Origin of the sequence: Marinobacterium halophilum (assembly GCF_003014615.1) — a bacterium.
Classification (GTDB): domain Bacteria; phylum Pseudomonadota; class Gammaproteobacteria; order Pseudomonadales; family Balneatricaceae; genus Marinobacterium; species Marinobacterium halophilum.
Genome location: NZ_PYGI01000017.1, coordinates 1 through 57,671, shown reverse-complemented (window position 1 = coordinate 57,671; position 57,671 = coordinate 1). Strand labels below are relative to the sequence as shown.

51 protein-coding genes and 4 tRNA genes (1 of these 55 running past the window's edge) are annotated in these 57,671 nt (G+C 57.9%); 24 read left to right on the top strand and 31 right to left on the bottom strand.

The window, feature by feature from the left end; all coding sequences use genetic code 11:
* Positions 1-748: the end of a penicillin acylase family protein gene (locus CLV44_RS12380; protein WP_106592427.1), read on the top strand. The gene continues 1,757 nt to the left of window position 1, outside the view; 748 of the gene's 2,505 nt are visible here — the last part of the coding sequence; the start codon falls outside the window, past its left edge; it ends in the stop codon at positions 746-748.
* 16 nt (positions 749-764) lie between these two features.
* Positions 765-1,790, top strand: a complete 1,026-nt coding sequence (locus tag CLV44_RS12375; protein WP_106592426.1) for a porin — start codon at positions 765-767, stop codon at positions 1,788-1,790.
* Between the two features lie 78 nt (positions 1,791-1,868).
* Here CLV44_RS12375 and CLV44_RS12370 read toward each other — a convergent pair whose 3' ends face one another.
* From CLV44_RS12370 to CLV44_RS12340, 7 genes are all read right to left on the bottom strand, one after another.
* Positions 1,869-2,579 carry a ZIP family metal transporter gene (locus CLV44_RS12370; RefSeq protein ID WP_106592425.1) on the bottom strand — a complete coding sequence of 237 codons (711 nt, stop codon included), beginning with the start codon at positions 2,577-2,579 and terminating at the stop codon, positions 1,869-1,871.
* 113 nt (positions 2,580-2,692) lie between these two features.
* A complete protein-coding gene (gene ybaK / locus CLV44_RS12365; protein WP_106592424.1) occupies positions 2,693-3,160 on the bottom strand; it encodes a Cys-tRNA(Pro) deacylase in 468 nt (155 codons plus the stop codon).
* 37 nt (positions 3,161-3,197) lie between these two features.
* Complete coding sequence (locus CLV44_RS12360) at positions 3,198-4,511, bottom strand: DEAD/DEAH box helicase (protein ID WP_245912686.1); 1,314 nt, start codon at positions 4,509-4,511, stop codon at positions 3,198-3,200.
* A gap of 103 nt (positions 4,512-4,614) precedes the next feature.
* Complete coding sequence (locus CLV44_RS12355; protein ID WP_245912685.1) at positions 4,615-6,006, bottom strand: SPFH domain-containing protein; 1,392 nt, start codon at positions 6,004-6,006, stop codon at positions 4,615-4,617.
* A 212-nt stretch (positions 6,007-6,218) separates the two neighbouring features.
* Entirely contained in the window at positions 6,219-7,805 is a 1,587-nt protein-coding gene (locus tag CLV44_RS12350; protein ID WP_106592423.1) for an ABC-F family ATPase, read from the bottom strand.
* Positions 7,806-7,939: 134 nt separating this feature from the next.
* Positions 7,940-8,878: a carbon-nitrogen hydrolase family protein gene (locus CLV44_RS12345; RefSeq protein WP_106592422.1), complete on the bottom strand. Its 939-nt coding sequence runs from the start codon at positions 8,876-8,878 to the stop codon at positions 7,940-7,942.
* 159 nt (positions 8,879-9,037) lie between these two features.
* Positions 9,038-9,442, bottom strand: coding sequence for a putative signal transducing protein (locus tag CLV44_RS12340; RefSeq protein ID WP_106592421.1), 405 nt, complete (start codon positions 9,440-9,442; stop codon positions 9,038-9,040).
* Between the two features lie 152 nt (positions 9,443-9,594).
* On the opposite strand from CLV44_RS12340, the gene CLV44_RS12335 reads away from it, so the two are divergent.
* Positions 9,595-10,104, top strand: coding sequence for a Spy/CpxP family protein refolding chaperone (locus CLV44_RS12335; RefSeq protein WP_106592420.1), 510 nt, complete (start codon positions 9,595-9,597; stop codon positions 10,102-10,104).
* A 175-nt stretch (positions 10,105-10,279) separates the two neighbouring features.
* Positions 10,280-11,347, top strand: a complete 1,068-nt coding sequence (locus CLV44_RS17545) for an RNA-guided endonuclease InsQ/TnpB family protein (RefSeq protein ID WP_106592419.1) — start codon at positions 10,280-10,282, stop codon at positions 11,345-11,347.
* A gap of 16 nt (positions 11,348-11,363) precedes the next feature.
* Here the strand turns inward: CLV44_RS17545 and CLV44_RS12325 are convergent, their stop codons facing one another.
* Positions 11,364-12,221, bottom strand: coding sequence for a PA4780 family RIO1-like protein kinase (locus tag CLV44_RS12325; protein WP_106592418.1), 858 nt, complete (start codon positions 12,219-12,221; stop codon positions 11,364-11,366).
* 245 nt (positions 12,222-12,466) lie between these two features.
* Here CLV44_RS12325 and CLV44_RS12320 point away from each other — a divergent pair, with 245 nt between their 5' ends.
* Complete coding sequence (locus CLV44_RS12320; protein WP_211298136.1) at positions 12,467-13,012, top strand: DUF3087 family protein; 546 nt, start codon at positions 12,467-12,469, stop codon at positions 13,010-13,012.
* 27 nt (positions 13,013-13,039) lie between these two features.
* Here CLV44_RS12320 and CLV44_RS12315 read toward each other — a convergent pair whose 3' ends face one another.
* The 5 genes from CLV44_RS12315 to CLV44_RS12295 all read right to left on the bottom strand — a co-directional run bounded on the left by CLV44_RS12315 (position 13,040) and on the right by CLV44_RS12295 (position 16,081).
* Positions 13,040-13,888 carry a pirin family protein gene (locus CLV44_RS12315; RefSeq protein ID WP_106592417.1) on the bottom strand — a complete coding sequence of 283 codons (849 nt, stop codon included), beginning with the start codon at positions 13,886-13,888 and terminating at the stop codon, positions 13,040-13,042.
* Between the two features lie 127 nt (positions 13,889-14,015).
* Positions 14,016-14,429 carry an alternative ribosome rescue aminoacyl-tRNA hydrolase ArfB gene (gene arfB, locus CLV44_RS12310; RefSeq protein ID WP_106592416.1) on the bottom strand — a complete coding sequence of 138 codons (414 nt, stop codon included), beginning with the start codon at positions 14,427-14,429 and terminating at the stop codon, positions 14,016-14,018.
* Complete coding sequence (locus CLV44_RS12305) at positions 14,430-14,999, bottom strand: NMCC_0638 family (lipo)protein (RefSeq protein WP_106592415.1); 570 nt, start codon at positions 14,997-14,999, stop codon at positions 14,430-14,432.
* Between the two features lie 2 nt (positions 15,000-15,001).
* Positions 15,002-15,556, bottom strand: coding sequence for an NMCC_0638 family (lipo)protein (locus tag CLV44_RS12300; protein WP_106592414.1), 555 nt, complete (start codon positions 15,554-15,556; stop codon positions 15,002-15,004).
* Between the two features lie 141 nt (positions 15,557-15,697).
* Entirely contained in the window at positions 15,698-16,081 is a 384-nt protein-coding gene (locus tag CLV44_RS12295) for a DNA-J related domain-containing protein (RefSeq protein WP_106592413.1), read from the bottom strand.
* Positions 16,082-16,175: 94 nt separating this feature from the next.
* Here CLV44_RS12295 and CLV44_RS12290 point away from each other — a divergent pair, with 94 nt between their 5' ends.
* Positions 16,176-18,851: a DUF2339 domain-containing protein gene (locus CLV44_RS12290; RefSeq protein WP_106592412.1), complete on the top strand. Its 2,676-nt coding sequence runs from the start codon at positions 16,176-16,178 to the stop codon at positions 18,849-18,851.
* A 3-nt stretch (positions 18,852-18,854) separates the two neighbouring features.
* On the opposite strand, the gene CLV44_RS12285 is transcribed toward CLV44_RS12290, so the two are convergent.
* From CLV44_RS12285 to CLV44_RS12270, 4 genes are all read right to left on the bottom strand, one after another.
* Complete coding sequence (locus tag CLV44_RS12285; protein ID WP_106592411.1) at positions 18,855-22,028, bottom strand: efflux RND transporter permease subunit; 3,174 nt, start codon at positions 22,026-22,028, stop codon at positions 18,855-18,857.
* The gene (locus CLV44_RS12280; protein WP_106592410.1) at positions 22,025-23,254 is read right to left on the bottom strand and encodes an efflux RND transporter periplasmic adaptor subunit; all 1,230 of its coding nucleotides are present in this window, start codon (positions 23,252-23,254) and stop codon (positions 22,025-22,027) included. Before CLV44_RS12280 ends, CLV44_RS12285 begins: the two co-directional genes overlap by 4 nt.
* Positions 23,251-24,636: an efflux transporter outer membrane subunit gene (locus CLV44_RS12275; protein WP_170069340.1), complete on the bottom strand. Its 1,386-nt coding sequence runs from the start codon at positions 24,634-24,636 to the stop codon at positions 23,251-23,253. The genes CLV44_RS12280 and CLV44_RS12275 overlap by 4 nt, the downstream gene beginning before the upstream one ends.
* Before the next feature lie 99 nt (positions 24,637-24,735).
* Positions 24,736-25,326 (bottom strand): DNA-J related domain-containing protein, encoded by a 591-nt coding sequence (locus CLV44_RS12270; RefSeq protein ID WP_106592408.1) that lies wholly within the window; start codon positions 25,324-25,326, stop codon positions 24,736-24,738.
* 98 nt (positions 25,327-25,424) lie between these two features.
* On the opposite strand from CLV44_RS12270, the gene dacB reads away from it, so the two are divergent.
* Positions 25,425-26,837, top strand: coding sequence for a D-alanyl-D-alanine carboxypeptidase/D-alanyl-D-alanine endopeptidase (dacB, locus tag CLV44_RS12265; protein WP_106592407.1), 1,413 nt, complete (start codon positions 25,425-25,427; stop codon positions 26,835-26,837).
* A 6-nt stretch (positions 26,838-26,843) separates the two neighbouring features.
* Here the strand turns inward: dacB and CLV44_RS12260 are convergent, their stop codons facing one another.
* The gene (locus CLV44_RS12260; RefSeq protein WP_146140005.1) at positions 26,844-27,509 is read right to left on the bottom strand and encodes a YigZ family protein; all 666 of its coding nucleotides are present in this window, start codon (positions 27,507-27,509) and stop codon (positions 26,844-26,846) included.
* Between the two features lie 445 nt (positions 27,510-27,954).
* Between CLV44_RS12260 and CLV44_RS12255 the strand changes: the two genes are divergently transcribed.
* Both CLV44_RS12255 and CLV44_RS12250 read left to right on the top strand, forming a co-directional pair.
* The gene (locus tag CLV44_RS12255) at positions 27,955-28,149 is read left to right on the top strand and encodes a hypothetical protein (RefSeq protein ID WP_106592405.1); all 195 of its coding nucleotides are present in this window, start codon (positions 27,955-27,957) and stop codon (positions 28,147-28,149) included.
* Between the two features lie 154 nt (positions 28,150-28,303).
* The gene (locus CLV44_RS12250; RefSeq protein ID WP_106592404.1) at positions 28,304-28,564 is read left to right on the top strand and encodes a hypothetical protein; all 261 of its coding nucleotides are present in this window, start codon (positions 28,304-28,306) and stop codon (positions 28,562-28,564) included.
* A gap of 61 nt (positions 28,565-28,625) precedes the next feature.
* Here the strand turns inward: CLV44_RS12250 and pdxH are convergent, their stop codons facing one another.
* A complete protein-coding gene (gene pdxH, locus CLV44_RS12245; protein WP_106592403.1) occupies positions 28,626-29,273 on the bottom strand; it encodes a pyridoxamine 5'-phosphate oxidase in 648 nt (215 codons plus the stop codon).
* Between the two features lie 72 nt (positions 29,274-29,345).
* Between pdxH and CLV44_RS12240 the strand changes: the two genes are divergently transcribed.
* Complete coding sequence (locus CLV44_RS12240; RefSeq protein ID WP_245912684.1) at positions 29,346-30,080, top strand: hypothetical protein; 735 nt, start codon at positions 29,346-29,348, stop codon at positions 30,078-30,080.
* A gap of 3 nt (positions 30,081-30,083) precedes the next feature.
* On the opposite strand, the gene CLV44_RS12235 is transcribed toward CLV44_RS12240, so the two are convergent.
* On the bottom strand, positions 30,084-31,085 hold the full coding sequence (locus tag CLV44_RS12235) for a hypothetical protein (protein WP_106592402.1): 1,002 nt from the start codon (positions 31,083-31,085) through the stop codon (positions 30,084-30,086).
* 219 nt (positions 31,086-31,304) lie between these two features.
* Here CLV44_RS12235 and CLV44_RS12230 point away from each other — a divergent pair, with 219 nt between their 5' ends.
* The 11 genes from CLV44_RS12230 to CLV44_RS12180 all read left to right on the top strand — a co-directional run bounded on the left by CLV44_RS12230 (position 31,305) and on the right by CLV44_RS12180 (position 43,499).
* Complete coding sequence (locus CLV44_RS12230) at positions 31,305-32,561, top strand: efflux RND transporter periplasmic adaptor subunit (RefSeq protein WP_170069339.1); 1,257 nt, start codon at positions 31,305-31,307, stop codon at positions 32,559-32,561.
* A gap of 3 nt (positions 32,562-32,564) precedes the next feature.
* The gene (locus CLV44_RS12225) at positions 32,565-35,687 is read left to right on the top strand and encodes an efflux RND transporter permease subunit (RefSeq protein ID WP_106592400.1); all 3,123 of its coding nucleotides are present in this window, start codon (positions 32,565-32,567) and stop codon (positions 35,685-35,687) included.
* 1 nt (position 35,688) lies between these two features.
* The gene (locus CLV44_RS12220; RefSeq protein WP_106592399.1) at positions 35,689-37,065 is read left to right on the top strand and encodes a class II fumarate hydratase; all 1,377 of its coding nucleotides are present in this window, start codon (positions 35,689-35,691) and stop codon (positions 37,063-37,065) included.
* Positions 37,066-37,140: 75 nt separating this feature from the next.
* Entirely contained in the window at positions 37,141-38,337 is a 1,197-nt protein-coding gene (gene dapC, locus CLV44_RS12215) for a succinyldiaminopimelate transaminase (RefSeq protein WP_106592398.1), read from the top strand.
* Positions 38,338-38,347: 10 nt separating this feature from the next.
* Complete coding sequence (locus CLV44_RS12210) at positions 38,348-38,698, top strand: ArsC family reductase (RefSeq protein WP_106592397.1); 351 nt, start codon at positions 38,348-38,350, stop codon at positions 38,696-38,698.
* A gap of 54 nt (positions 38,699-38,752) precedes the next feature.
* Positions 38,753-39,784 (top strand): 2,3,4,5-tetrahydropyridine-2,6-dicarboxylate N-succinyltransferase, encoded by a 1,032-nt coding sequence (gene dapD / locus CLV44_RS12205; RefSeq protein WP_106592396.1) that lies wholly within the window; start codon positions 38,753-38,755, stop codon positions 39,782-39,784.
* An 80-nt stretch (positions 39,785-39,864) separates the two neighbouring features.
* Positions 39,865-41,010 carry a succinyl-diaminopimelate desuccinylase gene (gene dapE / locus CLV44_RS12200; RefSeq protein WP_106592395.1) on the top strand — a complete coding sequence of 382 codons (1,146 nt, stop codon included), beginning with the start codon at positions 39,865-39,867 and terminating at the stop codon, positions 41,008-41,010.
* Positions 41,007-41,855 carry a putative RNA methyltransferase gene (locus CLV44_RS12195; protein ID WP_106592394.1) on the top strand — a complete coding sequence of 283 codons (849 nt, stop codon included), beginning with the start codon at positions 41,007-41,009 and terminating at the stop codon, positions 41,853-41,855. Before dapE ends, CLV44_RS12195 begins: the two co-directional genes overlap by 4 nt.
* 2 nt (positions 41,856-41,857) lie before the next feature.
* Positions 41,858-42,154, top strand: a complete 297-nt coding sequence (locus CLV44_RS12190) for a hypothetical protein (RefSeq protein ID WP_106592393.1) — start codon at positions 41,858-41,860, stop codon at positions 42,152-42,154.
* Complete coding sequence (locus CLV44_RS12185; protein WP_106592392.1) at positions 42,123-42,512, top strand: hypothetical protein; 390 nt, start codon at positions 42,123-42,125, stop codon at positions 42,510-42,512. Before CLV44_RS12190 ends, CLV44_RS12185 begins: the two co-directional genes overlap by 32 nt.
* A 12-nt stretch (positions 42,513-42,524) precedes the next feature.
* Positions 42,525-43,499 (top strand): zinc transporter ZntB, encoded by a 975-nt coding sequence (locus CLV44_RS12180; RefSeq protein ID WP_106592391.1) that lies wholly within the window; start codon positions 42,525-42,527, stop codon positions 43,497-43,499.
* Here CLV44_RS12180 and CLV44_RS12175 read toward each other — a convergent pair.
* Entirely contained in the window at positions 43,467-44,381 is a 915-nt protein-coding gene (locus tag CLV44_RS12175) for a DMT family transporter (RefSeq protein WP_106592390.1), read from the bottom strand. The two genes, CLV44_RS12180 and CLV44_RS12175, sit on opposite strands and share 33 nt — an antisense overlap.
* A 59-nt stretch (positions 44,382-44,440) precedes the next feature.
* Positions 44,441-44,866, bottom strand: a complete 426-nt coding sequence (locus CLV44_RS12170; RefSeq protein WP_106592389.1) for a hypothetical protein — start codon at positions 44,864-44,866, stop codon at positions 44,441-44,443.
* A gap of 80 nt (positions 44,867-44,946) precedes the next feature.
* Here CLV44_RS12170 and greB point away from each other — a divergent pair, with 80 nt between their 5' ends.
* Complete coding sequence (greB, locus tag CLV44_RS12165; RefSeq protein WP_106592388.1) at positions 44,947-45,447, top strand: transcription elongation factor GreB; 501 nt, start codon at positions 44,947-44,949, stop codon at positions 45,445-45,447.
* A 27-nt stretch (positions 45,448-45,474) separates the two neighbouring features.
* On the opposite strand, the gene CLV44_RS12160 is transcribed toward greB, so the two are convergent.
* The 9 genes from CLV44_RS12160 to CLV44_RS12120 form a co-directional block, all read right to left on the bottom strand.
* Positions 45,475-47,709 carry a putative bifunctional diguanylate cyclase/phosphodiesterase gene (locus CLV44_RS12160; protein WP_106592387.1) on the bottom strand — a complete coding sequence of 745 codons (2,235 nt, stop codon included), beginning with the start codon at positions 47,707-47,709 and terminating at the stop codon, positions 45,475-45,477.
* A gap of 237 nt (positions 47,710-47,946) precedes the next feature.
* Positions 47,947-48,022: transfer RNA gene (locus tag CLV44_RS12155), tRNA-Lys, on the bottom strand.
* 15 nt (positions 48,023-48,037) lie between these two features.
* Positions 48,038-48,113 (bottom strand) — tRNA-Lys (locus CLV44_RS12150).
* A gap of 47 nt (positions 48,114-48,160) precedes the next feature.
* Positions 48,161-48,236: transfer RNA gene (locus tag CLV44_RS12145), tRNA-Asn, on the bottom strand.
* Positions 48,237-48,262: 26 nt separating this feature from the next.
* A tRNA-Ser gene (locus CLV44_RS12140) sits at positions 48,263-48,350 on the bottom strand.
* 84 nt (positions 48,351-48,434) lie between these two features.
* Entirely contained in the window at positions 48,435-51,218 is a 2,784-nt protein-coding gene (locus CLV44_RS12135; RefSeq protein WP_170069338.1) for an EAL domain-containing protein, read from the bottom strand.
* Positions 51,219-51,223: 5 nt separating this feature from the next.
* A complete protein-coding gene (locus CLV44_RS12130) occupies positions 51,224-52,183 on the bottom strand; it encodes an ABC transporter substrate-binding protein (RefSeq protein WP_170069337.1) in 960 nt (319 codons plus the stop codon).
* 466 nt (positions 52,184-52,649) lie between these two features.
* Positions 52,650-53,135 carry a C40 family peptidase gene (locus CLV44_RS12125; RefSeq protein WP_106592467.1) on the bottom strand — a complete coding sequence of 162 codons (486 nt, stop codon included), beginning with the start codon at positions 53,133-53,135 and terminating at the stop codon, positions 52,650-52,652.
* A 146-nt stretch (positions 53,136-53,281) separates the two neighbouring features.
* A complete protein-coding gene (locus CLV44_RS12120) occupies positions 53,282-54,022 on the bottom strand; it encodes a glutathione peroxidase (RefSeq protein ID WP_106592384.1) in 741 nt (246 codons plus the stop codon).
* 319 nt (positions 54,023-54,341) lie between these two features.
* Here CLV44_RS12120 and CLV44_RS12115 point away from each other — a divergent pair, with 319 nt between their 5' ends.
* Entirely contained in the window at positions 54,342-55,685 is a 1,344-nt protein-coding gene (locus CLV44_RS12115; protein ID WP_245912683.1) for a DEAD/DEAH box helicase, read from the top strand.
* 317 nt (positions 55,686-56,002) lie between these two features.
* Positions 56,003-57,520, top strand: a complete 1,518-nt coding sequence (gene scpC / locus CLV44_RS12110) for a succinyl-CoA:acetate CoA-transferase ScpC (RefSeq protein WP_106592383.1) — start codon at positions 56,003-56,005, stop codon at positions 57,518-57,520.
* Positions 57,521-57,671 lie beyond the last annotated feature (151 nt).

Here is a 57,671-nt window from a genome sequence, read left to right as displayed (position 1 = left end):
CGCCACTCAAGGCCTGCAAACCGATGATCCTCGTCGTCAGGCTGTAATGCTACTCAAGGCGTGGGAACAGAGCAGCCACGACCGTGATCGTGATGGCCACTACGATGAAGCCGCAACGACGCTGTTTCAGGCTTGGTTGCCGGAAATGCTCACACTGACTTTCAAAGATGATATCCCCGGCCAGTACTTCAATTGGTACGCCTCTGCCGGTTACCCATCACCAGAGTCTCCCTTGCGTTCCAGCGTCAATATTCAGCCCGGCACTAAGGCTCTATTGCAGGCACTGCGCGGTGACGATGCTGGTGTAAAACAGACCTATGACTTCTTCAATGGCCGCTCGAGCAATGAATTGCTACTGAACAGCCTGGAAGCCGCACTGCAAAAAGTGAAACAGACACACGGTGACGATCCGGCGCACTGGAAACTGCCGGTGGTTCCGATGCAGTTTTTCACCAACAATTTCCTCGGTATGCCCCAGGCGGGAAAAGATGAGCTCAAACAGACCCATATCGCAATGAACCGAGGAACTGAAAACAATCTGGTGATTTTTAACGGTAAGCAGGTGGAAACGCATGAGGTGGTCGCACCGGGTCAAAGTGGCTTCATTGCACCGGATGGTACGCCGTCACCCCACTACGATGACCAGCTGAAACTGTATGAAAACTTTGAATACAAACCAACATGGCTTACTGCAAAACAGGTTGATGCCAACACTCAATCCGTCACGCACCTGAAAACAGAACAATAATAAAAGGTTGTATCCAATGAAAAAAATCACACTTGTTCTAATGGTGGCTGCAGCCTCACCTGCCGTCATCTACTCCGCGATCGCGCAAGCCGACGCCACTCTTTATGGTTCCTTGCGTATGGAAATAGACGCCAAAAGCAGCAGTGATTTGGATCTGCGTGATGGTTCATCACGCTTCGGTATTAAGGGCGATGTCGACTTGGGACTGGAAAATACCAAGGGTCTATTCCACTGGGAAGCTAACGTGGATACCACCGATAATGAAGGGGCCATGTTCGCTCCTCGGCAAGCCTACATGGGTGCCAGTGGTAACTGGGGTACCTTGCTGATCGGTAAACAGTGGCAGATGCATTATATCTGGACCAACTCCACCAGTGATATTTTTAATGCAGCTGCAGCCGATGCCGGCGAACGTTTCCAGTTGGCTGCGTTTGCTGGCCATTGGCGACCGGATAACAGCCTGTCCTATATCACACCGAAATTCGGCAACTGGCAAATGGCCGGGCACGTCGTCATTGATGGCAGCGGTACGGATAATGACGGTGAGCAGGATGACAGTATCGACAGCTATGACCTGAACCTGAAATACGAAGGCGATAGAGTCTATCTGGCTGCTTCCTATGGCAATATCGGCAGTAACACAGCGGGTATCGACTACGATTTGGACAGCTGGGCACTGGGTGCGCGTATCAAGGTAACCGATCCGCTAACCTTCGTTGCACGCTATGAAAATCAGCAAGGTAGCGGCACAGGAATCTATGATTTGATCAGCAGCAAAAACTCTGCAGGCACGGCTACCGACATTGATCGAGAGGTCTTGGAAGCTGGCCTGCTCTACAACGTTGGCGCAACAACCTGGAAGATACGCGGCACCCGCTACGAGGAAAACAATACTGGTCTTGAACTGACGCAATGGGCAGCCGGTGTTCAGTATGATTTGAGCCGCAAGGCACGGCTGTACTTTGAATATATCGACAACGACGCAGCTGATGCCGTCACCCCATATGACCGCACAGTTTTGGGGTATCGCCTGGACTTCTGACCCTTTGCTGCTTTCAACATACTCTCCGAGAAGGATCTCGTTTTTGCAGCCCGTCATTGACGGGCTGTTTTTTGCTCTTTAAGCCGTCAATATATGCCCGGCAATACCTAATGCAAACCCGAATACCGCGCCCATCGGCGGCCCCCAATGACGGGCCAGTTTCACCTGCGGCGCAATATCCTGAAACACCGAATATAAAATCCCGCCGGCGGCGAACAGCATGATGGCCGCGACGATGGAGGGATACGCCGACAGCCAGGCGTAGCCAGCCAAACCGGCAACCGGTCCCAGCAACGCCATAAGGGCAAACGTAGTAATGATTCGCTTGGAAGAGTAGTGGCTGGAAAGGCGCAGTTCACGGTAGGCATTGAAGCCTTCCGGCAGATTCTGCAGCCCGATCAGCAGCGCCAACAGCAGACCGTTGCTGCCTCCCAGGGCAAAGGCGGCGCCCAGCGCAATCGACTCGGGGATGAAGTCGGACAGCATTGCCACCAGCTGGCTGGCCGAGGTTTTGAACAGATTCAGCAGAATATCGATGAGCATGAACACCAGCCCGCCCAGGATGAACCAAAGCAGCGCAAAATCGGTGTCATGATGTTCAATACCGTCAGGCACCAGCACCAATGCCACCGCAGACAGCAGCGCACCGCCACCGAAAGCGATCACACTATGGCGGAATTCATGTTCCAGCCAACGCGGCCGAATCCGCTCAAAACGTGCAATCAAGGCTCCCAGCGGCATGCTCATGCCCGCCAGCAGGGTTAACAGCAGTATTTCCAGCCACAGCATCACAAGCTCCTTGCCAGCCTAGGATCATCCGGGACAATTACCCTGCCCCCATCATGCCAGTTACCCCCGTATTGGCAACCGGGATGAGCCGGTGTGAAGCGGACTGGTAGAAGTTAGCCTGCAATCGGGGCAAAGCGTGCGCCCGTCAGCCGGGCCAGATCCTCGGGGGCCAGCTCAATCTCGAGCCCGCGCCGACCGGCACTGACATGAATCGTGGCAAACGCCTGGGCACTGTCATCGATCAACGTGGCCAGGCGTTTCTTTTGTCCCAACGGACTGACTCCGCCGAGTACATAGCCGGTGGCACGCTCTACTTCGGCCGGGTCCGCCATGGCGGCCTTCTTCGCACCCGCCGCCTTGGCTATCTGCTTCAGATTGAGCTTGCCCGCCACCGGCACAATGCCCACCGCCAGCGTTTTACCATCAAGGCTGACCACCAGAGTCTTGAAGACTTGCTCCGCCGCAAGACCCAGCTTCTCGGCCGCCTCGGTGCCGTAGGAAGCACTGGACGGATCGTGCTGGTATTCATGGACGGTATGACTGACCTTGGCTTTTTTGGCAACGTTAACCGCTGGGGTCATTTCACATCTCCTGTAACATCATTCCATGGCGGGCTACTTAGCGTCCGAACAATGAAGGTCGTTTGCCCGGTGTATCCGGTGCGACCGGTTCTTCCGGCTGGAGCGGCGCACGCTTGGCCGCCTTGCTCGCCGCTTTTGTGTTGGCACCGCCCTTGCGCGTTTTGCCGCTCTGATTACGTTTTTTCTCGGGCAGCTTGCCGCCCTCAATCAGCTTGCCGTTTTCCAGTATCGGCACTGGCTGCAGCTGCAGCGGTTTGCCAATCAGAGCCGAAATATCCTGCAGAAAACGGCGCTCATCCGGGGCTACCAGCGAGATCGCCCGCCCCTGCTGGCCAGCACGACCGGTGCGGCCGATACGGTGGACATAGGCTTCCGGCTGGTTAGGCAGGTCGTAATTGACCACCTGCGGCAGTGCATCGATATCCAGTCCGCGGGCCGCCACATCCGTGGCCACCAGCACACGGACCTCACCGGCGGTAAAGGCCGCCAGTGCCGCCGTACGCTCGCGCTGGGTCCGGTCACCGTGAATCGCGACCGCACTGATCCCCTCTTCCAGCAGTTCTGCCGTAAGCTGGTCTGCACGTTTTTTGGTGCGGGTGAACACCAGCGTCTGCCGCCAGTTGCCGCCGTGAATGAGGAAACTGAGCACATCCGCCTTGTCACCGTTATCCACTGCATAAACGCTCTGTTTCACCTGCTGGCTGGCCGAGTTGCGCGCAGCAATGGCCACACGCTTCGGCTCACGCAGCAGCTTGTCGGCCAACACTTCAACGGAATCATTCAGGGTCGCGGAAAACAGCAGTGTCTGGCGCTGCTCGGGCATGTACGCCAACAGCTGCCGAATCTCACCGATAAAACCGAGATCCAGCATGCGGTCGGCCTCATCAAACACCAGCATTTCCAAATGCGCCAGCGAGAGTTTCTTCTGCACCAGCATATCCAGCAGCCGTCCCGGTGTGGCCACCAGAATATCGGCCCCGCGCTTCATCTTGCGGATCTGGTTGTCGAAGCGGACACCGCCGAAAATGGAGATCACGCGCATCCCCAGCAGACGGCCATACTCCAGCGTATGCTCGCCGACCTGAGCCGCCAGTTCACGGGTCGGGGTCAAGATCAGTCCACGGATCTCGTGATACTCGCCTTCAACCGGTGTGCGGCTGAGACGGTCGATCATCGGCAAAGCAAAGCTGGCCGTTTTACCGGTACCGGTCTGTGCTTCCGCGATCAGATCGTGTCCGGCCAGCACCAGCGGAATCGCCTGTGCCTGTACCGGCGTCGGCTGCTTGTACCCCAAATCCTTCAGGGTGGTGATGAGTTCAGGGCAGAGATTAAGATCGGTGAAGGTGGTCACGGTGGCTAACTCGGCTGGATAAAGCCGCTATTATCGCACGCCGCTGCGCAGCACCCAACAACAGCCTTGGCGCGTGTTGGGTCTGCCACCGCAACCGTTGGGATCAGTCTTTCACCAGATCCCGTTCATAGTTCAGGCGCTTGGCTGCATCCAGCGTCAACAGCTGCATGAAAGCCTTGGTTTCGTAGTCATTACCGACCGGCGCACCATCACTGCCACCCGCGCCGAAGACGTTGGTCGGCACCTGACGTTTGGCATAGGCGGCCGCCCACAGCTGCTGAATCTTGATCTCCGCATCCAGCTTCTGCGCCAGCGCGTTATCCGCCTCCAGAATGACCTGTTTCTGATAAGCCTCGGCGTCCGCCAGTGTGCGCTGGGTTTGGGCCTCGATACGCGCCTTCTCCAGGTTGATTTCGGCGGTTTCCCGCTGAATCTGGGCTTCGGCTTTCAGTTTTTCGGCGCGGGTAATCGCCAGCTGTTTCTCGGTTTGTGCTTCGGTAGTTTTCTGGATCTGCTCTACCTTGGCCATGGCCTGACGTTCCGCCACTTCACGCTCACCACGGGCAATGGCCAACAAACGCTGCTCTTCTTCCTGCACCCGCTGTTCACGGGCGATGGCACGGTCTGCAGACGCCTTCTGTTTCAGCTGCATGCGCTCGATGAATTTCTGGTTGGGCTTGATGTCGGTAACCAGCGCCGAGACCACGGTGATGCCGTAGTCGGTAAAACGTTGCTGCTTGCGGCGCGGCTGCCCGGTGGCGTCCAGCACTTTCTGTACCACGAAGATGGTTTTGGAATCTTCACCATATTCTTCCTGCTCCGTACCCAGCGCGACATTGGCCGAGCCGCTGGCCATTTTGCTGGATCTGACACGGACTTCTTCCCGCTTGACCAGATAGATGCCACTGCGCATCTGGTTTTCATATTCGGAGTTGAACTCGGTACGTCCACCCGCATAGTACTCTTCTGCGGTCATCAGTGACGCGTTGGCCTGCAGGGTTTCCTTGAACACCGGCAGCAGGGCCGTGCGCAGCAGATTCTCGGGAGAGCGGTACTCATGCGCCAGTTTCAGGAAGGATTCTTCATCCGAGGGAATGGAAAAGCGCACCGTGGCTTCAGCGTGGGCATCCACCTGGTCCAGGAACATGATGCTCAACGGCGGCAGGCTGGCCGAAGCGTTGTCGGAATCCTTCTCCGAGGTGATCGCATCCTGGCTGGAGCCCGAAACCGCTTGTACGGTCATCGCCCGCTTCCAGGAGTTGTAGCGCCCAAACGGATAAAACTTGTAGCCGATCTCGGTCACCACCGCTTCGTTACCGGTGACGGTACGCACGTGGTAGATATAGCCGGGCTCGGCGTAGAAAAAGGATTGCGACAGTACATAACCCAGGATCACCGCAACAACGCCGCCGCCCAGAATCTTGGCCAGCAAACTGCCTCCCGGCATCCAGCTTTTTTTGAGTGAGTAAGTCTGCCCAGTTGCTGTTTCATCCATGTTCCAAAACTCCTGTATTCAAGATTCTGATCTGCATTGCAGGTATGGCAATAGTCGACGCGGCCACCGTCTTCAGACGAGCGCGGGCGATAGTCTGCAATGGCAGCAGAAGTTTGGCAAGATTCAGGACAGACAGGTAAACGGAGGAAAACCGATCCCGCCCGCGTCGGCAGGGAGCCAGGCGCAGGCGGGATCAGGTACAGCAGGTGGTGTTACTGGTCCTGCGTGCGCAGGTAGTCTTCGTAGCTGCCGTGGAAGTCGACAATACCGGTCGGCGTCAGCTCGATAATGCGGGTCGCCAGCGAGGATACGAATTCACGGTCGTGGCTGACGAACAGCAACGTGCCCGGATAGTTTTCCAGTGCCAGGTTGAGCGCTTCGATCGATTCCATATCCAAGTGGTTGGTCGGTTCGTCCATCACCAGAATATTGGGCTTCTGCAGCATCAATTTGCCGAAGATCATGCGGCCCTGCTCACCACCGGAGATCACTTTAACCGACTTGTCGATCTCTTTCTGCGAGAACAACAAACGGCCCAGCGTACCGCGGATCACCTGCTCGTCATCACCTTCCTGGCCGCAGTAGGCCATCCAGTCGTAGAGGCTCTTCGGCTCCGCGAATTCATGAGCGTGGTCCTGCGCGTAGTAGCCGATGCTGTGGTTCTCGGACCACTTCACCGTACCGGCGTTCGGCTCCAGATCACCCACCAGGCACTTGAGCAGCGTCGTTTTACCGATACCGTTCGGGCCGATAATGGCGATGCGCTCGGCGACCGGCACGGTCAGGTTCAGACCGCTGAACAACTCATCATCAAAGGACTTGGACAGTCCTTCAACTTCCAGCGCGATACGGTGCAGTTTTTTATCCTGCTCGAAGCGGATGAACGGACTCTGACGGCTGGACGGTTTGATATCTTCCAGCTGAATCTTGTCGATCTGCTTGGCTCGCGACGTGGCCTGCTTGGACTTGGAGGCGTTGGCGGAGAAGCGGCTGACAAACGCCTTCAGGTCGGCAATCTGTGCCTTCTTCTTGGCATTGTCCGACTGCATGCGCTCACGCGCCTGCGTTGATGCCGTCATGTACTCATCATAGTTGCCGTGGTACAGACGCACTTCACCGAAGTCCACGTCGGCCATATGGGTGCAGACGCTGTTCAGGAAGTGACGGTCATGCGAGATGATGATCATGGTGCACTGACGCTGGTTCAACACACCTTCGAGCCAGCGAATGGTGTTGATATCCAGGTTGTTGGTCGGTTCGTCGAGCAACAGGATATCCGGGTCGGAAAACAGTGCCTGCGCCAGCAGCACACGCAGCTTCCAGCCCGGAGCCACTTCGCTCATCGGACCGAAGTGCTGCTCTACCGGAATACCCACGCCCAGCAGCAGTTCACCGGCACGGGATTCGGCGGTGTAACCGTCCATCTCGGCAAAGTCACCTTCCAGCTCTCCGGCACGGATACCGTCAGCTTCGCTCATTTCGGCCTGGGCATAGATCGCATCGCGCTCGGCTTTGATCTTCCACAGTTCTTCATGACCCATGATCACGGTGTCGACTACGCTGAACTCTTCGTAGGCGAACTGATCCTGACGCAGTTTACCGATGCGTTCGTTCGGGTCTTTGGAGACATTACCGCTGGTCGGCTCAAGATCGCCGCCCAGGATTTTCATGAAGGTGGACTTGCCGCAGCCGTTGGCACCGATAAGGCCGTAACGGTTACCGTCACCGAATTTAACAGAAACGTTTTCAAACAGTGGCTTGGCGCCAAACTGCATGGTGATATTCGCAGTGGTCAGCAATGGAATCTACTCGATTGGTCTTGAACTTGAATGTATATGGCAGGGCCGGTTGTGGATAACACAACAGGCGGGTGACACTATGGCGGTGATTATGCCACAAGCAGAGCCGACTTTGGAGGATCGCCGTCCGGTTTTCAATCCTCGAACGCTAGCGGAGATTGCGGCTGTCGATTCACCGTCAAGGTAAAGATATCCGGCCGCGCATAGTGCCCCGCCACATCCAGCACACGGCGGGCCGCGCCAACCTGTGCAAGCTCGATATCCACCAACAGGCAGCCCTTTTGCTGATGCAGGGGACCGGCCACAATTTCGCCCCCCGGCGCGACCACCACCGAATCTCCTGGGTTGATCCAGTGTTCATCTGCAGGGTAGAGCCGATCCAGATCGGGAAAATCTTCCGGCAGGTCTGAGCGCTCGATCGCAACCCCACAACACAGCACCCAGCAACGTCCTTCTCGTGCGATATGCCCAAGAGTGGCGAGCCAGCCGTCGCCGCTGTCATAGGTTGGCGCTAGATAGACTTCAACTCCTTGGCCATAAAGTGCCAAGCGTGCCTGCGGCATATAGTTTTCCCAGCAGATCAATGCGCCGATACGCCCCACCGGGGTATCAAGCACTTTCAATCCCCGAGCATCACCCAATCCCCAAACCATCCGCTCGGGATTGGTGGGCATCAATTTACGGTGATGATTAATCAATTCTCCCTCGGCAGAAATGGTCACCAGACTGTTGTAGAGCGTCGTCCGGCTACTGCTGCCATCCCGTTCGTTCAGGCCACACACCACGGTGACCCCGGTGTCACGCGCGGCTTCGCGTATCGGGTCCAGATGATGGGCACTGACATCCACTGCATTATCAAAAAGGCGTGCATGCAGGGATTCACACAGCCCCCAATCGCCGCCGGGGCGCAAGCGCCAGATCCAGGCGGGATAACCGGGAATGAAGGCCTCAGGAAACAGGGCCAGCTGCGCCCCCTGTGCCGACACCTCACGAATCAGATCAGCCGCTTTCTGAATGCTCCGATCCCGATCCAGAAAGATCGGCGACGCCTGTATTACTGCTACCTTGACCATCACGCCCTCCTCGTCAGCTCCATGACATATAAGCACTGACGCGAGCCTTTCCTGTCGGGCGTCATTAACAGGTGACCACCATTGACCGGTAATTCCGTAATGGCTGAATTCAGCTTAGGAGAGCGCAAGGATTATGACCACCCATGGAATAACGGCGCTTTACTCAGGTCTTAGCTCGGTAATCGCCCCGCAAGCACGGCAACGGATACCATCGCGTACACGAAACAGCGGGAAATCAACGGCCAGAAACATCAGAAACGCCCAACGACGGCCCAGCTGGTGGTATTCGGTATTAACACTGCCACAGACCGGACAGGCCGGGCGATCTTCCCCTTTCTCCTCCACCAGCAACGCTTCCCTATCTTCCTGCAATAGACGCAGCGCCCGTTCGGCATCTTCCGCTTTCACCTGCAGCCGCACCCCGCCCAGCGCATCGGAATAGAGCCACTGCATATTGATGGTCTGCTCATCAGCGATGAATGCATCAACCCCCTCACTGTCGAGGAGCGCTCGGGCGATTTGGGCCTCATAGGGGTAGGTGTAGCGGGCGATGGTAACGAGCATTCACGGCTCCTGATGAGCTTTCCAGAGTATAACAACCGGCCTCACCGCCGGTAGATTCAGCATAGCGTTTTTCGCGCTGCCATACTTGCCAACCCTCCAGTTTGTGCCACGCTTGAACCCACAGGGCTGGCACCTGATAACAGGAGGCACGTATGAACATGCACATTCGCCCCAGCCACTGGCTAGCCATAACGCTGGGGCTTGGCTTGGCAGCAACCGCACAGGCACAACATCATATGAACGCAACCGGCCCCGCCCACACCCACGGACACATGCAGCAATACGGCCCGATGATGGGATATGGCATGGGCATGATGCCCTGCCCGATGATGGGCGGCTGGCAAGGCGGCCCCGGTGTTGGCTTGCAACTGGATGAAGCACAGCAGAAAAAGATGAACAAGATCCAGGAAAAGTTCTGGAAACTGCAGCGCGAACAGATGGAGGAGATGCAGGAGCACCACGTGGAGATGCAGGAACTCTGGCGCGACGGCACACCAGACAGTGGCAAAGTGATGGACCTCCACCGTGAAATGCATGAAGAACAGCTGGAACTGCTGGAAGAACGGCTGAAATTGCAACAAGAGATGGATCACATACTGACTGAAGAGCAACGCCAGCAACTGCGGCAAATGCATCCCGGGCGTTATCCGAGCGACCAGTAGGTCATCCCGCCGTCATGACTGCAAAGTATGCCGGCACCCTTTAGATGGTCCCGGCATACGGCATGGGCAGCGTTGTCGCGTTACCAGATTTGCGCGGAAAGCCCCTTACTTTTAGTGAGGGGATGTAGAGCGCAACCGGCGCAGCCGATTTGATAATACTGTATACTTGAACAGTATGAAACACACCAAAACCCTCAAAGTCCGGATCAAGGACCGCCACCGTTCCCTGCTTCAGCAGATGGCGTGGTCGGTTAATCAAGTCTGGAACTATGTGAACGCATTGAGCCAACGCTCCGTTCGTGAACGCGGTGTGTTTCTATCCGCCTACGACATTGATCCCTACACCAAGGGTGCGGGTAAAGACCTGGGCCTGCATTCACAGACCCTGCAGGAAGTGTCCCGCGAGTACGTCATCCGCCGCAAGCAGTTCAAAAAGACCCGGCTGCAATGGCGCCGTAGCGGCGGCGTGCGCCGCTCGCTGGGCTGGATACCGTTCAAGTCGGGTGCGGTGACGTGGAAACAGGGCCAGGTCTATCACAACGGCCACTACTTCAAGATCTGGGACAGCTACGGGCTGGCCCGGTACCGATTCCGTGCCGGCAGCTTCTCCGAAGATGCGCGAGGCCGTTGGTACCTCAATGTTGTGGTCGAAGTTGAGGCCGAAATGCCAGCCGGTCAGGATGCGATCGGAATCGATCTCGGGCTAAAGGATACTGCCACCTGTTCGGATGGCACCCGGCTGGAGGCCGGACGCTTCTACCGTGATCTGGAGCCGGCACTGGGCTTGGCCCAGAGGGCACGGAAGAAACAACGCGTGAAAGCGATCCACGCCAAAATCGCCAATCGGCGTAAAGACGCCCTGCACAAGTTCAGCCGCCAACTGGTAAACCGCTGCGGCGTGATCATCATTGGCGATGTGAAATCATCCTCATTCACCCGTACGAATAGCGCCAAGTCGGTGTACGACGCCGGCTGGGCGATGCTGAAACAGTTCCTGTCCTATAAGAGCGCTGGCGCCGGGATCGTGTTTCAGGCGGTGAATGAAGCCTACACCACCCAGATCTGCTCGTGTTGCGGCGCCATTGGCGCCCACAGTCCGAAAGGTAGAGCAGACCTTGGAATAAGAGTTTGGACCTGTGAGTGCGGTGTCACTCAAGATCGCGACGTCAACGCGGCCAGGAACATACTCGCGCTCGGGCATGAGCGTCTCGCAGGAGGAATCACCGCCTCTTCAGGGCGGTGAGGATGTCAACTTGCGCTCATGTACTTTCTTCGGTATCGCGCAAGCGTTCCTGCCGTTCCTGCTCTTCTTTCATCACCGCTTTGATTTCTTCCAGTACGATATCGACATCCGCACTTTCCGCATCATCTTCAAACTCGCCACTGAGTATCGAGTCGGGTTTCAGCTTGCCCTCTTCGAACAACGCCCACATCTCCTTATCGTATTGCGTATGCAGTAGATCGGGGGCGAAATAACCGTAATAACGACGCATATTATTCACGTCACGGCTGAACATTTCTTGCGCACTGTTATTCGAAGCCGCATTGACCGCCTGCGGCAAATCGATAATTACCGGGCCGTAGTCATCAACCAGCACGTTAAATTCAGATAGGTCACCATGCACAATCCCCGCGCACAACATGAGCCGGATGTAATGCATCATCAGCGTATAATCTTCAACCGCCTGCTCTTCCGACATGGTCACGTCGGCCAGCCGCGGCGCCACATCACCCGCTTCATCGGTGACCAGCTCCATCAACAGTACACCGTCAAAGCACCCGAAGGTTTCTGGGACGCGCACACCGGCTTCAGCCAAACAGGACAGCGCATTGATTTCGGCATTCTGCCAAATCTCTTCCTGTTGCTGACGGCCATAATTTGAACGTTTCTCCATGGCCCGTGCCTGGCGGCCACTGCGAACCTTCCGCCCTTCCTGATACTGAGCAGCTTTTTTAAAGCTACGCTTCGCCGCATCTTTATAGACCTTGGCACAACGAACGCTGTCGCCACAGCGGACAATAAAGATATCGGCTTCTTTGCCGCTCATGAGTCGACTGATAACTTCATCGATAATGCCTTCATCGGCGAGGGGCTGTAAGCGTTTAGGAATTTTCAAAGGCAACCTGCAGTTGTATTTTTTCGGTGGTCAGCGAATATTATATCGAACATTGTTCTTTGTATTGGCTGCCAACATCCTGCTGGCAGACGGGTTTCAGCATGCCCACTTATGCACGGGAGAACAAGCCTGCGAGCACTGGAAAACCGAGAATTTTCTGCGAATGTGGGCGAGTTTGGCTACAGAGTTTGAGCCCGTGCGGATTGCTGCTAATCTCTGCGCTCACCTGCTGATGAGACGGCCCGATGTCGGATATTTTTACCCTTGAATCGCGTGATCCCGAGCAGTACCGTCGGGAAACCCGCAAGAGCAACCTGATTATCATGATCACGTTCGCCGTGCTGGCAATGGCACTGGCATCGTTGAGTGTCCATTTTTTCGGTAATCCCGAGGGCGGCAACACGCTTTGGAACCTGGCCGGTGTGCTGGCCGGTGTCATCGCGACAACGGCCGTGTTCAAGCTGCATTTCTGGCGGCAGCCATGGATGGAGGCTGCACGTTACGGCTGGCGCCTGAAGCGCAGCCTGATGAGTATCACCAATATTCTGCACACGGTAAAAGACGGAGTGGAACAGGGCAACCCGACCGCTTTGCGGGTCATGCGCTTTTATCATCTGGGGCTGGAGCAGATGTACCGGCTGGAGAACAATGAAAGCGCACTGTGTGATCTGCTGGATGAAAGCCGCAGCCATCTGAACACGTTGCAGGCTCAGGGGATCGATCCCGAACAGCCGTCGCTGGACCCGGCCTGGATTGAACAGCTAAAACCCAAGAAGGCCAGGAAACGCTGATCCCGGCCTTGACGGTTCCTGTAAGGGTTACACCAAACGCCCCTGTTGATAATCGTCGATCGCCTGATCCAGTTCCGCCGTTGTATTCATCACGAAGGGGCCGTATTGGGCGATGGGCTCACCGATCGGCTGTGCCGCCAGCAGTAACAGTGCAGCCCCCTGCTCACCGGTGCTCAGGGTAACCTGCTCGCCTGTGGACAACTCTGCGGCCTCGTTACGATTCAGTACGTCCTGCCCCAGTCGGCACTCACCCTCAAACAGGTAGACAAAACCGGCGCGCGGGCCTCCAACTGGCAGGCTCAGGCGCGTATTGGGTGGCAGGCGCAGGTCCAGCATCAACGGGCTACGGCTAATGCCGCTGACCGGACCGGTATGATGTTGGCCATTGAGTTCAACCTCGCCGGCGATCAGTTTCAGCTGTGTACCGCTGGCCGCATCTTCAATCAGTGGAATCTGTGCGGCGGTAAACTCCTGATAGCGGGCGGGGGTCATCTTCTCGGCCGCCGGCAGGTTTATCCACAATTGGAAACCGCGCATCAAGCCTTCTGTCTGCTCCGGCATCTCTTCATGAATCACGCCGCGACCGGCAGTCATCCACTGTACACCACCGCTTTCCAACACCGCTTCGTTGCCCAGATGATCACGGTGGCGCATGCGGCCATCGAGCATGTAGGTAACCGTTTCAAAGCCACGATGCGGATGCGCGGGAAAGCCGGCAATATAGTCGTCAGGATCGTCGGAAAAGAAGTTGTCCAACATCAGGAAAGGGTCGATCCGGTGCTGAGCCGAGCGGCCCAGGCTGCGCAGCAAGCGGACACCGGCTCCGTCATGGCTTTCACGGGCGGGAATACGGCGTTGCAGAGTACGTTCAGTCATGGCAAGTCTCCGACCACGGCGAGGCGTGGTTAAACGGTTGATGCCTCTATTCTGCTCCCGAACAGGTTGTGAATGAACGGCAAAAAACGGCAGCGAATGATCAGTTTTTACGATCATTCACTGCCGATCAGGGCTCTACCTTGCCGCGCATCGACTTGACGTTGCCCCGCTGCTTTTTCTTTTCAATCCGCTTGCGCTGGGAGCTGCGGGTGGGGCGGGTCGGTCGCCGCCTTTTTTCCATTTTCACGGCGCTGCGGATCAGCTCTGCCAACCGGTTCAAAGCGTCGTCGCGGTTCTGCTCCTGATTGCGGTACTGCTGCGCCTTGATGATAATCACGCCATCCTGAGTTACGCGGCTGTCACTGAGTGCCAGCAGGCGCTCCTTGTAGAACGCCGGCAACGAAGACGCATTGATATCAAAGCGCAAATGAATCGCGGAGGAAACCTTGTTGACGTTCTGGCCACCTGCGCCCTGAGCACGGATCGCATTCAGTTCAATCTCATGGTCGGGAATACTGACCGCATTGGAAATCTGTAACACTTAGCGGCGCTCCTGTGTAGCCAGCGCCAGCGACACCATCGCCTGGATGGCCGCTTCAGGGTCATCGGCGGTGGTCAGGGTCAGCAACAAACGCCGAGGCGCATGTTCGGTGGCCCACTGCCAGGACTCGGTACGGGCTTCGCCGTTGAGTGGCGTCTTGACCTGCTTTTCACCCAGCCGGGTCGCCTGCAGCGGTGTAGGGGCCTGTGCAACCATCTGTTCGAACCACTGGCGGGTGGCCATCGGCGCACTGCGCCGTGCCATCACGGCACAAAAGTTATCGCCTTCCGGCAAAACCAGTACGTACTGACCGAACTCACCCTGGTACGGCACCGGCCAGGCATCGCCTTCGCGCCCCTGCAGGAAGTGCTGTGACTGTTGCGGGGGCAATTTGGGCAGCTGTTGTTCAGCCAGGCCCGCACGCAACGCAGCATAGTCGTTGAAATGTTTTACACAGAAAGAGAGGTACACCTTCTGTAGAAAAGTGGCGCGTTCATCTGCTTGTGCGGTGCCGGATACGCTGATCAGCAGCGGCAACAGGCAGATCAATAATCGGGTTGTATAGGTCATGCTCACTCGTTGGTTTTCATTGTCAGGGTAAGGGCCAGAATGGCCTGCATCTGCACATCGTCACGGGTCGACAACATCAGGCTATGCTCCAGCGTCCGGTCGGCACTGTCCCAGGCCCAACGCAAGGTTTGTGCATCACCGCCATAACGCTGTTCACCTTCACTCACCGGCAGGGGCATGGCCACGAAACCTGCCGGTGGAGCTGCCACCAGTCGTTCAAACCAGGCTCTGGTCTCCACACTGGCATAACGCGCCACAATGGCGCAGCGGGTCTCGTCTTCCGCCAATGTCAGCACATACTCACGTCGCCCATGATAGGCCAATGACCAGCCTTCAGCGTCTTGCCCCAGCAGAAGCTGGCGGACCAATCCTGCCGGTACGCGAGGCATGTCGCTCTGTACCAGCGCCTGGCGGAAACCATCGGGATCTTGCGCAAAGGCCAGGCACTGAGTCCGGTACTGATGCTCCAGAAACAGGTCGCGCTCATCAGCATGGGCTGTTGCCATGCCAACCAGTACCCATACACACACCGCTAGCCACTGCTTTATCCATTGCATAACGTATTCATCCTTGATCTGTTTTTTAAAGTCTGACGGCAGGTTTCCCCATTGGCAAGTCACAGACAGGAAAAGCCCTGGTTGCTGCAGACAAGGCTACACCGAACAGCCGACCCTGTGGTTTCAGGCGCTGTAACGGCCTCAATGACGTGGCCCGGTCACCGCTTCCATCAACCCCAGCACATCTTCGATGGTGGTCTGTTCAAAGTTGTGCCAGTCGAGATAATACTCGCTCAGGTACGGATTGGAATCGACACGGTCATTCTCGTCCCGAGACTTGTGCAACTCAATGTGCATGGGCGATATATTCAGCACCCGCCCCTCTTCCTGCCAGAGTACATCCTGTAAATCATACAGGGCATTCATAATGATGAAATGCTTGCGGTAAAGCGCCAGCAGGCCATCGGCATCCAACGTATCAAATGCGTGCTGATTATCCAGCGTCCGCATCAAATCATATTCGCTGATCCCTTCGGGGTGCTGACGCAGTTCGCTTAACACTTGGGGCAATATCGGATTGATCATGTATCACCTTCAGCTCTTGTCATTCTGTGCGGGAGCCAGATGCAGTATAGTCAAATCAGTTTGCGCAGTATGATGGATTCAACCGAGGTGGTGTATGGATGCGATATGGTTACTGTTCGTGGCTTTGCCACTGTTTTTGTTCATCGGTGCCTGTCTTGGCATTCGCGCCTGGGTTGTCAGCCGTGACCTGCGCGACCATATCACTCAGTTACAGGCTCGAGTGTATGAGCTGGAACAGCAGCCATCTCGACCATTGCCTGCAACCGATACCCAGACCATTCACCAAGCCGAGCCTGAGCCCGAGCCAAAGACGTCCTCGGTAACCGAAACGCTCAAACCTGCGGACACCACGCCACCCGTTACCGCCTGGGGCGTAGAACCGTCCTCGACCGAACCAACCGCACAGGAACTCCCGCCACCGGCCACCGGAACAACCGGATTCTTTGACCGCCTTGCCGCCAGTCTGCAGGCCAACTGGATGATCTGGCTGGGCGGTATCTGTGTCGGGCTGGCCGGGGTGTTCATGGTGCATTATTCCATCGAGCAGGGGCTGCTCGGCCCCGAAGCCCGAGTCACCCTGTCACTGCTGGCCGGAATCGGCCTGCACGGGGCCGCCGAGTGGCTTCGGCGCACACGCGGCCAGCATGATGTCTTCGCGGCACTGGCCGGCGGTGCCAGCATCATGCTCTATGCGGCGCTATTTGCCGCCTTCAAGCTGCTGCAAGGCATCTCACCGGGACTGATCTTTGCTGCCATGGCGCTGGTGTCCTTTGCCACTCTGGCATTGGCCCTGCGCCACGGGCCAGTACTGGCCGCGCTGGGGATGCTGGGCGGTTACCTGGTGCCCATACTGGTGAGTACCGGATCAGGCCAGATCGAGCTGGCGCTGATCTATATCGCGATCCTGACCCTGTTCTCGCTGTGGTTGTTGGCTTATGTGGAACGGCGCTGGCTTTGGCTGGGCGTCATTATAGGCAGTCTGGGCTGGTGGCTGCTGAGCCTTGGCACCCATCCTGCTGACGGTGTGCGTTCGTTCTACCTGCTGGCCTTGGCCTGGATGTTTCTCGTCGTGCCGAGCCATGACTGGCTGTTGCAGCACCGCGACGCTCCCTGCAAGCATTGGCTGGAACGGCTGCGACAGGGACGCAGTGCCCGTGACTGGCTGGTGATGCCAACACTAGTGCTGATCGTGCTGGCACAGGGCTACACGCTGGCGCTTGAAACGGTTGCCGCCAGCAGCTACCCGACACTGCTGATACTGCCGGCCCTGTTGCTGCTGGTGGCCAGCCGACGGCCGTTACTGAACCCGCTGCCGGCCCTGCTGCTGGGCGCTACTGCACTGGCGGTAGTGTTGCCGATGCTGAGCTATCTGGGCGATCAACTGATTTTCACTCCACCTGATGCCGCCACTCAAACCGCACTGGTCTCCCGTTTCGTCATGCTGTGCATCCTCTATGTCGCTGCTTCCGTCTGGCTGCTGCAACGGCAGGTCGCACATCCGGGCTTCTGGGTCGGGCTGGGCTGCTTTACGCCATTGCTGATGCTGGCACTGGGCTACTATCTGTTTACCGCATTCACGGCCGATTGGGCCTGGGGCGGTGCGGCCTTGATTCTGGGGCTGACATATCTGGCGCTGTCACGGATAGCACTGGAGCGCCCTGCCAGTGATCTGGTACGGGTACTGTTGATCAGCAGCGCCCATTTGGGCCTGTCGCTGGCGGCAGTGATCTGGCTGGTGGACGCCACCCTGACGCTGGCATTTGCCGTACAGCTAATCACCCTGTCGTTGCTGCAGCAACGCTACCAGCTGCAGCTGTTGCCCTGGGTGATCCGACTGGTGCTGGCGGTGGTGATCTGCCGCCTGACCTTCAACCCCTGGCTGCTCACTTATGACAGCGGCACTCACTGGTCACTGTGGACCTATGGCGGCTCTACCTTCTGCGCCGTTGCCGGAGCCTGGATTCTGCGCAACGACCGCAAGATGAGCGCCTGGCTGCAAGGTGCAGCGGCCCACCTGCTGGTGCTGACACTGGCGGCAGAAGTGCGCTACTGGCTCTATGATGGCGATATCTTCCGCCATGAGTACAGTTTCCTCGAAGCCAGCCTCAACACACTGATCTGGGCGACCGCCGGTTGCGTGTACCTGTGGCGCGCCCGCCTCAGCGAGTATCTGCTGCGTTTTTACCAGGTCATTGCCACCCTGCATCTGCTCGCGGCCGCCGTCAATTACCTGCTCTGGGTAGCGCTGGTGTACAACCCGCTCTGGAGCAACACCGAGATCGGCACCACGCCGGTATGGAACTTGTTGCTGCTCAGCTACGGCTTGCCGACTTTACTGTTGCTGACACTCTGGCGTCTGCTGCCCGGTGGGCTGAGCCGCTACGCCGCGATGGCGGCTGGACTGAACGGGCTGCTGTTCATCTCCATGGAAATCCGTCACTTATGGCAGGGTGATCTGAGTCTGGCGAATCCGACACCGGACGGCGAGCTGTATACCTATTCGGCGGTGTGGCTGTTACTCGCGTCGGCGGCCTTGCTGGGAGGTAGCTGGCTGCAACAACGGTCGCTGTACCGTGGTGGCATGGCCTTGCTGCTGATTGTCGTCGCCAAGCTGTTTCTGGTCGACATGTCGGATCTGACCGGTCTCTGGCGCGTGGCTTCGTTCATGGGGCTGGGGTTGGGACTGCTGGCGCTGGCCTGGCTGCATCAGCGACTGACGCCCGCCGTCAGCGACCGGTCTGTGGATAACACAGCGGCCGCCGACACCTGAGCGTCAGTGAGTGCTTACCTGTTTGGCATGAGCCGTCTCGGCAGGGTCTGGCGCAGGCTGGCCGGACAGGCGTCGACCCAGCCGACGCAGGTCTTCCAGCAACATGAAGTTGACTGGCACCATGATCAACGTCACCAGGGTGGCGAAGATGATGCCAAAGCCCAGAGACACCGCCATCGGGATCAGGAACTGCGCCTGTACCGCCTTTTCGAACAGCAGCGGCATCAGGCCAATGAACGTGGTCAGCGAGGTCAGCATCACCGGTCGGAAGCGGGCAACGCCGGCGATCAGTACGGCCTGACGCGTGGCCTCAAAATGTGAATGCTCACCTGCGTCCTGCAGCTCGCGGCGACGCTTGTTGGTGAAGTCCACCAGTACCAGACTGTCATTAACCACCACTCCGATCAGCGCCATCAGACCGAGCAGGCTCATGATGGTCAGATCCATGCCCATGATCCAGTGGCCGATGATCGCGCCTATCGCGCCGAAGGGGATCACCGACATCACGATCAGCGGCTGCAGGTAGGAGCGGAACGGAATCGCCAACAGGCTATAGATAACGAAGAATACGAACGCCAGTCCCAGCGCCAGCGAAGTGAACGACTCGCGCTGCTCGCGGGCTTCCCCTTCCAGACTGTAAGACGCCCCCGGATACTGACGCACCAGTTCGGACAGAAACTGATCCAGGTCCCGATTCAACACGGTAGTGTTGGTGTTCTGCTTGTCCATGTCGGCCACCACGCTGACCGTGCGCTGCTGATCAACACGGTAGATCGCCGCCGGACTCTGACCCGGCACCAGCGTGGCCACTGTATCCAGCGGCACCTGGCCCTGAGCCGTGCTGATCAACACATCGCGCAGGCCAGAGATAGCCTGCCGTTCATCCAGCGGCAAACGCACCATCACCCGAACATCGTCGCGTCCGCGCTGCACCCGCTGCACCTCTATACCAAAGAACTTCTGCCGCACCTGGCGAATGATGTCGCTGCGGGTCAACCCCAGCAGATGTGCCTGTTCGGTCAGCTCCAGTTGCAGTTCTTCCTTGCCGTCGGACAGATTGTCGGTGATGTCGTACAGCGTCGGGTAGGTCGCCAGACGCGCCTTGACCTGTTCGGCCATCGCTTCCAGATCGCTCACCCGCCCCGAACGCAGCTGGATATCCACCGGGTCACTGGCGCGGCCGATCTCGGCCCTGAAGGTCAGGGTCTCGGCACCGGGCACCGGGCCGATACGGTCGCGCCACTCTTGCACAATCCGTGACGTACTGATGCTCTCGTCCCGCTGCTCCGCCGGCAGCAACTCAAAGCGCACCCGCCCCTCCTCGGTGCTGCCACCGGTGCCAGAGGTGGAATAGATGTTGAGGATGGCGCTTTCGCCGGTATCAGGGTCACGGTAGGTATCCTGCAGTTCACGCGCCGCCTCAACCATGCGCACAATATAGCGGTCGGTCACCTCGAACGGCGTGCCGCTGGGCATGGTCAGCGAAGCACGGGCCGTATCGCTTTGCACGCGCGGGAAAAATACAAAACGGGTCCAGCCGCTCATGATCATCGCCATGATCAGGATGAACACCCCCGTAAAAATCGCCAGCGTGGTCAGCCGGTGGCGCACGGCCACATCCAGCAACGGCCGGTAATAGCGCACCACCATATTCTCGAAGCCGTCGGCAAAGGATTGCTGAAAACGCGACAGGCGCCCCTGTTTGTCCACGTTCTCATGGCGCAGTTTCAGATGTTTGAGGTGGGCCGGCAGTACAAACTTGGACTCGATCAGCGAGAACAGCAGCACCGGAATCACCACCACCGGTATCTGCGCGAACAGCGCCCCGCGGGCACCCTCGATAAAACCGATCGGCAGAAAGGCCGCCACCGTCGTCAACACGCCGAAGGTTACCGGTATGGCAACTTCCTGGGTGCCGCGCACCGCCGCCTGCAGGCCCGACTCAGCGTTGCGCAGGTGGCTATAGATGTTTTCACCGGTGACGATGGCATCATCCACCACGATCCCCAGCACCAGGATGAAACCGAACAGCGAAATCACGTTGAGGGTGACGCCAAACACCGGCATCAGCAGGAACGCGCCCATGAAACTGACTGGAATCCCCAGAAACACCCAAAAAGCGATGGATGGCCGCAGAAACAGAGTCAGTAGCAACAGCACCAGAATACCGCCCTGCACCGCGTTGGTCAGCAGGGTGTTGATACGACTTTTAACGACCTCTGAGTTGTCGTCCCAGTAACTCAGGTTCAGCCCCTGCGGCAGCGACGGCTGCTGGCGTTCGATATACGCCTTGACCGTATCGGCCACGGCGATGGCGCTCTGGTCACCGACGCGATAGACCTCGATCATCGCCGCCGGCACACCGTTGAAACGGGTCCGCAGCGCGCTTTCTTCAAAGCCGTCGGTCACCTGTGCCAAGTCGCCTAGCCGCAACAGACTGCCATCGGGGTGGGTCTTGATTACCAGCGGTTCAAACTCTTCACGGCTGTAGGCCTGGCCCTTGGAGCGGATCAGGATATCACCGCCGTCGGTGCGGATATTGCCCGCCGACAGATCCAGCGAACTGGCAGCAATGCGATCGGCTACTTCACTCAGGGTCAGGTCGTAGGCACGCAACCGATCCTGAGATATTTCGATGGCGATTTCATAACTGCGCACGCCGTCCAATTCGACTTGGGTTACACCCTCCAGCTGCAACAGATCATCACGTACCTGCTCCGCATAGCTGCGCAGTTCGCGTTCAGACAGGCCGCCGGAAACAGCGACGGTGATCACATCGCGCTTGTAGGTCGCCAGCGCGATCACCGGTTCATCTGCCTCCGCCGGGAAGGTCCCGATTTCGTCGACGCGGGATTTTACATCGGCCAGCAGTTCACGCGGGTCATAGCCCTGATCCACTTCGATGGTAACCGTACTGCCCCCCTCTACCGAGCGGCTGCGAATCTCTTTCACCCCTTCAAGATCACTGACCGACTCTTCCACGCGGGTGGCGAGACTCAGTTCGGCATCTTCCGGCGTCGCCCCGCGCAGGCTGATCTGCACACTGATGGTGTCGGACTCAAAGCTGGGGAATATCTCCAGCGGAATATTGAGCTTGAGCGACATCAGGCCGGTGAACAGGATGGTCACCATCAGCAGGTTGGCGGCCACGTGGTTGCGCGCAAACCAGGCAATCATGAGCGGGCTCCCTGCGGCTGATCGGTTTGGGTGTCAGCCGTGGTGCCGGTCTCAGTATCAACGGGAAGCGCTTCGGCCGCACCGCGCACCTGCACCGGTGTCCCCGAGACCACCTGGCCCAACGAGGTCAACACCAGCTGGTCACCGGCATTCAGTCCCTGCGCAATCAACGCCTCGGTTTCGTTCTGCCAGGCGATGCTGACGTCCCGGCGTTGCAACACACCCGCTTCGACCAGATACACATAGCTGCCTTGGTAGATCGCCTTATTGGGGATCAATAGCGCCGATTCGACTTCGATACCCTCGATCAGGGCAGTGACATATTCACCCACCTTGAGCGGCACACGGTCCATCGCCTTCTGGCCATAGGGATCATCGATCTGCGCCAGCACATGCAGCTGACGGCTGGTTTCATCAATCGCGCCTTCCGTCTGTACGACTCGGCCCTGCCAGCGTTCCGGGCGGATAAGGTCGGAACGGATCTCAACCTTGGGCTGGAATGGTTCAGCACCTTCCACCCGATACTCTTCAGGCAACCGCAGGTAAGCCAGATCACGGTTCTGCAGCGGCAGACGCACTTCCAGCACATCCACGGCATAAATTTGCCCCAGTGTGGTCCCACTGGAAACGACCTGACCCAGGTCGACCGCCGTATCCAGTACACGACCGCTATAGGGCGCACGAATGCGGGTGCGCTCAAGGTTAAGTTTAGCGATGGCCTGTGCGGCTTCCGCCGACGCCACTGAGGCTTTGGCTGCATTCAGCTGCGGGGCGCGCAGCACCAGCGGCGGTGCCTGGCCGGTATTACCCAGGCGCTTCCAGTCAGCGGCGGCTTGGGCGCTGCGGGCCTGCTCCTCGGCCAGCGCCTGACGCGCACTCATCAACGCCGCACCAGCCTGCGCTACATCAGCGGCATAATCACGACTGTCGAGGCGGATCAGTTCTTCACCAGCATCGAAAAAGCCCCCGGCCCGAAAATCGGGGTTCAGCCAGACGATCTGGCCGGACACCTGCGGTAACAGCGTACTCTGGGTGCGTGGCTGGACCCGACCATAGCTTTTAACCTGCACCTTGAACGGAGCCATTGCCAACACCTGGACGTCGACGCTGATCCGCTCCGGGGCCGGAGGCTTGCCGCGCTGAATCTCAGGCGGGTTGTTGTAGATCAGCCAGCTGACAGCACCGAGCGCCACTATCACAATGAGGGGCAATATCCGTTTGATCATGGGGTCTCCGGTGCTGATGTCTGTACGGTTTGAAGCGATGATGTCGAGTGTTGGAAACCGCCACCGAGCGCACGGTACAGCGCGACGCGGTTGTCCAGCAGTTGACGACGCAGGTTGATCACGCTGGTTTGTGCGTCCAGCGCACGGCGCTGGGCTTCCAACACGGTGGTGTAGCTTTCCAAGCCGTTCTGGTACTGCTCGAATGCCAGTGTTTCAGCATTAAGCGCGTTCTGTTCCGCCTTCAGATAGAGTGCGTAACGGGCCTGCAGGCTCTGCCGTGCCGACAGCGCATTTTCAACTTCGGTCAGGGCGGTAAATACCGCATCCAACCAGCGTTGCTCCTGCTCGCGCCGTTGCGCCAGTGCCTGCTCCTGCGTGGCCGATTTGCGCCCGGCATCAAACAGGCTTTGCGCCAATGATGCCCCCAGACTCCAGGCCAGATTGCCGCCGGACAGCAAGGTGCCCAACGCATCGCTGCTGCCACCATACGCCGCATTCAGGCTAAGCGCAGGGAAACGGTCACGGTGGGCAGCGGCCAGTGTCGCGTCGGCGGCCAGCAGCGTCAGCCACTGCTGCTGCAAGTCCGGACGACGGGTGAGGATATCGGCCGGCTGACCGGCAGGGATGGCGGTGTCGATAAGCGCCAGGGTCGCTTCGGTGGTCAATTGGGCGGCTGGATAACGGCCCAACTGGCGTTCCAGTTCACGCTGCAGTTCGCTCAAGGTCTGCTGTTGTTGTTCAACCCGCGCCGCTTCGGCGTGCAGGTTGTTACGCGCCAGATACAGATCCAGGGCTTCGTTCAACCCCTGGCGATAACCGGATTCAATAATCTCCAGATTCTGCTGCAGGTTATCGCGCCGTTGCGTGTACAACGCCAGCAACAGGCGCGCTTCCTGCAGGGCAAAACCGTTCTGCGCCACTGCTGCGGCCAGGGTCTCACGCTGCTCATCATAGGCGGCAGCGGCGGCGGCCCGGCTGAACTCGGCTTCACGCTGACGGGCACTGAGCTCACCCCATACATCGGGGGTCCAACCCAGCGTCAGCTCCAGCGAATCAACACGCTCACTGTCTTCCTGCCGCCGACTGCCCAGCTCCAGCGATAGCTGTGGATAACGATCGGCCCCGGAAATACGTACGCGCTGCTCGGCAGCCGCCAGTTGTTGCCGAGCAGCAGCCAACGCAGGATTGCGCTGCAAGGCTTGATTAATCCACAGGTTCAGGACTGGATCATTCAGATCCTGTCGCCAGCCGGATGCCCCGGCCATCTCGTCACGCGGGGTCTGCCAATCAAGGGGCAGTTCGGGGGAGGTATTTTGCAATTCGGGCGGTGTACTGCAGGCGCTCAACAGCACCAGCAGCGGCAACAGCAGGTAGACGCGCACATCAGTTCCCTGTCTCGGTACATACGTATAGGTCAGTCCTAAGAGGCCCATGGTAGTGGATTGTTCCCGAGTCGACAGCGGCTTTTACATTTCTTTACTTCAACTGCCGGCCCTGAGCAGCTCATATGCACGGCGTACTTCAATAAATGCTTCACTGTCTCCACCCTTGTCAGGATGCAGCCGTGCCGCCAATTGTCGGTAACGGGCACGAATCTGCTCTTGCGAGGCGTCCTCGTCCAACTCAAGTGTCTGGAACGCCGACCGTCGGGCGTCCGGGTCGGCACAGAAATTCCAGAAACCGCGCAGCAGCTTTTGCACATCTTCTGCACTGGTCGCGCTCAACTGCTGCCAGTCCAGATAATATTCCCTGAGCGTGTCGCCAGCTCCGGGCAGGCAGGCTTCGTCGCAGGTTTCGGCGATCATTTCCGTATACAGACGCACACTCAACGGCGAAATTTCCACCCGCAACTGCTCTTCATACCAGAGCCTGGTTTGCAGGGTATACAGTCCGTGCATGATCATGAAATGCTTCTGGAACAGGCGCAGCTGATACTCATCCGCAAGATCGGCAAAGGCTGGATGCTGCTCAAGCGCCTTCATCAGGCTGAACTCGCTGATGCCGTCGGGGTGCTCGCGCAGCAATGCCAGCAGTTCGGGAATCAACGGATTAGGGGTAAGGTCTGTACTCATATCTATTCCTGTCAGGGCCGGACGGGATGAGGGCTGTCCAGTCGGCAATCCCTTCTGGCACAATGATGGCTCATTGATCCGGTTCGGGACAGTTTTCCATGCTGATGCGTTTATTGATACTCCTGATGTTGGCTCCGGTTGTACAGGCAGCCGAGTGGAAAAGCATCATTGATCTGGCACCCGAGGGCAGCCAGGTTGCGCTGGTGGTTGAGCCACTCAGTGCCACTGCCCCGCTGCAGATTCACTACCGTGATGACCGTTTTCTGCCGCCGGCCAGTACGCTCAAGCTGTTTACCGCCACCGCAGCTGAACTGGCGCTGGGAAATGCGCATCGTTTTGAGACCCGCATCTGGCAACGCGGACTGCAACGGGATGGACGCTGGCAGGGCGATTGGCTGCTGGAGTTTACCGGCGCACCCGACCTGAACCGTCAGCAGCTGGCCGAACTGCTCGGCGTATTGCGCACCCGCAAGATCCGTGAGATCAGCGGCGACCTGCTGCTCGACACTCGTTATTTCAGCGGCTACGACCGCGCCATCGGCTGGCCCTGGAACAACCTCAGCGTGTGCTACAGCGCCCCTGCGGCAGCACTGACGCTGGAGGGCAACTGTATTGCCGCCAGCCTGAACAATGAGGGCAGTGGCAAGCCCGCACGCTTTTTCGCCCCGGCTCACCAACCGATTGAAGTCACCTCCGAGGTGACGGTACTCGACAGCAACAGCATTGAGGAACAGCTCTGTACTCTGGAGGCCCGTGTTGGTCCCGGTAACCGTTATCACCTCAGCGGCTGCATCAATGACCGCCGCGATGTGCTGCCACTGAAGTTTGCCATCAACGCCCCTATCGCCCATGGCAAGGCGCTGGTGCGTCAGGAACTGAGTCGGCTTGGCATCGTGTTGCGTGGCGAAATTCGTATCGGGAGTCGTGACGATGATGACTGGCTGCTGGCGGGCCGTGTCCAGTCCGCCCCGCTGCAGGCATTGCTGACCGAGATGCTGCAGGATTCCGACAATCTGATCGCCGATCTGACCTTGAAAAACCTGGGTGCCAGCGCACATGCTGCTGGCAGTTTTGCGCGCGGTGTCCGTGCACTCAAAACCGAGATTACACAACAGACCGGCATCAATCTGGAACTGGCCAAGCTGACCGATGGCTCCGGCCTGTCACGGGATAATTTGCTGCAGGCACGACAACTGGCCGAGCTGCTGCAGTGGCTGGCCAAACACCCGGAGATGACCACCTACCAGGCGCTGCCGGTCTCCGGTGAAAACGGTACGCTGAAATACCGTCGCAGCACCCGTAAGGAACCCTTGAAAGGCGCGATTCAGGCCAAGAGCGGAACCGTTAACGGCAGTCGCAATCTGGCCGGTTACATCGATACGGCGTCGGGGGAGCGTTATGTGTTCGTGTTGATGCTCAGCGGCATCAGCCTGCCGGAGAAAATGCCGCGACCGACGCCGGTTACAGTATTCGAAAAGTCATTGCTGGAATGGATTTATCACAACGGTTAAGCGTCGCTAATCAAGGTCGTCGAGGCGTACCACTCGCGCTCGGCCATGCAACTGTTCGGTCAGTGCCGCCGTAAATCCTGGCTGCTGACCCAGCGGCAGCGACAGCTCCAGTTGGACCTGTTCGCTGAACTGCTGGTCATCCAGCGTCACCTCAAACCCGTTTAACAATGCCTCCACGGCAGCCGTCAAACTGTAGGGATAGGTCAGACGATACCGCGCCTGTGGTTCACGGGTTGCCAGCGGCGTGTGCTCCAGTACTGCTCTGACCGCCTGGGAATATGCCCGTACCAAACCGCCGGTTCCCAGCTTGGTACCACCGAAAAAGCGAGTCACCACGACACACGCCCGGCCAATCTCCGCCCCTTTCAACACAGCCAGCATCGGCCGTCCTGCCGTGCCGGAAGGTTCGCCATCATCACTGCTACCCAGCCCTGTCAGTGCATCCGGCTCTGTGCTGATAAATGCCCAGCAATGATGATTGGCACCGGGAAAGCGTTTGCGCTGCTGTTCGATAAACGCTTTCGCCTCGGCTTCGCTGGCAACGGGGCACAGACTGGCGATGAAACGGCTTTTCTTGACCTCGGTTTCAGCTTCCGCCTCTGCCAACGGGATCTGATAGGCACGGGGTGTAGACACGATTGGAGTCTCGGTATCGATAAACAACAGCATCATAACAAAGCCGAGCAGACAAACCGAACCGCCAAAACGACACAACCCCCGTCGATGCGGGGGTTGTCGTTACTGCAGCCACTTTCGAATCGAAGACGTCAGGCCGGTGGATGTGGCAATTTACTTGCCGTGGTCATGTGCATCGTCATTCATAAGCTTACGGACTTTCAGAAAGCCCCAAATCATGGCGGCTGACATACCGGCGACTCCAAGGAGGCTCGGCCACAAAGTTCCAAAGCTGTACGCGTCAATTCCAAACATCGCAATCACCTTCTTCACTGTTTTCTAATGTTGAAATCAGAATACTCTTATTCCATGTGCGGTTTATTGACTTGGCTCAAGCATAATTGATCACGGTTTGAACAATGTGAAAGCCGTACATTTGCTTGCAAAAAAGCGGGAACTGCGCCATATCTGAAGGGCGACCGCTGATAAAAAGGAGTGTCCGATGTACAAAAGTAAACTCTGGACTCCCGAACAATTGAGCAAGATGAATGAGGAAAGTTTCCTGATCGAAATGCTCGATATGTTCCAGTACTCACCGTCCAATGATGACGACAGCTCTGTCGAACGCATGCGGACCAAGCTCGAAGCGGTGGAAACCGCGCTCAAGACTCGGCTAGAGGTTAAACGCACTACCTGAACGGCATTACGGCTGGAATATAACCAATAAAAATATTTAAATATCAAAGGGTTAACAGCAAAAAATCGCAGATGAAAAATTTTGCGACCTGTCCCGATTGGTTATATGATGATCAGTCGTACCGGATGAATACATAGAGGCAGGTGAAAGGATAATGCAAGAAAAGGAGATCAAGCTGCTGTTCAAAGCTGGAATCTTTGAATCCTGCCAGGCTATCCCGATTTCAATGTCGCGCGGCTGGACACTGAAATTCATTACCCGTGATCAGGAGGTTGTTATCCTGAACTTGCAGCGATCAAAGAGTGAACGTGAGTTCAAAAGCCTGGATGGCGCATCAGCCGTTGCTCGGCGTATCGGGTTTGACTGGCTGAACGTACAAATTGGCAATCTGCAGTGGCGTGAAAAGGTTTACTGAACCGACTGAATAGGTAACCGGTGTCCAAACCGTTTCAACGGGACGGACACCGTACAACGCCTCAGGGCTGCAAGCGTTCAAGCATCCATCCCGAGGCCGTCAGGATATAACGGAAACGGTCATGCAGACGGTTTTCCCGCCCCTGCCAAAATTCGTATTGCTGCGGTACCAGACAGTAACCGCCCCAGGTTTCGGGACACGGAATCACGCCTTCGGCATGGGCGTTGTCCAATGCCGCGACCCGCTGTTCCAGCGTGGTGCGATGATCAACCGGATGGCTCTGGGTGGATGCCGCGGCGCTGAGCTGACTGCCCCGCGGACGCTGGTGAAAATAGGTCTCGCCATCGGCATGCGTCAGCTGTTCGACGCGGCCGCGAATGCGTACCTGTCGCTCCAGACCCCGCCAGTAAAACATCAGCTCGGCCTGTGGGTTCTGCTGCAGATGCTGCCCCTTTTCACTGCGGAAATCCGTGAACCAGCAGAAGCCATCAGCGTCATAACGCTTGAGCAGCACGATACGAGCAGCCGGCCAGCCATCGGCATCCGCCGTGGCCAGCGTCATTGAGGTTGCATCATCGGGGTGGGCCTGCAGCGCCGCCTGCATCCACTCACCAAACTGGGCCAGCGGGTCGGCCAACATGTCATCACGGTGCAAGCCTGCCGCCACGTATTCACGTCGCAGGGCACTGATTTCGGGGGTATTACTCATCGGTCTCTCCTCGGGCTGACTCAGGCCATACTATAAACCATCATTCAAAGGTTATACTGCTTCGGATCATGCATGGAGCATTCTCGCCCTACCCTGCTCATGGAGTCCGATCCGATGGTACGCGTCCGACACCACCGCACACTTGTGTTGCTTTCACTTACCGCCCTGCTGCTGGGCGGATGCGCCAACAGTGGTGACCCCCGCCCCTTTCAGTTGAAGAACCTGGCCAAGACAGAGATCGACATGGTCACTGATCTGCATATTCAAACCGTCAACCGGCTGGCCCGCGAGCTGACCATCAAGCTGTACAAGCGTAACCCCCGTGAGCTGGCAAAAGTACCGGGCATGACCGTAGTTCAACGACTGGACGTTCTATTCGGCACACCGCGCCTGATTACCCATGCGGAGCTGAATAATCTCTACGCCGAAAAGGCCGTGCCACTGGCATTTGATCCGGCGTTCGAAGGAGATCGTGTATTTGCGTTGATGGTGGGCATTACCGGCATGCTGCACGCCTCTTATGATTACCGTAACGAGTTTTACCTGCTCAACGAATTGAACCAGCAAAAACTGTACAATTCAGCGCGCAATCTGGAGGCGGTTGCCTGGCGTCTCAATACCTACCGGCATGCCGACGGCGACCCTTTCCTCTTCGCCAACAGCACCACCAACCTCAGTTTTGAGCGTCTGCTGGGGAAGATGATCGCGCATCAGGACATGATGGCCAATATCGTATCTGATGCCACCAATCGCACGATCAATACCGTGGTCCACGGCATCGCGTCAACCACGCTGCTACCGATCTGAGCGTCAGCAGTCACGCAACTGCTTGAGTACGCGAATATCCGCAATCTTGTGATTTTCGTTGAGGAACAGGGTGATATCAGCGGCTTCAGGCATCTGCTTGAGCATGGCGCGGGTCAGACGCTCATAATGCTGAATGAAACGCTTGATCTCGTGTTCATTCATTATGCGCAAATGGTCAGTAGGCTGCTGGGTGTCGTAGATATACTGCACCCGCTCCGCCAGCTTTTTCTCCTGCAATGAGCGCCACTCGTACACCGCATCCATGCTGGGTACACACAGCATCAGCAATATATCCAGCCGTGAAAACAGCTCACGGTATGGACCTTTAAGCTGTTCATTGGCATAGCGCCGCCACACGCCATCTTGATCTTCGTCCTGCTCCAGCGGATTGACCGGCTCCTCCAGCGAGGCATCCGGCTGCGGCTGGGCACCGACACACCAACCTTCCAGTACGATCAGATCGGCACCGCCAACCCACTCCTGCCAGACAAAGTCCGGGCAACGATCATCAATGGACTTGTCGAACACCGGGATCTTGGTAATGCGTTCAGGGTCATCGCTGCACAGGCTGTCGATAATTTCCATGCCCAGTTCAACATCATGGGTACCTGGCACGCCACGGGTCGCAAACAGCGGATGGATCGCCTGTGCCATCGCCTCGCGATCGGCGCGGGTCTTGTAAATATCATCAATGGAAAACCCGACCACTCTCAGGCCGAAGCCTTCTCCCAGTATTACCTCAAGCAGGTTGAACAGCGTTGATTTGCCAGCCCCCTGTGCACCATTGATGCCCAGTACCAGAGGCCCCTGCTGCTGTCGCTGACGGGCCAGAATCCAGGCGGCCAACGGCACATAGATCTCCTCGAACATCTCCTTCAGACCGATGTCCACCTTGAGCGTTTCCAGCGTCGCGGCAAAGGCCTGCTCGACCGCCTGCACGGCATGGCAACGCTCCTCTGCCGATAGGCAGAGCTGATTTCTCGGCCAGCGAGTCAATACACTCATAGGGATCCTTGTCTTTCCTGCTTACTCTTGGGAACACTCAGTCTATACCAGTTCGTTCAGCGGGATAATAGGCACTACGGGAGCCTCAACATTCCTGCCCGGCATGAGCCAAGCGTCTTCAACTGGCTACCCTTTGCGTTTTCTCATACCATGGATTGCTCACAGGGTGAGCGGCGTCTTTGCGCCACTGACTTTCACTTCGTTGATCAAGGATCATCAATGCGTGATACGCCCCGATTTTCGCCCCTCATTCAGCGTATGCTGCCCCTGCTGGTTCTGCTGGCAGCAGTCCTGATCGCCTATATCCTGTTCAAGACACGAGACCAGCCACAGGCACAGGAAGCGCCGCTCAAACGCTGGAACGTGACCGCACTCAGTCTGCAACCGGTCAGCGCCGCGCCCGAGCTGGAACTCTACGGCCAGATCGAAGCCCCGCAGTTGACCCAACTCAGCAGCGCCCTCAATGCCGATGTGCTGACCATTGAGGTACGCGAGGGTGATGCCGTCGCCGCCGGCGATCTGCTACTGCAACTTGATCCACGAGAAAGTGAATTTCAGCTGCGCCAACGCCAGGCTGAACAGGCCGCCATCGATGCCCGCATTGCCGCCGAACATAATCGCCAGCGTAATGACCTGCGCTCACTGCAGCTGGAGCAGGAGGTGCAGCGTCTGAATGAACAACGTGCGGACCGTGCTGAGCGCCTGCGCGAGCGTAATCTGCTGAGTCAGGAGCAGCTCGACAATACCCGCCTGACCACCCGCCAGCAGGCACTTGCACTGCAGTCCCGTCAACAGGCGATCGCCGACCATCCCCACCGACTGGCTCAGCTGACTGCGGAACACCAGCGCGCTCAGGCACTGATCGACAGTGCCGCCCTGGAGTTGAGCCGCACCCGCATTCTGGCCCCGTTCAATGGTCGTATCGTCAGTATCGATACCGCTGTGGGCAACCGCACCCGTTCCGGCGACCTGCTGCTGACACTCTACGATCGGGACCGTTTGCAGTTGCGGGCGCAGATACCCGAATCATGGCTGCCGACACTGCGGCGCGCACTGGCAGGCACCGCCTTGCACGCCCATGCCCTCATTGATGGCCACCCCTTGTTGCTGGAACTGGATCAGCTGGCGGCGCGAATCGGGCCGGGGCAGGCCGGTATCGATGCCCTGTTCCGTCTACAGGACACCCAGGTGGCCGCACTGCCCGGACAAACATTCAATGTACGCCTGCAGTTGCCCGCGCAAGACGGCCTGTTCGCACTGCCACCCACCGCCCTGTACGGCAGCGACCGTCTCTACCGGTTGGTGGAGGATGACCGTCTGCAGAGCGTAGAGGTTCACATCGCAGGGCAGCGTCAACATGAGGATGGCCATCAAGAGGTTCTGGTCAGCAGCACAGTGCTGCAGCCCGGGGACCGCATCATCACCACCCAATTACCCAATGCGATCGGCGGCTTGCCGGTCCGGGTGGTGGAGTAGCGCATGATTGCCCTGTTCGCTGGCCACCGGGTCGCCGCCAACCTGTTGATGCTGCTGTTGCTGCTGGCCGGTCTGTTCGGACTGCGCAACCTCAATACCCAGTTTTTTCCAACGTTCGATCTCGATATTGTCACCGTGCAAGTAGTCTGGAGCGGTGCCAGTGCCGAAGATGTGGAACGTTCCATTCTGCTGCCGGTGGAGCAGGAGCTGCGTTCGGTCAACGGCATCGATACCCTCTACGCCACCGCCAGTCAGAGTATCGCCTCTTTCCGTGTCGAGCTGGAAGAAGGCACCGATGTAGACTACGCCCTGACCGAAGTCCGGCAGAAAATTGATGCCATCCGCGCCGACCTGCCGATCGACAGTGAGGAGCCGCTGATACAACGGGTCATCCGCTACGAAGGCATCTCCGATGTCATTCTTACCTCCGACCGCGCTGCTCTGGACGAACTGCGACCGCTGGCTTACCGGCTGGAACAGCAGCTGCTTGATCAGGGGGTGCGCAAGATCGATTTTATCGGTCTGCCGGAACAGGAGATCGCCATTCAGGTGCCGCCACAACAGCTGCAGCAACTGGGCCTGACCCTGAACGATATTGTCGGTCACATCCGCCAGCAGAGTCTCGACCTGCCCGCCGGCACCGCCGCCCAGACTGAAGGTGCGCGCCAGATTCGCGGGCTGGGGCAGCAGCGCGATGCCGAGGGTTTCCGTCAGCTGCCATTGATGACCGATGCTCAGGGCCGACTGATTCGGGTCGGCGATATTGCGACCGTCGAGCAACGCCCACGCGATGCCGAAGTGCTGCTGTCATGGCAAGGCCAGCCCGCCGTACTTCTGCAGCTCAAACGTACCGAGGCCGACGACACCCTGGAAGCGGCCGAAATCCTCAATACCTGGCTGGACGACACCCGTCCTGCTCTGCCCGCCGGGGTGCAACTGGTGGCCTTCAACGAGAGCTGGCAGCTGATCAATGACCGCATTCAGCTGCTGATCAAGAACGGGCTCAGTGGTCTGGTACTGGTCGTATTGATCCTGTTTTTGTTCCTCAATGCCCGTGTTGCTTTTTGGGTCAGCGTCGGCATTCCGGTGTCACTGATGACCGCGTTGGCGGTGCTATGGGGCATTGGCGGCTCGATCAACATGATGTCGCTGTTCGCCTTTATCATGGCGCTGGGGATCATCGTCGATGATGCCATTGTGGTGGGTGAAGATACTCTGACCCATGTGCAGCGCGGCGAGCCGGGGCTAAGCGCCGCCATCGGAGGGGCACGGCGCATGGCCGCACCGGTGATTGCGTCGTCACTGACCACCATTGCCGCGTTCCTGCCACTGCTTTTGGTCGGCGGCATTATCGGCAATATCCTGATCGATATCCCCACCGTGGTGATCTGCGTGATTCTGGCGTCCCTGCTGGAGTGCCTGCTTATCCTGCCCGGGCACCTCAGTCACAGCCTGCGCAACATCCACGACCTGCGACCCTCGAAAATGCGCCTGCGCCTTGATCGCGGCTTCGACCATTTCAAGGAGGTCCACTTCCGCCCCTTCATTGCCTGGGCGATTCACCATCGTGGTACCACACTCGCCTGCGCATTGGGGCTGTTGATCGTGGGCATCGGTCTGGTGGCCGGTGGCCGCTTGCAGTTCACCTTTTTCCCCAGCGTCGACACTGACACCCTGACCGCCAACGTCAAGTTTGTTGCCGGTACCGACAGCACTGAAGTCGATCAGTTTCTGGCTCATCTGGACGCAAGCCTGGCCACTACCGACACGGCTCTCGGCGGCGGACTGGTGAAAATCGCGCTGCGCGAATCCGGCATGGCCAATTTCCCGCGCAGCACCGCCACGGCGTTCACGGGCGAAACCTATGGCTCGCTCTATGTCGAGCTGATCCCCGCCGACAGCCGCGACGTACGCAATCAGACCTTGATCAACCAGTGGCGCGAACAGATCCGCCTGCCTGCCGGCATCGAGAAGTTCAGCATCGACATGGCTCAGGCCGGCCCGCCGGGCAAGCCGATCGAGGTCAAACTGACCGGTTCCGACATCAGCACCCTGAAGCAGGCTTCCATTGATCTGCAAAACACCCTCAGCCGCTATGGCGGCCTGTCCAATATCGATGATGACCTGCCCTGGGGCAGCTCCCAGCTGATCTACCGGCTGACGCCCGCTGCCGAAGCCGCCGGGCTAACCCTGGACACCCTGGGCCGGCAGCTGCGCGCCGCCTTCGACGGCCAGCTGGTGCAATCGTTCTACGCCGGACAGGATGAGATTGAAGTACGGGTCATGCTGCCGGATCATCAGCGCGACCGCCTCAGCACTCTGCAATCGCTGCCGATTGTGCTGCCTGAAGGCCGAGTCACGCCGATCGGCAATGTCGTCGAGTTTACCGCCCGCCCGGGCCTGGACAGCCTGCAGCGGATTGACGGTCAACTGGCTCTGAACATCTCTGCCGATCTGGACGAAGCAGTAACCAATGCCGATGAGGTCATCGCCCGCCTGCAGGCCGAGGTGCTGCCCGAGCTGACCAGCCGCTTCGGCATTCAGGCCAGCTTTGAGGGCAAAAACCGCGATCAGCGCGAAACCCTGGCCGACATGAAAGCCGGTTTGCTGCTGGCACTGGCGCTGATCTACATCATTCTGACCTGGGTATTTGCCTCCTGGAGCTGGCCGGTGGTGGTGATGCTGGCGATTCCGCTGGGCCTGACCGGCGCCATTTTCGGCCACCTGCTGACCGGACTGGACCTGACCGTCCTGTCATTGTTCGGCATGTTCGGACTGTCCGGCATCGTTATCAACGATTCCATCGTCCTGGTGACATTTTACAAACACCTGCGCGAACAGGGCATGGCGGTGCAGCAAGCCATTACCGAAGCCGCCTGCCAGCGCCTGCGCGCCGTGTTACTGACCTCGCTCACCACCATTGGCGGCCTGCTGCCGATTTTATTTGAAACTTCGCTGCAGGCACGCTTTCTAATTCCGATGGCGACCTCCATCGTGTTTGGCCTGGCCTATGGCACCCTGTTGATTTTGGTGGTTGTACCGGCCATGTTGAGTGTACTGGAAGAGTTCAAACCCCTGCGCTTCAAGCCCTCAGAGGCTGTACCGCTAACCGATAAGGAAACGTGATATGACTCGGAATACCCGTACAGAACATGACAGCCTCGGCAGCGTTGAAGTCCCTGTCGACGCACTTTATGGCGCACAAACCCAGCGCGCTGTGGATAACTTTCAGATCAGTGACCTGCACCTTCCCGATCACTTCATTACCTCGCTGGCCCAGATCAAAGTGGCCTGTGCGCGCACCAATGCCGAGTTGGGATTACTGGACAAGGAAGACGCCGACGCCATTGTTGCCGCCGCCGACCGCATTATCGCCGGAGAATGTGCCGACCAGTTCCCGGTCGACCTGTTCCAGACCGGCTCGGGCACCAGCACCAACATGAACATGAACGAGGTACTTTCAGCACTGGTCAAGCGTGACAGCGGACGCGAGCTGCACCCGAACGATCACATCAACATGAGCCAGAGCTCCAACGACGTGATCCCCACCTGTATCCATGTCAGCGCCCTGCTGCTGCTGGACAATCAGCTGCTGCCTGCGCTGCGCCATCTGATCGGCGTGCTGACGCGCAAGCGTTCGGCGGTCTCCCATATCGTCAAGACCGGGCGCACCCACCTGATGGATGCCATGCCGATTCGCATGGATCAGGAGATTTCCGGCTGGTTGCAGCAGGCACAGGATTGCGTGACACGTCTGGAAAACGTGCGTCCGCGTCTGGTTCAGGTCGCTCAGGGCGGGACTGCCGTCGGCACCGGCATCAATGCACCCAAGACCTTTTCACGCCTGTTCTGCCGCCACCTGAGCGTGCGCACGGCGCTGACCCTGCAACCGGCGCAGAACCATTTCGCCCTGCAATCGTCTCAGGATACGGCCGTCGAGCTGTCCGGCCAGCTGAAAACCTGCGCCACCATGCTGATGAAAATCGCCAACGACCTGCGCTGGATGAACTCCGGCCCCTTGGCCGGACTCGGGGAGATCGCTCTGCCCACGCTGCAACCCGGCTCTTCCATCATGCCCGGCAAAGTTAATCCGGTGATTCCTGAAGCGGTGATGATGGCGGCAGCGCAGGTTTGTGGCAACGACACCAGCATCACTCTGTGCGCCCAGCATGGCAATTTCCAGCTCAACACCATGCTGCCACTGATCGCCTATAATTTATTACAGAGTGAAATGCTGGTGACTAACGCCGCCCGCGCCTTGGCCGAGAAGGCGATCAGCGGCTTCACCGTGAACAAGTCACACATTGAAGCCACACTGGCGCGTAACCCGGTGCTGGTAACCGCGCTGAACCGGGTGCTCGGTTATGAACAGGCGGCCAAGCTGGCCAAACAGGCTTATGCTGAAGGTCGGCCCATCATTGATGTAGTGGTGGAACACACCGACCTGGAGCGGGAGGAAGTCGAGCAGCTGCTCAACCCACGGCATCTCACTGGCGCCGAATAGGTGCCATCCGCTATACTTTCGCCCCTGAATGTGGCCGAAAACCCTGCACTTTGCAGGGTCTGACAGGAAAAGCGCATGAACCTCGATCTCGACAGACTCCAGCCCTATCCGTTTGAAAAGCTGGCCGTACTCAAGGCCGGTGTCCAGCCGCCGAGCAGCCTTGAGCATATTTCGCTCGGCATCGGTGAACCCAAGCATCCGGCACCGCCCTTCGTGACCGAAGTGCTGGCGGATAACCTGAATTGCCTGTCGAACTACCCGACCACCAAGGGCCTGCCGGAACTGCGCCAGGCGATATCCAGCTGGTGCGAGCGCCGCTTCGAGCTGAAACCAGGCAGTATGGACCCTGAACGCAACGTGTTGCCGGTAAATGGCACCCGTGAAGCGATCTTTGCCTTTACCCAGGCCGCCATCGAACGCAAGGACGATGCCCTGGTCGTATCACCCAACCCCTTCTACCAGATCTATGAAGGCGCGGCCTATCTGGCCGGAGCCGAACCGCACTATCTGAACTGCCTGGCCGAGAACGGGTTTATCCCCGACTATGACGCCGTGCCGGATGAAATCTGGCAGCGCACTCAACTGCTGTTCGTGTGTTCGCCGGGCAACCCGACCGGTGCGGTGCACAGCATCGATACGCTGAAAAAGCTGATCGCGCTGGCTGACAAACACGACTTCATTGTCTGCTCCGACGAATGCTATTCCGAGCTGTACCCGGACGAAGCCAACAAGCCGGCCGGTCTGCTGCAGGCCTGTGCCGAACTGGGCCGTGACGATTTCGCCCGCTGCATCGTGTTCCACAGTCTGTCCAAACGCTCCAACCTGCCGGGCATGCGTTCAGGCTTCATCGCCGGTGATGCAAGCCTGCTGGGGCCGTTCCTGTTGTACCGTACCTATCACGGCTGCTCGATGCCGATCCAGCATCAGCTGGCATCGATCGCGGCCTGGAACGACGAAGCGCACGTATTGGAAAATCGCAGCCAGTACCGCCACAAGTTCGACGCTGTGCTGCGTGTACTGCGGCCGGTGATGGAAGTGAAGCAGTCCGATGCCAGCTTCTACCTCTGGGCCCCGACGCCGATCGCCGATGACGAATTTGCCAAGGGCCTGTTCGAACAGCAGAACCTGACCGTACTGCCGGGCAGCTACCTGTCCCGTGAAGTGGACGGTGTCGTGCCGGGTGCCGGCTACATACGCATGGCGCTGGTGGCCAGCGTATCCGAGTGTGTCGAAGCGGCTGAACGTATTCGCCGCTATATTGAATCGCTGTAAGGGGCTGGCTGTGACCACCATCTACGGAATCAGCAATTGCGATACCGTGCGCAAGGCGCGCAAATGGCTGGAAGCCGAAGCGATCGCGTTCGACTTCCATGATTTTCGCAAACAGGGCCTGAGTGCCGAACAGGTGGCACGCTGGTGTGCCGCCGCCGGGCTGGACAAGGTATTGAACAAGCGCGGTACCACCTGGCGTCAGCTGCCGGATGCGGTCAAGGCCACTACCGACACCGCCACCCTGCAGGCATTACTGGTGGAACAACCGACGCTGATCAAGCGTCCGGTGCTGGAGCTGGACGACGGCCGCATCGAAATCGGATTCAAGGCGGAGCAGTACGCCGCCCTCTTCGGGCAATAAGCACCGAAGCCAACGAACACAACTTTTTGCAAGCATTGAACAACGGAGTAAACAATGGCGAATTTCGCACTGGGTCTGGGTATTGGTACAAAATCGTCCGCCGGCGACTGGCTGGAGGTGTACTACAACGCCCCGCTGCTGAACGCGGACGACGCTCTGATCGCTGCCGTGGCTGATAAGGTCGGTTACGCAGGTGGCAACCAGACTATCGAACTGAACGCCACCCAGCTGAAGGCTCTGGAAGCGGCTTTCCTGTCCGTCGACGCCGAAGATCAGGCCGAAGTGGTCGAGATTCTGGAAGGTACTCGCCAGCCGCTGGTATTGTGCATTCTGGAAACCGACGCCGCCCCGCAGACCACTGCCGAGGTCTATCTGAAACTGTCGCTGCTGTCACACCGTCTGGTCAAGCCGCACGGCATCGACTTGAGCGGCATGTTCCCGCTGCTGCCGAACGTGGCCTGGACCAGCGAAGGTGCCGTGGCACTGGAAGACCTGCCGCGCCGTCAGCTGTCCGCTCGCGCTCAGGGCCGCGTACTGGATGTTCAGTCGGTGGACAAGTTCCCGAAAATGACCAACTACGCGGTACCGGCCGGTATCCGTGTCGGCGATGCATCGCGCATCCGTCTGGGCGCACACGTGGGTGAAGGCACCACCGTGATGCACGAAGGCTTCATCAACTTCAACGCCGGTACTCTGGGCGTCAGCATGGTCGAAGGCCGTATCTCTGCCGGTGTGGTTGTGGGCAATGGCTCCGACATCGGCGGTGGCGCATCCACCATGGGCACCCTGTCCGGTGGCAACAACGTGGTCATCTCCGTGGGCGAAAACTGCCTGCTGGGCGCCAATGCCGGTCTGGGTCTGCCGCTGGGCGACCGCTGCACCATCGAAGCCGGTCTGTATGTCACCGGCGGTTCCAAGGTCACCTTGCTGGACGACCAGAACAACGAAGTGGGCGTCATCAAGGCCGGCGAACTGGCCGGCAAGCCGGATCTGCTGTTCCGTCGCAACTCCCAGAACGGCCGCATCGAGGTGAAAACCAACCAGAGCGCGATCGAACTGAACGCCGAGCTGCACAAGCACAACTAAGCGGTTACGGTACGCTCTCCCCGCCCCGCACGCCGTCCCGGCCTGCGGGGTTTTATCCTTATGCAACACAGGACCCCCGCATGACACAACTTTCGCCGACACTTGAACTGGCCAAGGATCTGATCAGCCGCCCTTCGGTAACGCCGGAAGACGCGGGCTGTCAGGAGCTGATGATCAGCCGCCTTGAAGCCCTGGGCTTCAAGATCGAGCGCCTGCAATTTGAAGAGGTGAGCAATTTCTGGGCCCGTCGTGGCGATAGCGGTCCACTGTTCTGCTTTGCCGGCCACACCGATGTCGTGCCGACCGGCCCGGTGGACAAGTGGCAGTTCCCGCCGTTCGAGCCCGTGATCGAAGAGGGTTATCTGTGCGGTCGCGGCGCAGCCGACATGAAAGGCAGCCTCGCCGCATTTATCACCGCGGTTGAACGCTTCGTCGAGCATCATCCGGATCATGCAGGCTCCATCGCCCTGCTGATCACCAGTGACGAAGAAGGCCCCTTCGTCAACGGTACCACCCGCGTCATCGACCATCTGGAAGCGCGCAACGAGAAGATCGACTGGTGCATCGTCGGCGAACCGTCCAGCACCGACAAGGTTGGTGACATCATCAAGAACGGCCGTCGCGGCTCCATCAGTGGCACCTTGAAGGTACGGGGCATTCAAGGGCATGTCGCCTATCCGCACCTGGTGCGCAACCCGATCCACGAAGCGGCACCGGCGCTGGCCGAGCTGTCGACCACGCTTTGGGATGAAGGCAACGAATTTTTCCCGCCCACCAGTTTCCAGATCTCCAACATCCATGCCGGTACCGGCGCCACCAACGTGGTACCGGGTGAAGTGGAAGTCGCCTTCAACTTCCGCTTTTCCACTGAAGTGACCGCTGACGAACTCAAGGTGCGCGTACGCGAGATTCTGGACAGACACAATCTGGAGTGGGACATCGACTGGGTGCTGTCCGGCAACCCCTTCCTGACTCCGGCAGGCAGCCTGGTCGACGCCAGCCGCGCCGCCATCAAGACCGTGATGGGGTATGACACCGAACTGTCCACCTCTGGCGGTACCTCGGACGGCCGCTTCATCGCGCCCACCGGTGCGCAGGTCGTGGAGCTGGGCCCGTGCAATGCCACCATCCACAAGATCAACGAGCGCGTACGCGCCCGCGATCTGGATGACCTGTCGGCACTGTATGAAAACATTCTGGCCCGCCTGTTGGTCACGTCCGCATGAGCGAGGCCGCTCTGATCTGTCCGGTCTGCAACGAACCGCTGCAGGCTGTGGATAACCGCCTCCAGTGCGACCGCAACCACAGTTTCGACCGTGCCAAACAGGGGTACTGGAACCTGCTGCTGGCACAGAAGAAACGCAGCAAGGCACCGGGCGATAACGCCGAGATGGTACAGGCGCGCCAGCGTTTTCTTGATGCGGGGCACTATACCCCCCTGGCCGAGGCCATCATTACCCTGTTGCAGGCTCACCAGCCGGACCCGACCACAGCCCGCGTGCTCGACATCGGCTGCGGTGAAGGCTGGTATACCGACCGCCTGCAGCAACAGCTGGGCGCACAGGTTACCGGGCTGGATATCTCCAAGGAAGCCGTCAAGGCGGCCTGTCGACGCAACAGGGCCGTGCAATGGCTGGTAGCCACCGGTGCCGACATACCGCTGGCAGCGGACTCGGTTGATGCCGCGACACTGGTGTTCAGCCGGCTGATGCCCGCCCCTACGGCCAAGGTACTCAAGCCCGGTGGCCTGCTGCTGGTGGTCTACCCCGGCCCCGGTCACCTGCGTGCCCTGCGCGGCCTGATCTATCAGCAGGTGCGTGACAGTTCCGGCTTTGACCCCGCAAGTCAGCTGGGCGACCTGTTCGAGGTCGTAGAGGAACAGTCACTGGCATTCGACTTCAACCTCGACAGCACCGCCGCAATTCAGGATCTGCTGGCGATGACGCCACACGGCCAACGCCTGAACGCTGACGCCCGCACTCGCATTGCCGCCTGTGGACAACTGCATGAACAGGCCGATTTCCGTCTGGCCCTATTCCGCAAACCACTCAGCCAGCCGCCGCAGCATTAACCGTGCGCCTGGATAGACTCAAAACACGCCTCCGCGAGCGTGCGCAGGACCCCAGAGGCAACCTGCGCCTGCTGCTCAGCGGGGCCTTTCTGTTCTTCACCGGGCTGGGCAGCATCATGCTGGCACAGCACGCACTGCCCGCGGGCCTCAAAGCCGAGTTTCTCGCACTTGCCGGCTTGATCCTGCTGGGGCTGGGCAGCATACTCGCTCTATTCGGCTACCTTAGCCTGAGCCTTTTACGTATCTGGCATTTTCTGGACGATGACGATGAGCAACGAAACCCGCCACCCCGACATTGAGATCTACATCAAGAACCGGTCACTGGATCAGATTCTGGACTGGTTGCGGACGCGTTGCGACGCGCTGAAACCACAGAACAGTACCGGTAACACCTACGCCCTGATGGCCACCATGAACGGCGCACGCGTACCGATCATGATCCATGAAAAAGCCGCCGGCAAGGCCTGGACCAGTCTCTGGTTCCGCTCTGACGCCACCCCCTGGATACGCGATCTGGATTGTGCCGAGGAGATCTCCAACGCACTCAAGACCCAGGTTCGCTGCATCGTTTCAGGCTGGCAGGATGGCGATGACCCCGACGAATGGTGGCGCATCGAACACGGCGAAACCGAAAAAATCACCTGGCGTACCGAGTAGGAGTCATCCACGATGGCTATCGAGTTTAACCCGCTGCACGCATTGCTGCTGGATGGCCAGGGTGGCTCACGCCCACTGACCCCCGCCGAAGTAAACGCCTGGAGCCCGGATCAGGGCACCCTTTGGCTACACATGGACTACACCGAGGCCGGTACCCGTGAATGGCTGGAACAGCACAGCGATCTGCCGGAACTGGCGATCGAATCCCTGCTGGCGGAGAATACCCGCCCCCGCGTTGCCCTGCTCGGCGAACACCTGTTGATGGCCCTGCGCGGCGTCAATACCAATCCCGGTGCCGACCCGGAAGACATGGTATCGATCCGCCTGTGTGTTTCAGCCACCCGCATCATCTCGACCCGCAAGCGCCGCCTGATGTCGGTCAGTCGCCTGCTGGAGGAATTGGATAAGGGTATGGGGCCGAGCAACAGCGCCGAGCTGATTGTTCAACTGAACGACCGACTGGTGGAGCGTATGGGCACCACGGTGGAAAATCTGGATGATAGCTTGTCGGATCTGGAGCTGGACCTGCTGAGCCAGCCCAGCGGCGAAATGCGTCAGGCCGTGCGCAGCTTGCGCCGCCAGAGCATCAGCCTGCGCCGCTACTACGCGCCCCAACGCGACGCCTTCAACCAGCTGCAGAATGAACGCTTGAGCTGGCTGACCACCGAGGTCAAACTGGCCCTGCGTGAAGTCAGCGACCGCCTGCTGCGCCATATCGAAGATCTCGACATGCTGCGCGAACGGGCCGCCATGGCGCAGGAAGAGCTGACCAGCCAGCAGGGCGAGCAACTCAACCAGCGCATGTACGTGTTGTCGATCATCTCGGCGATCTTCCTGCCGCTGGGCTTCCTGACCGGTCTGCTTGGCATCAATGTCGGCGGCATCCCCGGTGCCGACAACGACAACGCCTTCCTGCTGTTCCTCGTCAGCCTGAGCCTGATGGTGGGTGGACTGTTATGGCTGTTCCGCCGCTGGCGCTGGCTCTGAACGCCGTCCCCGCTGCTGTATGACCACCGCTGCCACGATCAGCGCCAGACCGACAAATGTCGCTGGCGCGATCGGTTCATGCAGAAACAGGTAGATAAACACCAATGACAAAAACGGCGACAGAAATATCAGGTTGGCGATCCGGCTGACATGGGTTGCCGCCCGCATTGCACCCAGCCAGAGCATGAACGTCAGTCCCATTTCAAACACGCCCACATAGGCCGCGCCCAGCAGCCCCTGCCAGGGTGGCAACATCCACTCGCCCTGCCAGATCATTAACCCCCACACCAGCGGCGTACCGCACAGAAAGCACAGCAGCAGCGTCACCGCCGGACTGCCTTCGGCACGGGTATTGAGAATCCAGTACAGCGCCCAGATCAGCGTACTGAACAAGGCCAGACCAACACCGGGCAAGCTGTCGAACTCCAGTGCCAGCAGATCGCCACGGGTCGCAATCACCAATGCACCGCTATACCCCAGCAGCATTGCCAGCAGATCTACCCGTTGCAGACTCTGCTTCAATAATGGCACCGCCAGCAGCGCCAGCGTCAACGCCCAGGTATAGTTCAGCGCCTGCGCCTGCTGCGCGGGCAACAGATCATAGGCGCGGAACAGCACCAGATAATAAAACGCCGGATTCAGCACCCCCAATGCCAGATAATACAGCGGCCGCTGACACCACTGCCGTTTCAACTCGCCCCAGCCCTGCTGCCAGCTGACACCTACCGCCAGCACCAGCGTGGAAAACACCCCGGCCCAGCCCAGCAACTGTAACGGGCTCATATGCTGCAACGACAATTTGAATGCAGTGGCCACCGTTGACCACAGCAATACAGCCCCCAGCGCTAACAGAACCGCTCTGGATTGAGATTTTTCAGACATGACAGCCCTCAAGGCAGGATCGGGAAAAACGCCTAGGAGAGCATATTTGACGGCTACTGTCAGGACTCGACGCTAATACTCTGCCGCGCCGTGGTAATGCGGTCGACCAGATCACTGGCGGCATAGAGCGCAACCTGCTCAAAACGGTCCGATGCCAGCGCCTGGGCTCTGGGGGTGCGTGCCTGTACATCCAGACGACTGACCATGAACGCATAGTCACCCGGGATGGGATCGTTGATCGAATGGTTGAGTCGATCCACCACTTCCGGGGTGTGCAGCTGCACCGGATCAGGATAAGGTGCTGTGTTATCAGGCAGGGCAAAACCCTCTCCCGAAAGCGGCTGCGGCTGGGGGCGGTAGATTTCCTGGTTGGAGGCGATCAGGCTGAGCAGGAACGCGAATTGGGCACCATTGGGCGACTGCACTGCCTGTGGCAGTGAGGCCGTGTATGTCTCAATCCGGTTTTGTATGGCATCAGTCTGCATGTGACCTCCAGTGGAACTGGTATTATCGGCAACCGACTGTAATCCTTTACGTTTTATTTGAAGCTGGAGGCAGGGAAATCATGGGACGCTGGCGACCGCCACAACCGAAAAGCTCGCCCTATATCACCGGGGAAGGCTATGACCGGCTCAATGAAGAGCTGAAGTACCTGTGGAAGGTAAAACGTCCTGAAGTCACTCAGGCCGTCAAGGAAGCGGCTGCCCAGGGCGACCGCTCGGAAAACGCTGAATACATCTACGGCAAGAAACAGCTGCGCGAGATCGACCGTCGCGTTCGCTATCTGGCCAAGCGCCTGGAACACATCAAGGTGGTCGACCGTACCCCCGACGATACCAGCAGGGTGTTTTTCGGGGCCTGGGTGACGCTGGCCGACGAAGAGGACAACGAACGTCGCTATCGCATTGTCGGCGGCGATGAAATCGACCCGACCAGGGGCTACATCAGCATCGATGCTCCATTGGCACGCCAACTGCTGAAAAAGCAGGTGGGTGATGATGTCACCATTGAGCGGACTGAACAGGACGAACTGTGGCTGGAGATCGTGGCGATCGAGTACCGCTAGCCGACACACATCAACCCGACTCCGGCGTCATCCTCGCGGATGCTCCGGTAGCGCCAGCAACGCGGTCATGGGCACTGGACGGGAGAACAGGAACCCCTGCAACAGGTCACATTCTCGCTGTAACAGATCCTCGCGCTGCGCCTCGGTTTCTATGCCTTCAGCCACGACTTGCAGCCCCAGATGATGCGCCATGGTAATAATCCCCTGGACGATGGCCGCATGCCCCCGACTGGTAGTGATATCACAGATGAAGCTGCGATCCAGCTTGATCTTGTTAACCGGCAGTTGGCGCAAGTAGCTGAGGCTGGAGAACCCGGTCCCGAAATCATCAATGGCCACCCCCACGCCCATGTCACGGATACGGTGCAACAACTCGATGGATGATTCCGTTCCCGACATCAGCACGTTTTCGGTCACCTCCAGCACCAGTTGCTCGGGAGGAAGCCCGCTCGCCTGTAGAATCGCCTTCAGTTCGTCGAAAAAGCCGCTGCGTCGGAACTGAACCGGAGAGATGTTGACCGATACGGGAATACAGCGCCCCGTGGTGCGGCGCAGGTCGGCCATATCCTGGCATGCCTGCTGTAATACGTAACGACCGATGGCAATAATCTGCCCGGTGCGCTCCGCTACCGGAATGAACTCCGCAGGCGATACCATGCCCCGCTGCGGATGCAGCCAGCGCACCAGTGCCTCAGCGGCCACAAAGCGGCCAGTGTCGGTCGTCACGATCGGCTGGTAATGCAGCACCAGCTGCTGCTGGTTGATCGCGTCAGCCAACTCGCGGCGCAGGCGCAGCGGCTCCATGCTTCCCGCCTTCACTTCCGTGCTGTAACAATACCAGGTGTTGCACCCCTGAGCCTTGGCCTGCTGCATCGCCTGGTCCGCCTGACTCACCAGGTCCAAGGCGCGACCGCTGAGCGCTGATCCGCTCATGGCCATACCGATACTGGCACTGATGTGCAGACTATTGCCACCGATTTCAAACGGGGGTGACAGTGCTGCGAGTATCGATTCAGCCACATCCGCCACTTCGGCTGCAGTATTCCGGCCCGACAACAATACAAACTCATCGCCGCTCATGCGCGTGAGCATATCGCCCGGCTCCAGCTGCTCGCGTATGCGTTTGGCCACCTCAATCAAAAGCTGGTCGCCCACGGCATGCCCCAGCACTTCATTGACCGGTTTGAAGTCATCCAGATCGATATACAGCAGTGCCAGCGGGTGATGGCGGCCCTGTTGCGACAAGGCATAATCATGATTGAGCCGCTGCTCAAACGACTTCCAGTTGGGTAACCCGGTTAGCCGGTCGTAGCGAGCCTGATAGGCCAGCAGTTCCTCACTTTCACGCTGTAGGGTGATGTCCTGCTGAACGCCAACAAAATGGGTACATGCGCCCTGCTCGTCGAACAACGGGCTGACCGATATCTGACTCCAGAACGGCGTGCCATCCTTGCGATAGTTCTTCAACACCTGTGTGACTTCACGATGCTGACGGATCGCGCTGCGAAGCTGTGCCAAAGCCTGAGGGTCAGTATCCACCCCCTGCAAAAAACGGCAGTTACGTCCCAACACTTCATCACGAGAATATCCGCTGATCTGCATAAAGGCCGGACTGGCATAGATCAGCGGCTGGTCGTCAGCCAAGGCGTCGGCTATCACCACTCCGTTGGGGCTGGCTTCAATACCGCGCTTGAGCAAACGCAGCTCTGCTTCGGTCTGCTCGCGGGTCTGGCGTTCACGATAATGGCCAATCGCCAGCGCAACCAGACCTGCAGCACGCAGGGCCAGTTCGATCTCTTCGTCGACAGGTGTTCTGACATGAGAATAATAGGTCGCAAACGTACCCAAAAGGTCATCATCAGGCCCCATAATCGGGCAGGACCAGCACGCTCGCAGGCCTTCCTGCTCGGCAAGGTGGTAGAAACCTTGCCAATTGGAGTCCGCCTGGATATCAGCGGTGATGCGCATCTGCCGAGTGTGGGCAACGACGCCACAGGTTCCCACCTCCGGCCCAACAGGCAGGTCCGTCACCGCTTCACGATAGGCATCGCTGAAACGACCTTCTCCCCCGGTCAGACTCAGGGTATGGCGAGCAGCGTCATAGAGCATGATCGATACCCGTGCGCCGTCCAATTGCCGCTCGATCAAGGCCGCGATCGCACCCAGTGAATCCTGCAAAGGCGCATGACGGGCAATCAGGTCATAAACGTGTAAACGGTGTTGATTGAACGGCTTGTGACCCACGCTTGGCACTCTCTGCATGATTAAGTGCTATAGGCTACCAGTTCAAGCTCCATCAGCACATACACATATATGAAGATAGAAGCGTTACCCACCCGATACAGCAAGGTATCTGCTAACGACAGCGCAGTATGATGAACAAACAGAAGTAGCACAGAGCCAAGACGATATGCTGAGAGTCAGCATATATTTTCAGCAAAGGACAAGACCGATATCAGTGAGTAAGCAGATCTGAGATAAATAGGGGAAGACCGGAAGTGGTGGGTCGTATAGGACTTGAACCTATGACCAATTGGTTAAAAGCCAACTGCTCTACCAACTGAGCTAACGACCCTCCGGTTGCGAAGAGTGGTGGGTCGTATAGGACTTGAACCTATGACCAATTGGTTAAAAGCCAACTGCTCTACCAACTGAGCTAACGACCCGCTCTAAGCGTGCGACCAAGCCAGACAGGCTAGGTCTTTCTCTGGATTGGCTCCTCGAGCTGGACTCGAACCAGCGACCAATAGATTAACAGTCTACTGCTCTACCAACTGAGCTATCGAGGAATAATCCAAATCATCCTTTTTTAAAGTGGCGGAGGGACAGGGATTCGAACCCTGGGAGCCTCTCGACTCGTCGGTTTTCAAGACCGGTGCTTTCGACCACTCAGCCATCCCTCCGCAAAGGATGGGCGCAGATATTACCGTCTAAAAAAATTCTGTCAAGCACATCACCTAAAAAAATCACATAACATGCCGAATTGGTTACATTTTTACCTGTTGTAAACCCAATTCGGACAATGGACGGGGAGCCGAGAACAAATACCCCTGCAGTTCATCACAACCTCGCGCCTGAAGAAAATCTGCCTGCGCTCGCGTTTCAACCCCTTCAGCGACCACCTGTAGTCCGAGTGAATGGGCCAGCACGATAATTGTCTCGACAATGACTCGGTCATCGGCATCAGTTTCAATGTCCCTGACAAACGAACGATCAATCTTGAGATAATCGATCGGCAGGCGCTTCAAATACTCCAGTGAAGAGTAACCGGTACCGAAATCATCAATGGCGACCTCTACGCCCAGCGCCTGCATCTCTTCCAACTGATGCGCAGTGGCGTTGAAATCTTCCACCAGGGCACTTTCTGTCACCTCAATGCAGAACTGCTCGGGCAGCAGGTGATGCTGTTCGATCGTGGTCCGCAACATCTCGGCCCAGTTGCCGGTCTGGAACTGACGCGGCGACAGATTAATGCTGATCTGCTTGCCACTCAGCACCTCGCTGGACAGGTCCCGTACAACTTGGCGCAGCAGCCAGTCGGTGATCTGGTCAAGCGCATCGGTGCTTTCGGCCACCGGGATGAATTCCGCCGGTGAGACCGCCCCTAGCTCTCCACTGTGCCAGCGCAACAGAGCCTCGTAACCAACCACAACAGCCGTATCCGGGGTGACTCGGGGCTGGTACACCACACTGATTTCATCACGTACCAGCGCCTGGCCAAGCCCGGCCTTGATCTTCATGATACGTTGGTTGCGCGCATTGATCTGCGGGTCGAAGAACGCATAGCGACCACGCCCCTGCTCTTTGGCAAAGTACATCGCCGCATCCGCATGCCCCAGCAGGGTATCCCGATCGATACCGTCACGCGGGTAGCTGACCACACCAATACTACAGCCGATCTGTACATCCTGCTCATCGATACGGAACGGACGGTGCAGTTGCTTCACCAGCTTTTCAGCAACCACCGCCAGGTCAGCATCCTGTTTCAGCTGCGGCAGCAATACAGTGAATTCATCCCCGCCCAGACGGAACGCATGATCGGTTTCCCGCAAGCTGTGGCGCAAGCGTTCGGCAACCTGACACAACAAGCGGTCACCGGCAGCATGACCAAAACGGTCATTCACCTCCTTGAACAGGTCAAGATCGATGAACAGCAACCCAAAGGATTCCGCATACCGTTCGCCACGACACAGGGCATCATTCACCATGCGCATGAACTCAGTGCGGTTGTAGAGGCCGGTCAAGGTGTCGTGATAGGCCAGTTGGTACAGGTCACGCTCGGACTGTTTTTCTTCGGTGATATCCTGAAAAATACCGATATAGCCATCCAGCTTACCGTGGCGATCGATAATCGTACTGATCGACAGACGCACCGGGTACAGGCTGCCATTGGCACGCCGATTTACCAGCTCGCCGTTCCATTTGCCGCGGGTAGCCACCGCCTCCCACATGCGCTGGTAAAAGGATGCGTCCTGGCGACCGGATTTTTGTTGCGCGGGCGACTGGCCAATCAGCGCGGAACGGCCATAACCGGTCATCTCGACCAGTGACGGGTTAACGTCAACGATGCGATTGTCGGCATCGGTAATCATGATACCTTCCGTGGTGTGCTCGAAAATACGCTGTGCGATCCGTGCCAGACTCTCGTTGCGCTCCTGTTCGGTCACGTCGGTCGCTACCGTGCAGATGGCATAGACCTGACCCGCTTCATCCACCAACGGAAACTTCACCATGAACCAGTTATGCATCTCGTCCTGCACCGGAAAGCTGATCTGAAACTGGCGCGCCTCGACTTCGTCCAGCACCTCACGATCACGGGCGGCTATCTGGCTGGCATAAGGTTCCGGCATCACGTCAAACACCGTGGTGCCAGCTTCACTGGGTTCTCCCAGTACTTGAATAAAACGCTCATTGACCAGACGATAGTGTCCATCCGGGTCTTTGATATAGACCATTGAGGGAATAAAGCGAAGAATGTTCTCCATCTGCTGATTGGCCTTCAACAGCTGGTAGCGATTCTGTTCAAGGCGTTCGGCCATCTGATCGAGAATGCGACCGATCTGGCTCAACTCGTCACGCCCCTCCAGCCCGGTCCGGCAACTCAGATCATCGGCAGCCAACCCGCGTACGGTTCGGGTAATCTGGCCAAGGCGTCTGCTGACGGCGCGCTCGACCAGCAGCCAGGCCAATGCTGCAAGCACGATTACAATAATGCCGACCCAAAGAAACAACTGGTCCAGACGGTGAAATACCTGACTCAGTGTACGGTCGACGTTAACCTCAACCATGACCATGCCTTGCCGCTCCCGAAACCCGCTGCCCGGGTCCCGGTACAGGAAAGGGGCGGCACCGTAGATGGTATTCTCGCCGTCATGCTGATGATGGTAGGCCGGTGCCCACCCGTGCCTGATCTCTTCGATCAAAGAGCGTTCGTAATGTAACGGTAACTCCGTCAGCGGCCGACCGACATAGGCCAGCCGACTGGACGCGATCACCTTCCCCCCGGCATCCACCACCAGCAGGTGCTTGACCTCTCGGTGGGCGCTGGTGGCGGCGATTTCACGCCGCACGCCTTCCAGATCACCTTTGCTGAGCAGGTATTCTGTTGTCCCCTGCAACCGGTTCAGGGTCGAACGCAGACTCGACTCCATGTTCTGGTACAACAGCTCGCCCACATATGGTTTGATCACGGCAAACGCGAGTAGCAGTATCAAGACTGCAAACATCAGGATGGTTGCCGGTATCAGGCGGCGCAACGGGAATGCACTCATCAAGGTCATGCGTCAGGGTAACGGCTGTACACCAGCCCCTCCAGGTCAGGTAGGGTGTCGATCAGCTTGTGCGCGTGCATGCTTGCAGCCAATGCCTCAGCCTGGCGCCTCAACGCCGAGGGTGAACCACGCATCATGTCGGCACTGCGTGCTGCATTTGGCATTTCCAGCAGCGACTGGCTCTGCAGCACCTCGGCAGGCGTCAACTTCAGCCGTTTTGACATCTGTGCGGCCGCAGCATCAGGGTGCTCACGTATCCACACAAGGCTTTGCTGCCAAGCGGTAATAAGGTGCTGAATTTGATGATGATGACTGTCCAGCAAGCCCTCACGCATCACCAGCACATCCACAATCTCGCCCGGAATCATTGAGGAATCAAACAAGCTGACAGCACCAGCCTCCAGCAACTGCTGACTCACCGGCTCGAAGGTCACTACGGCATCCACCGTGCCCCGCAGAAAGGCATCCCGATGCTCATTGACCTCAAGGTGAACCACGTCTATTTCATCCAGTGACAGCTGATGCAGACTCAGGGCACGGGACAGCATGTAGGCCCCCAGAGCCGTTGCTTCAACGCCCACGCGCTGTCCTCGGAGATCACTCACTGTCCGCATCCCTTCACGTCCGAGAATCACATCGGCCCCCCTTGATATATCCGCCACCTGAATAATCACCGGCTTCAACCCCGAATGGCGCAAACTGATGACTTCATCGAGGGTCAGTGCAGCGGCATCAATGGCACCGTTACGGAAGGCACGCATCACCTCGCTGGCAGAAAGCAGTTCGACCAGCGCAACTTCGTCTTCCGCCAACAAGCTTTGTGCACGACCCACGTACAGGGGTTCATAACCCGACCAGAGATTGGTGCCCAGCTTGATCGGCGGCGTCGGTGCCGACAAACACCCGGTAATCAGCAAGAGCGAGAGCACACTAGGCAGCCACAGCAGGCAACGCTGAATTTTCACGGGCAAGCACCCTCCATGTTGTAACGTCACATTTTATCCTATCTGCACCAAGCGACGGGACTGCCCAGATCAATACATCCCGTCGACAACCGGCACAATCCTGTCTATCCATGAGGCCCCTGCCATGCACATCAGGATTCAGTACACACTTTTACCCACAGCGGTAACAACTCAACCCAACTGTTGAAAACACGAATATTTTTGCTCACATAATCTGTGTACAACCCACAGGATAAGTTTTGGACATCCCTAAAAAATCATACATAACACTTTGTTTTTAAATGATTTTAAAAAAGCGTTCATTTCTTGATCGACCGGGTGATAGTTTTTGACAATCGCTCTTTGTCAAGCCTGTGCGACTGGTTATTTATTAACCAAAAGATGCCCATGAACAAATAATCAAGAAGATTCATGCACATTAACATGTCATTTGTGCAAGACCCGACCTTCCCGTTATCCACCCTGTTTATAAGTCGGTTTTTACGGCCAGCGGCATCCGTCTGGCCATCCACCAGGCATCCTGCCAATAGGGGTTATCCAGACGTGAAATCATTACACCACGCTGACTGGATGCATGCATGAACTCCCCTCCTCCCAAATAGATGCCAGCGTGACGCTGCTTCCAGCCGGTCTTGAAGAACACCAGATCAGCCGGTTGCAGATGCTCACGGGCAACCGAAACGCCAAGACCGGATTGCTGGGCCGTAGTACGGGGCAACTGCTGCCCATCCAGTCGCCAATAGACCTGCTTGATAAACCCGGAACAGTCCACTCCCTGACGGCTTTCGCCACCAAATCGATAAGGCGTACCCGCCCACTCGGCATACACCAGCAGCAAACGGTTACGCACAGGGTCATCAATATGAGAGACAGAGTCAAAACGGGCAGGAGTACCGGCACAACCGGCCAGCAACAGACATAGTAGTATTGATACGGTAATACGCCGGGTCATCGGAGCGCCATCCTCTTTGCTCAACAGTGACAACATCACAGCAACAGCTGATTGTTCACAATGTAACAGAGACTCACGCCCTCTGCCGCTGGACATTGGGACAAAAAAAACCGGAGCCAGGCTCCGGTTACATTCCCTTCAAGATATCAGGCCTGCGTCGCGAGCCAGGCTTCCAGCTCATCCGCCGTCCCGATCAGTTCGCCATCCACGAACACCTGTGGTGTTGTCCCCCGTCCGCTCAACGCATTGAGGCTGGAGAAGCTGATGCCGTGCGTACCCAGTTCGATCGTCTCGAACTTCATGCCACGATCATTCAATGCCTTCTTGGCACGGGTACAGTGTGAGCACCCCGGCTTGCTGATCATGGTGATTCGATGCGGACACTTGGCCTGCGGGTTGATGTAGTTGAGCATGGTGTCGGCATCGGACACTTCAAAGGGGTCGCCCGGCTTGTTCGGCTCGATGAACATCTTGTCGATGACGCCGTCCTTTACCAGCATCGAGTAACGCCAGCTGCGCTTGCCAAAGCCCAACTCGTGCTTGTCCACCAGCATCTCCATGCCATCGGTGAACTCGCCATTACCATCCGGCAACATGTAGATGTTCTCGGCATGCAGGTCTTCGGCCCAGGCACCCATTACGAACGGGTCGTTCACCGATAGACAGATAATGTTATCCACACCATTGGCTTTCAATACCGGTGCCAGCTCGTTGTAGCGCGGCAAGTGGGTACTGGAACAGGTCGGCGTAAACGCCCCCGGCAATGAAAAAAGTACAACCGTCTTGCCCTTGAACAGATCATCCGTGGTGACATCGACCCAGTTGTTGTTCACACGAGTATGAAAGGTAACATCCGGAACTCGTTTTCCTTCGCGGTTGCTCAGCATCTGAAACTCTCCTGTTGTTCGATTGATGGGTACAGAATGCCCGACTGATGATTATTAGTAAAATCAACTAAATAAAACAAAGCGATAGCTAAAAACTATATAAAGCATTACCAGACAGCACCACGGATACAGCTCTTTCAATCCCCAAAAAAAGCATACACAGCATTTGTGGACAACCCCATGAACAGAGCGGGGGCAATCGGGCCAAAGCGCCCGCATTCAAGGCGTGAATATCAACGCTCATTTTTTAACCTTGCGCAGCCAGACAACCGCTTTTCTGCTAGCATGGGCATAACTGATTTCAATCGAGTGAGATTACGTGTTTGCTGACCTGATGCTTCATGACCGCCTGCTCAAGGCGATCGATACCCTTGGCTTTACCAAACCCACAGACGTCCAGCTGGCCGCGCTGCCGCCGGCCCTTGAAGGCAAGGACCTGATGGTAGGTGCCGAGACGGGCAGCGGTAAAACGCTGGCCTTTGTCATACCGATGTTGCAACACTTTTTGGACAACCCCTCTCCCAATACCGGGACTCGCGGTCTGATCCTGACGCCAACCCGCGAACTGGCCGAACAGGTCTGTCAGTCGGTCAAAGATCTGGCGGCGTTTACCCGCATCACCACCATGACCGTGTGTGGCGGTACCAGCTTCAAGGAACAGGCGGCCGAGATCCGCAAGAACCCGGAAATTCTGGTCGCCACGCCCGGCCGCCTGGTAGAACACCTGGAACGCGAAACCATGGACTTCGCGGACCTGGAGTTCCTGGTACTGGACGAAGCCGACCGCATGCTCGACATGGGCTTCCGTGATGAAGTCATGGCCGTTGCCGAGATCTGCCGCAAGGAGCGTCAGTCCATGCTGTTCTCGGCCACACTGAGTCACCGTGGCGTGCGCGCACTGCTGCCGGAAATTCTGAACGAACCGCAGGAGTTGATGCTCAACACCCATCAGAGCGGTCAGGAAAACATCCACCAGCAAATCATTCTGGCGGATGACGACAAGCATAAGGAACGTCTGGTCGAATGGCTGCTGGCCAACGAGCAATTCGACAAGGTCATCATCTTTAGCAACACGCGCCTCAAGGCACAGTGGCTGGCCAAAAGTCTGCAACGCCAGAACCGCCGCTCCGGCGTGCTGCATGGCGACATGAGCCAGGATGAACGCAAGCATGTCATGAACCTGATGCGCGAAGGCAAGATCAATATTCTGGTTGCCACCGATGTCGCGGCCCGCGGCCTTGATATTCAGGGACTGGATATGGTGATCAACTTCGACATGGCTCGCAGCGGTGACGAGCACCTGCACCGGGTCGGTCGTACCGGCCGTCAGGACAACAAGGGTCTGGCCGTCAGCTTGATCGACCACAGCGAATGGAACCTGATGTCGAGCATCGAGCGTTACCTGAAACTGAGTTTCGAGCGCCGCCGGCTGAAAGGTGTGGAAGGCAGCTACAAGGGGCCGAAGAAAATCAAGGCCTCCGGCAAGGCTGCCGGCACCAAGAAACGCAAGACTGATGGCAAGGGTGACCGGAAAGCCGCAAAACCGGCCGACAAGCAGCGCCAGCGTAACGTCAAGCAGGCAGGCAAGCGCCCAAGCAATAAACCGTCACTGGGCGATGGCTCAATGCCGATGATGAAGAAAAAGAAACCCGCAACCGATTAAGGCTAACGCTGCACCAGCCACCTCGACAAGACGGGCCGTATCGGCCCGTTTTTTTATGCGCTGCTGTCTGCCATCGAATCAGGGTGTTTCGATGCTTCAGCAGAAAAGAGGTTGCGCATAGTGCAACTTAGTTTCCATTAAACTGCAACAATGTCTACAATATTTTGCCAATCCTAGACTAAAGAACTACTATCCTGCCCCTGCCACCACTTAAAACCCGCGAAATCGCTGATAGAATGGCACACCTTCACTCTTGTGCAGAAAACAGACATCAGTCTGAACCACAAGATTGTCAACAATATGACATGAGATTTGATATGTCTGATACTTCAAGAATCCTCTGTCCGGTCCTCAGCAAACGTCTGATGAGTGCCGAAGAAGCCGCCGAAATGATTCCGGCGGGTGCCAAGGTTGGCATGAGTGGCTTTACCGGTGCCGGGTATCCAAAAGCCGTACCAGGTGCTCTGGCCGAACGTATTCGCTATTTGAATGCGCAGCCGAATGCCAAGCCATTCCGTATCAGTGTCTGGACGGGTGCCTCTACTGCGCCGGAACTGGATGGCGTGCTGGCTGAAGTCGATGGCATCGAAATGCGCCTGCCATTCCAGAGCGACCCCATCTGCCGCAGCCGCATCAATAACGGCACCATGGATTATGTCGATTACCACCTTTCCGAGGTGTCCCAGTATGCCTGGTCCGGCTTCCTCGGCAAGATGGATATCGCCCTGATCGAAGTGGCCGGGATTCGCGAAGATGGCAGCCTGATTCCGTCATCCTCCATTGGTAACAACAAGACCTGGATCGAGCAGGCCGACAAGATCATTATCGAGGTCAACTCCAAGCAGAACGCCAAGCTGGAGGGGATGCACGACATCTACTACGGCACCGCACTGCCGCCGAACCGCAAGCCGATCATGCTGACCGATCCGGCTGACCGCATCGGCGAACAGTACCTGGCGTGCCCGCCGGAAAAAGTGATCGCCGTGGTGGAAACCGCTGCAGCCGACCGTAACTCGCCGTTCAAGCCGAGTGACGATGTTTCCAAGAAGATCGCGGGCCATATTCTCGATTTCTTCAACAAGGAGATCGAGCTGGGTCGTCTGCCGAAAGAGCTGCTGCCGATCCAGTCCGGTGTGGGCAACATCCCCAACGCCGTACTCGAAGGCCTGGATTCCGGCCCTTACAAGGGTCTGACCGCCTTCACCGAGGTTATCCAGGACGGCATGCTGAAAATGCTCAAGTCCGGCACCCTGAAAGTGGCGTCCGCGACCGCCTTTTCGCTGAGTCCGGCTGGCATTGAAGAGTTCGACGAGAATATCGATTTCTACCGCGACAAGATCATTCTGCGCCAGCAGGACATCTCCAACCACCCGGAGCTGGCCCGTCGTCTGGGCGTAATTGCGATGAATGGTCTGATCGAATGTGACCTGTACGGTAACGTCAACTCGACCCACATCATGGGTACCCGGATGATGAACGGCATTGGCGGTTCCGGCGACTTCGCCCGTAACGGCTATCTGTCGATCTTCGTGTCGCCATCAACGGCCAAAGATGGTGCCATCTCCTCGATTGTGCCGATGGTCTCCCATGTCGACCACACCGAGCACGACGTCAAGATCATCGTCACCGAACAGGGGCTGGCAGATCTGCGTGGCCTGTCACCGCGCCAGCGGGCCCATGAAATCATCAACAACTGTGCGCACCCGGATTTCCGTCCGGCGCTGATCGACTACTACGAGCGCGCGCTGCACTCCGGTCGCGGCATGCACACACCGCATCTGCTCGAAGAAGCGCTGAGCTGGCATCAGCGTTACGAAGAAACCGGGCAGATGTAACCTGTTTTAGACCTCATGCTCTAAGCCCTTGGGCGCCCTCTGGGCGCCTTTTTTTTGGCTATGTCTGAGTAAACTGTTGAAGATCTGCCATTCTTAAAGTATTAGCCATAAGCTTTAAGGGTGGCCGCTATGAAAAACGCCCCATTTCAGC

Bases quoted from the DNA above. Each gene is read 5' to 3' on its own strand.
- CLV44_RS12375 (WP_106592426.1), top strand. From the start codon at position 765: ATGAAAAAAATCACACTTGTTCTAATGGTGGCTGCAGCCTCACCTGCC.
- CLV44_RS12370 (WP_106592425.1), bottom strand. From the start codon at position 2,579: ATGCTGTGGCTGGAAATACTGCTGTTAACCCTGCTGGCGGGCATGAGC.
- ybaK (WP_106592424.1), bottom strand. From the start codon at position 3,160: ATGACCCCAGCGGTTAACGTTGCCAAAAAAGCCAAGGTCAGTCATACC.
- CLV44_RS12355 (WP_245912685.1), bottom strand. From the start codon at position 6,006: ATGGATGAAACAGCAACTGGGCAGACTTACTCACTCAAAAAAAGCTGG.
- CLV44_RS12345 (WP_106592422.1), bottom strand. From the start codon at position 8,878: ATGGTCAAGGTAGCAGTAATACAGGCGTCGCCGATCTTTCTGGATCGG.
- CLV44_RS12340 (WP_106592421.1), bottom strand. From the start codon at position 9,442: ATGCTCGTTACCATCGCCCGCTACACCTACCCCTATGAGGCCCAAATC.
- CLV44_RS12335 (WP_106592420.1), top strand. From the start codon at position 9,595: ATGAACATGCACATTCGCCCCAGCCACTGGCTAGCCATAACGCTGGGG.
- CLV44_RS17545 (WP_106592419.1), top strand. From the start codon at position 10,280: ATGAAACACACCAAAACCCTCAAAGTCCGGATCAAGGACCGCCACCGT.
- CLV44_RS12320 (WP_211298136.1), top strand. From the start codon at position 12,467: ATGTCGGATATTTTTACCCTTGAATCGCGTGATCCCGAGCAGTACCGT.
- CLV44_RS12315 (WP_106592417.1), bottom strand. From the start codon at position 13,888: ATGACTGAACGTACTCTGCAACGCCGTATTCCCGCCCGTGAAAGCCAT.
- CLV44_RS12305 (WP_106592415.1), bottom strand. From the start codon at position 14,999: ATGACCTATACAACCCGATTATTGATCTGCCTGTTGCCGCTGCTGATC.
- CLV44_RS12300 (WP_106592414.1), bottom strand. From the start codon at position 15,556: ATGCAATGGATAAAGCAGTGGCTAGCGGTGTGTGTATGGGTACTGGTT.
- CLV44_RS12295 (WP_106592413.1), bottom strand. From the start codon at position 16,081: ATGATCAATCCGATATTGCCCCAAGTGTTAAGCGAACTGCGTCAGCAC.
- CLV44_RS12290 (WP_106592412.1), top strand. From the start codon at position 16,176: ATGGATGCGATATGGTTACTGTTCGTGGCTTTGCCACTGTTTTTGTTC.
- CLV44_RS12285 (WP_106592411.1), bottom strand. From the start codon at position 22,028: ATGATTGCCTGGTTTGCGCGCAACCACGTGGCCGCCAACCTGCTGATG.
- CLV44_RS12280 (WP_106592410.1), bottom strand. From the start codon at position 23,254: ATGATCAAACGGATATTGCCCCTCATTGTGATAGTGGCGCTCGGTGCT.
- CLV44_RS12270 (WP_106592408.1), bottom strand. From the start codon at position 25,326: ATGAGTACAGACCTTACCCCTAATCCGTTGATTCCCGAACTGCTGGCA.
- dacB (WP_106592407.1), top strand. From the start codon at position 25,425: ATGCTGATGCGTTTATTGATACTCCTGATGTTGGCTCCGGTTGTACAG.
- CLV44_RS12260 (WP_146140005.1), bottom strand. From the start codon at position 27,509: ATGATGCTGTTGTTTATCGATACCGAGACTCCAATCGTGTCTACACCC.
- CLV44_RS12255 (WP_106592405.1), top strand. From the start codon at position 27,955: ATGTACAAAAGTAAACTCTGGACTCCCGAACAATTGAGCAAGATGAAT.
- CLV44_RS12250 (WP_106592404.1), top strand. From the start codon at position 28,304: ATGCAAGAAAAGGAGATCAAGCTGCTGTTCAAAGCTGGAATCTTTGAA.
- pdxH (WP_106592403.1), bottom strand. From the start codon at position 29,273: ATGAGTAATACCCCCGAAATCAGTGCCCTGCGACGTGAATACGTGGCG.
- CLV44_RS12240 (WP_245912684.1), top strand. From the start codon at position 29,346: ATGGAGCATTCTCGCCCTACCCTGCTCATGGAGTCCGATCCGATGGTA.
- CLV44_RS12235 (WP_106592402.1), bottom strand. From the start codon at position 31,085: ATGAGTGTATTGACTCGCTGGCCGAGAAATCAGCTCTGCCTATCGGCA.
- CLV44_RS12230 (WP_170069339.1), top strand. From the start codon at position 31,305: ATGCGTGATACGCCCCGATTTTCGCCCCTCATTCAGCGTATGCTGCCC.
- CLV44_RS12225 (WP_106592400.1), top strand. From the start codon at position 32,565: ATGATTGCCCTGTTCGCTGGCCACCGGGTCGCCGCCAACCTGTTGATG.
- CLV44_RS12220 (WP_106592399.1), top strand. From the start codon at position 35,689: ATGACTCGGAATACCCGTACAGAACATGACAGCCTCGGCAGCGTTGAA.
- dapC (WP_106592398.1), top strand. From the start codon at position 37,141: ATGAACCTCGATCTCGACAGACTCCAGCCCTATCCGTTTGAAAAGCTG.
- dapD (WP_106592396.1), top strand. From the start codon at position 38,753: ATGGCGAATTTCGCACTGGGTCTGGGTATTGGTACAAAATCGTCCGCC.
- dapE (WP_106592395.1), top strand. From the start codon at position 39,865: ATGACACAACTTTCGCCGACACTTGAACTGGCCAAGGATCTGATCAGC.
- CLV44_RS12195 (WP_106592394.1), top strand. From the start codon at position 41,007: ATGAGCGAGGCCGCTCTGATCTGTCCGGTCTGCAACGAACCGCTGCAG.
- CLV44_RS12185 (WP_106592392.1), top strand. From the start codon at position 42,123: ATGAGCAACGAAACCCGCCACCCCGACATTGAGATCTACATCAAGAAC.
- CLV44_RS12180 (WP_106592391.1), top strand. From the start codon at position 42,525: ATGGCTATCGAGTTTAACCCGCTGCACGCATTGCTGCTGGATGGCCAG.
- CLV44_RS12175 (WP_106592390.1), bottom strand. From the start codon at position 44,381: ATGTCTGAAAAATCTCAATCCAGAGCGGTTCTGTTAGCGCTGGGGGCT.
- CLV44_RS12170 (WP_106592389.1), bottom strand. From the start codon at position 44,866: ATGCAGACTGATGCCATACAAAACCGGATTGAGACATACACGGCCTCA.
- greB (WP_106592388.1), top strand. From the start codon at position 44,947: ATGGGACGCTGGCGACCGCCACAACCGAAAAGCTCGCCCTATATCACC.
- CLV44_RS12160 (WP_106592387.1), bottom strand. From the start codon at position 47,709: ATGCAGAGAGTGCCAAGCGTGGGTCACAAGCCGTTCAATCAACACCGT.
- CLV44_RS12135 (WP_170069338.1), bottom strand. From the start codon at position 51,218: ATGAGTGCATTCCCGTTGCGCCGCCTGATACCGGCAACCATCCTGATG.
- CLV44_RS12125 (WP_106592467.1), bottom strand. From the start codon at position 53,135: ATGACCCGGCGTATTACCGTATCAATACTACTATGTCTGTTGCTGGCC.
- CLV44_RS12120 (WP_106592384.1), bottom strand. From the start codon at position 54,022: ATGCTGAGCAACCGCGAAGGAAAACGAGTTCCGGATGTTACCTTTCAT.
- scpC (WP_106592383.1), top strand. From the start codon at position 56,003: ATGTCTGATACTTCAAGAATCCTCTGTCCGGTCCTCAGCAAACGTCTG.